Origin of the sequence: Fodinibius sp. SL11 (assembly GCF_052060035.1) — a bacterium.
In the GTDB taxonomy this organism is placed as follows: Bacteria; Bacteroidota; Rhodothermia; order Balneolales; family Balneolaceae; genus Fodinibius.
Genome location: NZ_JBPOEA010000019.1, coordinates 1 through 49798 on the forward strand (window position 1 = coordinate 1; position 49798 = coordinate 49798).

The window sequence follows — 49798 nt, forward strand, 5'->3', positions numbered from 1 at the left end:
AGGCTAAGGTTGAAGAAAATGAGGACAAGATTGATCCTCAAGAAGCACGCAAGCTGGATCTGCCTATTCAGGATCTTGATGATATCCAGGTTTTTGTAGGTCGATATGGGCCCTACATTAAAAAAGAAGTTAATGGTGAGGAACTGACGACCTCTATTCCCGAAAGTTGGAAGCCAAGTGATATTACGGTTGAAAAGCTTGAGGAGTTGATAAAAGCCGAAGAAGAGGGTCCGAAAGCTATTGGGAATCATCCTGAAACAGGTGAGCCGATTTATGTTCTGAATGGCCGATATGGTCCTTATGTGCAGGTAGGGGAACGCACCGAAGATAACAAAAAGCCCGAACGCGCATCGCTGCTTAAGGATATGAAGCCAGAAGATGTGGATGTGGATTTGGCGCTGCGCTTGTTAGAGCTGCCCCGTCCGCTTGGTAAGCATCCGGAAACCGGGGAAGTTGTTCGTGCCGGAGTGGGTCGTTATGGACCTTTTGTGGTTCATGACGGAACGTTTGCATCACTGCGAAAAAGTGACCATGTCCTGGACGTGGAGTTGGATCGTGCGCTTGAGCTTCTGGAGCAGAAAAAGAATAAGAAGTCACGCAAAAGCAATGTGATTAAAGAGCTCGGAGATCATCCTGAAAACGGAAAAAAAGTGCGCGTAATGACCGGACGCTATGGACCATATATCAAATATGGAAAGACGAATATTAGTCTGCCCGATGATTTTGATCCCGAAGATGTTAATATGGATATTGCAGTACAGCTTATTACAGAGAAAGGAAAGTAGACATACGGCAAATGTGAGAGGGGTAATAGTTGTCCTTGCACTTCTGCCGTTTCAAAAATTTAACATGACAATAAGGTTCCAGTTTTCTAACTTGATGCGTCATGGAAAAACAATCAGATACATATTTTAGCTATCCTCCGAATCTGCATGAACTGGATTTGGCAACGTTGGTTTCGATGTATCGTGAACGCGGAATCCCCAAGAAAACGAAGCCTGGTGAATACTTTGCCTGTACGGTAACACATAAGCTTATCAAAGAGGGCAAGTGGTGGTTTGGCCGGTATTACAGCCAGCAGGCTTGGGATGATACGTTGAGTCGCGGCTCGGAAGGGTTTCCCCTTACTGAAGTTGAGATGAACGTTTTGGGATTAGTTTACGCGGCCGATGATCAGGCGCCCCAACGCGACTATGTGGAGCAAAACTGTGGGGCCGTTAGTAAGCTTGCCTATATGATCGTGAATGATTTAAAGGAGTTTGGGTTTCTCTCGTTCAATGATCACGACCGGTTGCTTATTACTCCACGTGGAGAAAAAGCACTGCAAGGTATAGCCAAACAGATTTACGGCAAAAAGTTTAGTCCGGATATGCTGAAGGTTGAGCAGGGTGAAATTTCAAATCCTAAAATTGAACGAGCTCCCAAAGAAGATAGTGAGCAAGCGAATCTTTTTTAGACGTATTCCCATCTTTTCTGAAAATTATTTCGACTTGTCGTTGAAGTTCAGTTATAAACATGATCTCTTGATTACATTCGAGAAAACAGTTCGAAAAGCTTTTTTCTATCTGATTATATTGCTCGTTTTATCTCAATTCGCCTGTTCTTCCATTGTGTCCAAAGCATTAGAAATCATTTCAGATAGTACTTCAACATAGCGTTCACCTAATTGCTCACCCTTCCGTTGGATGAGCTCCTCCCATTTTTGTTGAATCTTCGTAGCTGTATCTTTCCCATCATTTGTACATACAACTTTAGTAGCCCTTCCTGCGGATTCTTTCCTGACCCATCCGCGTTGTTCCAGTTTTTGAACCAATCGGGTTATCGTTGAGGGTTTCAGATGGAGGATTTCGGCTAATTGGCTGGGTTGAATTTCAGGATTTTTATGAACTAAATGTAGCAATAAAGCGTGTGAGGAGGACAATCCTATTGTTTCGAATACTTCATCAGCCTGTTTAACCAGCTTGCGGGCAAATGCGGAGGTAAGAAAAAAGATGTTGTTTTCTATCAGTTTATCGGTCATAACTATTTATTTTGTTGCGCATACAAATAAATATAGTTATAAAATATTTATTTTTGAAGCCCAATAGAAAGTGCCGAGAAAGGTTAGGTTTTCCCGGCACTTCACAAAAACTAAGATCAATGATGTGTTAAATCATTGATTGACTTCTACATCCCAAATACGCTCGCAGTAATCTTTAATCGAACGATCAGATGAAAAGTGTCCCATATTGGCCACGTTAATTATGGCCTTGCGATTCCAATCAAACTCATCACGATAATTGGCTTCCACCTCTTGCTGCTTTTCTACGTACTTCCGGTAATCAGCCAAAACCATGAAATAGTCGCCCTGATTGAGTAAGGCATTGGTCACGGGATGAAAAAGGTCCGGATTATCGGGACTGAAATACCCCTCGTGGATTTGATCAATAACCCGCTTCAGTTCTTCATCCGACTCATAAATGTCTTGCGGGTTGTATCCCCGGCTTCGCACGTCCTCGATTTCATCAACGGTATGTCCGAAAATGAAGATGTTATCTTTACCGACCTGCTCCCGAATTTCAATATTAGCACCATCCAGCGTTCCTATCGTAAGAGCGCCGTTAAGGGCAAATTTCATGTTACCGGTTCCGGATGCTTCCATGCCGGCCGTGGAAATTTGTTCGGATAGGTTAGCTGCAGGAATCATCTTCTCTGCCAGAGTTACGCTATAATCCGGTAAAAACAACACTTTAAGTTTAGGGGCCACCTCCGGATCATTGTTGATGACTTCAGCAACGCTGTTTATCAATTTGATATGCATTTTTGCCATAGTATATCCCGGCGCGGCTTTTCCTGCAAAAAGCAACGTTCGGGGTTCAACATCAGCATTAGGACCATCTTTAATCCGGTTATACAAAGTAATGGCATACATCAACGCCATTAACTGACGCTTGTACTCATGAATTCGTTTAATCTGGATATCAAAAATAGATTCCGGATTAACAGCTACGCCCATTTTCTCCTTAATATAATCGGTCAGTTTTTGCTTATTACGAAGCTTGATGGCCTTAAACTCTTGTTGGAAGTTCTCATCCTCAGCATACTGCTCTACCTTTTTAAGCTGATCTAAATGGGTGACCCACTCATTGCCAATACGACCCGAAATTAAGTCGGCCAGCTCACGATTACATTGTCGGAGCCAGCGACGAGGTGTAATGCCGTTCGTAACATTGGTAAACTTGTTCGGGTAATGATCTGCAAAATCTTTGAAAATGGTTTTCTTCATCAGATCGCTGTGCAACTCCGAAACACCATTTACTTTTTTTGCACCAATAATTCCCAAATTCCCCATTCGTACCCGAGCGTCCATCTCATTGCTGATTATCCGCATTCGATTCTTTTTGTCGCGATCATCACCGGAAGCCTCAATAGAGTTTAGAAACCGGCGGTCAATTTCACGGATAATCTGTACATGTCGCGGCAACAGGTTCGACATCAGCGAAAGCGGCCATTTCTCCAGCGCCTCCGGCATCAGCGTATGGTTGGTGTAATTCATGGTTTGGCTCACGATATCCCAGGCAGGCTCCCATTCCATGCCCTCATTGTCCATGAGCATGCGCATCAGTTCGGGTACCGCTAAATTGGGATGGGTGTCGTTGCACTGAACGGCCATCTGCTGGGGAATTTTATGAAGATCGTCGAATTGTTTCTTGAAGCGATTCATTGCATCCTGCAGCGAGGCCGAAACCAGAAAATACTCCTGTTTCAGGCGAAGCTCCTGTCCTTTAAAAACTTTGTCATTGGGATAAAGTACGCGCGAAATATTCTCTTCCAGCAGATTATTGCGCACCGCGTCGATATAATCTCCCTGGTTAAAGCTTTTTAGATCAAATCCTTCATCAGAGGTCGCTTTCCAGAGCCGCAGGTTATTGACTACATTATTTTGGAAGCCCGGAATGGGTGTATCGTAAGCCAAAGCCGTTACATTATGTGTGTTGATCCATTCAAAATGCAGGCGCCCATTGCCATCTTCGCTGGCTGTGGTCTCCCCGTAAAACTGCACATTATATTTTTTCTTGGGACGTACGACGCTCCACGGGTAACCATACTGCAACCACATATCAGGTTTTTCCACCTGCCACCCATCTTCGATATCCTGATCAAAAATGCCGTAGTCGTAGCGGATACCATAGCCCAGTGCGGGAACGCCCAGCGTGGCCATCGAATCCAAAAAACATGCCGCCAGTCGACCAAGTCCACCATTACCGAGACCCGCATCAACTTCTGCTTCGCGCACTTTATCGTAATCAAACCCAACTTCTTCAATGGCTTCGGCCGCCACATCCTGCATCCCCAGATTAATGAGCATATTATCCATCAGCCGCCCAATCAGGTATTCCATTGACAGGTAGTATACCCGTTTGGACTCATTCTGATAATAGCTCTGTTGTGTATTAATCCAACGGTCGTGCAAGCGATCCATCACCGCAAGAACGACACTGCGATATTGATCCCAGTCGGTAGACGAGAATTTGTCTTTGGCAAGTGTATAGTGAAGGTGCTGCTTGATATCCTCACGGAAGGAATCGACATCCATTCCGGTTCGGGGATTGATCGAGGTGTCAGTAGGCATAGTTGAAACTCAATTAAATTGCTAGGAAAGTTGATGGGTTAATTAAGTGTGAAAATGCTAGAAATAAAAACGAATGAACTAATTTTCTTCGGGAATTATAAAACCCGACAGATCGATAACATCTGTCGGGTTCGATACTTAGTAAGTAATCTTAACGATTATTGTGATGGACAAGTACCCCATTCTGGTTTGTAGTCATCTATAAGAGGACTACCATCTGAGAATTTTTGGGGTTCTGAATCAAAATTGGAAACACACCAACCGCTGATATCCTGATTAAACGACGTGGCATCTTCAAACATGGAGTTCATAGATACCACCTTACTCACGTCCCAACTCCCAATAAATCCATTAAAGTCCTCAGCCTGTTTAAACATAGAACTCATAGATTCCACATTGCCAACATTCCAACTGCTGAGATCTTTGTTAAAGATAGTAGCACCCTCAAACATAGAATGCATATCTGTCACGCTGCTCACATCCCATCCGCTTAAATCTTTGTTAAAAGAAGCGGCAAGCTCAAACATGGAACCCATGTCAGTAACGCTGGATACATCCCAATTGCTAATATCTGAGTTGAAGGAAGTGGCTTCGCTGAACATATCTCCCATTTCTATTACGTTACCCACATCCCATCCGCTCAGGTCACCATTAAAAGCTTCGGCCCTATAAAACATATTACTCATATCCGTTACCGAGGATACGTCCCAGCTGCTGATATCTCCATTAAAGGTTCCATTCCGTTCAAACATGCTGCTCATATTCGTTACACTACTCACATCCCAACTGCTAAGATCTTGATTAAAACTTACTGCTTCATAAAACATCTCTTCCATGTTTGTTACGTTGCTGACATCCCAGCTGCTAAGATCTCGGTTGAAAGAAGTAGCATCAAAAAACATGGCACTCATATCTGTTGCCGAAGATACGTCCCAACTGCTAATGTCACCATTGAAATTCTCGTCACTACCAAACATACCACTCATATCTTTAATCCCGGAAGTACAAGTCGTTCCTGCATTATCAGTTGTAATCTGATCAGCTGTACGCTTGGTATAGGTAACCCCACCTAAGGTGGCAGTTTCCCCTACTTCCGCCTGTTCACACTTTATGGTCACGTCGTTATCAGCCAGATAAAACTTGGGCTTTTCAGAAAACACGGCCGTAACTTCTTTTGCACCATCCATAGTGAATTGTTGGGGATTTTCGGAACCGCTAAGATCTCCTGTCCACTCTGAAAATGTCCACCCATTGGCGGGGTTGGCGGTCAGTTCGACCACCGTTCCAGATTCGTAATCTTTGTTTTTCTCGACCACTTCTTCGGCCACCTCGCCTTCTCCCTCGGTATTGATCGTGAGCTCATAATTTTTGACCTCAAAGTTGGCCGACAGTTCGTAATCCTGATCCACGGTAAGCGATAGTGGGTTTTCTTCGCTCTCGACATCCCCAGTCCAGCCGGCAAACATATATTCATCGTTGGCGCTGGCTTCTATTTCGATCTCTTCTCCCTCGTCGTACTCATTGGTTCCAGATGGATCAACTGATCCACCCTCAGATGAGGACACATTAACGGAGTAGGTGGTGGTTTCGTCACCTCCATTGCCACCGTTCCCATCGTTGCCAGAATCAGGTCCCGTACCCGAATCGCTGCAGGACCACATTCCAATTAGACTAATAGCCAAAATAATGATTAGTAGGTTCCTCATAACATTCTCTTGATAATTAATTTGAAATTAAAACGGAATAGAAGGGAACTAAAATGACAATCCTCAAAATGTATTCTTGGCGCTCCCTTGATTAAAATAGTTCTTTTGTTCCCTTTCATGATATACACCAGGAATTACATTATCAAGATTTGGTGATTCTCGCTTTATAAATAGAAAACCCGACAGGATTTTGGTCCTGCCGGATTAACTGTAAAAAAGAATGTGTTGAATAGTACTTATTGCGACGGGCACGTGCCCCACTGTGGTTGATAATCGCTATTGTTTTCTAAAGGACTATCATCATCAAACCAATACGGCTCAGAATCAATGAGTTGCACACACCAGCCACTAAGATCCTGATTAAATGATGCCGCTTTTTGAAACATTGATTGCATACCAGAAACCGCACTCACATCCCAACTTCCTATATCACTATTAAATGATGTAGCTTCTTGAAACATCCCATTCATATTTGTCACATTGCTAACATCCCAACTACTAAGATCACTGGCAAAAGAGCTGGCACCACTAAACATTCTACCCATATCAGAAACAAGATTGACATCCCAGCTATTTATATTCGCATTGAAAGAAGCAGCTCCATGAAACATCCTATTCATATCTGTTACTTTACTCACATCCCAGCTACTCAGGTCACTGGTAAATGAGGTAGCATCACTAAACATTCGCTCCATATTTGTTACATTACTAACATCCCAGTGACTTAGATCTGAATCAAATGTTTTAGCATCGCGGAACATCCGGGTCATATCTGTAACCTCACTGACATCCCAACTGCTTAGGTCGGCATTGAATGACTCTGCTCCATTAAATAGCCTATTCATATTTCCGATATCAGAAGTACAGGTTGATTCGGCATTATCAACAGTAATTTGATCGGCTGATCGCTTGGTATAAGTAACGCCCTCAACGGTTCCTTTATCACCTACATTGGCTTTGGGGCATTTAACCGTCACGCCGTTTTCAGCCAGATAAAACAACTTTTTATCAAAAGTAGCGGTAATGGTTATCGCCTGATCCACAGTTATTTCAACAGGATTCTCTGTACTCGATATGGCGCTCGACCATTCTACAAACCGTTGTCCATCGTCCGGTTTTGCCTCTAACTCAACTGTAGTTCCATGCTCATACGTGGCTTGATCCGGCGTTTTTGTTATGGAACCATTTCCATCCACATTCACGGACAGTGCATAACTTTTCTTCTCAAAAACTGCTGTTAAAGAAGTATCCTTATCCATGGTAATAGTCTGCGGATTATCGGTAGAGGATGATTCAACATTGGTCCATTCCACAAATTCCCAACCGGCGCTTGGCGTCGCTTCTATCTCAACTTCAGATCCAAATTCATAGGTTTCTTGGTCAGGATTTCTACTAATTGAGCCTTCTCCGTCTGTGCTGGTTGTCAAAGAGAATGTTTTCTTCTCAAACACCGCCGTCACTTCTTTGGGATCATCTACGGTTATTTGCTGCGGATTCTCAGTGCCCGATAGGTCGCCGGTCCATTCCACAAACTCGTATCCTTCGGCGGGATTGGCGGTTAGCTCTACCAGCGTACCGGACTCGTAATCCTTATTCTGATGTACAACCTCTTCGGCCACTTCACCTTCGCCCTCGGTATTGATGGTGAGATCATAGCTCTTAATCTCAAAATTGGCGGTTAGCTCATAGTCCTGGTCCACAGTCAGCGTCAGCGGGTTGTCGGAACTCTCCAGGTCGCCGGTCCACCCGGTAAAGTTATATTCTTCGTTGGAACTGGCCTCGATCTCAACGTTCTCGCCTTCATCATATTCGTTCGCGCCAGAAGGCGAAACTGTCCCGCCATCAGTCGAGGATACATCCACGGTATAGGTCGTGGTTTCGCCGCCTCCATTGCCGGTATCATCGGGTCCGGTACCGGAATCGCTGCAAGCGGTAAATGCCATTAGACTAATAGAAAAAATTATGAATAGTAGTTTCTTCATAGTGTTCTCCTGATATATTTTGATGGATTAAAAGAAGGAGAGAAAATGTGCGCTCGTTAGTTAGCCTTAGTCTCTCCTGCACGTATTATCTTTGATGAAATTGTCTCTCTGGCAAAACATAACGGACAGAATATATATTTTCAAGATAGGTAAGAAAGCCTACTAAAATTGATTTGGCATGATAGTGGCTCAAAAAATTCTGGTTATAATTATTGGAAGGGTCGATTTTTCCGGTAGCGGATATGTTGCTGAGTTAGTCCTTCCTGTTTGATAGGGTCTTTAAACCAGGCTCAGGCAGGTACCTCCAAACGATAAGGGCCATCCCAAAAATCATGATGGCTCCAATAATGGTATTACTAACATATCCCAGTGACACATAGGCCGGGCCGGCAATCGTGCCGCCCAACCCGTATCCGACTTGCCCAATAGCTACAAGCAGACTCATAAGCGTACCGCGTTTGCGCGCTGATACCAGTTCGGTGGTAAGAGCCTGAAAGGGGCTTATACGCATTGCCACCAGCACCATGATCAGAAAAAACAGGACGTAGGCCACCCAGAATGATGTTACTACAGGGACTGTAAAAGCCATTACTGTTGCTAATCCAACACATGAAAAAATAATAATGCTTTTGCGTCCCCATAAATCAGAGAGTTTACCGGCTTGCGGACCGGTAATGACATTTGCAACTCCACCGACTAAAAAGAGCATGGCAATTTCATTGCCAGAAACTGCGAAGGTTTTCTCCAACCAGCTGGGCAGATAGATGATGTATACCGAAAGACTTAAAAACATTAAGAAGTAGCTGATAGCTGATGCAATAATTTCGGGCTTACGAAGCATCAGTAAATATTTTCGGATGGACCCTAATATGGTAATTTTTGTTTTCTGTAGCTGTACCTTGGGCTGGGGAACGGTAATCCAGATAAGTAGCAAGGCAAAGAACATAAGTATGGCGAATGCGATGAATGGGGCTCGGAATCCCATATATTCTGCCAAAATAGTCCCGATAGGAATGCCTAAAATCTGACCCATGGCAATACCACTCATAATCCATCCGTTGGCCCACCCACGTCGTTCATAGGGAAAGTAATCGCCCACGTATGAAACCGAAGCCCCACTGAGAACACCTCCGGCTGCGCCCGCCAAACCACGCACCGTTAAAAAGCTTAAAAAGTTAAATACAAAACCATGAAGAAAAAGAGCTATGGTCATAATACCCGTGCCAATCAGCAGTATTTTTCGTCGACCGATTTTATCAGAAATAGGGCCGGTAATCAATGCGCAAATACCGACCATTACTGCATAAGCAGTAACCAATGTTCCCAGTAGTGCCTCGGAGACTGCCAGTTGCTCGCTTATTCGCGGTAGGATGGGAGCAATAATCATAATTTGACTGCTGGCAGCAAATACTAACAGCCAAAGCGAAAAGATGACAAAAAAGATTTCTTTTTTGTTGTCGGGCATAATATTTAGATGCCCCAATCTTTAGACGAGAAAGGCATTGTTAGTCTAAGCTTTTCGATAAATACCATAATCGGGCTCAAAGCCGGGACGGGTTAGGTTTGTTGGAAAATCAAGCTCTAATAATCCCTTGTAAGCATTGGTGGCCACAAAATCCTGTTCAAAAATGCCGTAGACGGCTGATCCGCTTCCGGTCATCGAGGCATAGACCGCACCAAACTCGTACATCTGATCTTTCATATTGCCTGATACATTGATGCGCGGGAATACCGATTTTTCCAGGTCATTGCTAAGTATATACTGCCATTCATCGATTTCTTCATTGGTAAGTATCTGCTTTAGATCGAATTCGGGCTCAGGATCGGGCACGCAGTTTTGATAGGCTTCAGCTGTGTTGCTTTGCTCATTGGGAAAGCAAGTTACGATCCAAAAGTTTGGTTGTATATCCAGCTCTTCAATTTCATGGCCTACGCCTTTGGCTATTCCGGCCTTTCCCTTGATGAAAAAGGGGACATCTGCTCCCAAGTCACGACTTAAGTCAATTAATTCATCATCGGTTAATCCAAGGTCCTCAATTTTATTGAGCATCCGTAGCGTAAGGGCGGCATTGCTGCTTCCGCCACCGAGTCCGGCGCCGGCCGGTATTCGCTTATCCACGCGAATCAAATAATTGTGTTGCAGTCCGATATACCGATCCAGTGTTTCGATGGCTTGGTTAATGAGATTACTGTCATCAGTCGGAATATGCTCATCATCCATTTCCAGCTTCATTTTTCGAGCCTGTTTTACCTCAAAATGATCGCGCCACTCCAAAAAACACATTCCGGTCTCAATGGTATGATAACCGGTGGGCAAGCGTTCCAATACGTGGAGCCCCAAGTTTATTTTGGCATACGAATCAGCAATCCAAACATCATTGGACATAATTAATTACTTTTTTATTAAACCCTGCGGAATGGTTGCTATCTAAGCTATTACAGGCTTAGGCATTTTATATCCCAGGGATCTGATGATCTATTATTCGTTTAAAAACTGCTCTTTAATCTGCATCATGTGATCAAATGCAGCATCGTGCTCGTTTGGAATCTCTCCATCCAGGATAGCTTCTTTAATAGCATCTTTGATGTCGCCTATCACAGGACCGGGCTTAAGATCTAAAGCTTCCATAATTTCATCCCCACTAATCGGATTGGTCCAATTGCGAATGCGATCTTTCTTTTCGACCTCTTTTATCTTCTGCTCAACATAATCAAAGTTACGGTTATACTGTTTCACCTTGTAATCGTTTTTGCTGGTGATATCGGCCCGACAAAGCATCATTAAATCATCAATATCGTCGCCGGCTTCGTAAATCAGGCGTCGAACGGCACTGTCGGTTACTTCATCCGAAACCAATGCAATGGGACGCAGGTGTAGGCGCACCAACTTGCGTACATAACGCATTCGTTCATCTAATGGCAGACCCAATCGGCGAAAAATATCCTTCACCCACTTTGCCCCCAATGCGTCGTGACCATGAAAGGTCCATCCGGTGCCTTTTACAAATTTTTGAGTGGCCGGTTTGGCAATATCATGCATAATAGCCGCCCAACGGAGCCAAAGGTCACCGTCCATTTCGGCTACGTTATCCAGCACTTTGAGGGTGTGCCAGAAGTTGTCTTTGTGACGAACGCCACGAACTTCTTCAACGCCGTGCAGTTCCACCATCTCTGGGAAGAAATGCTCCAGCAAACCTGTTTTAAACAGATGATTGAATCCAATGGAGGGCTTTTCGGACAGCACGATTTTGTTGAGTTCCTCAATGATGCGCTCCTTGGAAATAATTTCGATTCGGTCGGCCATTTTCTCGATACCGCGATAGGTCTGCTCTTCGATATCAAACTGAAGCTGTGTTGCAAAACGAATAGCACGCATCATCCGGAGAGGATCATCTTTAAATGTTTTCAGCGGATCTACCGGCGTGCGAATAAGTTTCTTTTTGAGATCTTGTATTCCACCAAAGGGATCAATAAGCTGACCGTAATTTTCTTCATTGAGTGACCATGAAAGAGCGTTGATCGTAAAGTCGCGGCGCAGTTGGTCATCTTCAAGCGTACCGTCCTCCACAATAGGTTTGCGTGAATCGCTGCGATAGCTCTCTTTACGGGCTCCCACAAACTCCAGGTCCAAATTTTCGTGCCTGATGTGGGCCGTCCCAAACTGCTTGTAAACCGAAAGATTATCGGCATTCAGCCGGTCAGCAATTTCTCTGGCAATTTCTACGCCCGAGCCCACAGTCACAAAATCTATATCCAAGGCATCGGTATCTTTTGTGCGATTGAGATAGAAATCACGCACATAGCCGCCCACCACATACACGTTCTGGCCAACTGCTTTGCCGGCCTCTGATATTACGTTAAATACTTTCTGGTGCTTTGAAGGGATATCTTCCACGTTCGCTGTCTTCATTAATTACTTGTCACAAAACGAGCGTAAAAATAAGAACAAATACACTTGCTTTCAGGTATTCTTTGTGTAATCTTTGAACCCTTTTTATAACCAATAGTTACCGCAATAATTAGTGAAAACATCCCCTGCTAAAACGGCTTTACGCATTAGTCTGCTGGTATCGGTCCTTTCTCTTTCGCTCAAAGTCACCGGTTTTGGGATTACGGGATCCAATACTGCTCTGTCGGATGCCGCAGAATCTGTTATTCATGTGCTTGCTGTTGCATTTGTGTATTATGGATTGTTGCTGAGTACGAAACCTGCCGATGAAAAACACATGTACGGGCACGAGCGCGTAGAATTTTTATCCGTGGGAATTGAGGGCGCTGTTATCATTACTGCCGGCATCATAATTATTTATCAATCGGTCGAAAACTATTTATATGGTTACAACCTGCGCGAGCTGATGGCCGGTGTCTATCTTATTGGCGGCGCCGGTGTCATAAACTTTGCGTTGGGTAGCTACCTGCTAAAAATAGGCAGGCAAGAAGAAAATATGATCGTTGTCAGCAATGCCAAACATACCCTTACCGATGTATGGACCAGCGCCGGTGCAGTGGTTACCTTGCTGATTATCAAGTTTACGGATTTCTATATTCTGGATTCGGTCGTAGCCATTTCACTGGCGTTTTATATTATGTACGAAGGATTTAAGCTACTTAAATATTCGGTAGATGGACTTATGGATTCTCGTAACCCGGCGGTAGATAAAGCTATTCGCAGGGAACTTGATAAAGAGCTTCCCGGATTCATGCTCGAGATTCATAACTTGCGTCACCGTACGACCGGCAATACTACCTGGATTGAGCTGCACGCTGTCTTTAAAGAAAAAGTAAGTCTAAAAGAAGCACATGATGACGCCACACTGCTCGAAAAACGTCTGATAAATGCGGTAAGAAGTGATGTGATCGTTACAATCCATCTTGAGCCGGAAGGCCATCACGAAGAAGTGCATGATACGCTAAAAGATGCCAACCAGAATCGCCCGCTCGAAGATTTTATCTGATGGCTAACAGTATTAAGTAGTGGGTGATGAGTATTGAGATAAAACTGTGCTCAATACTCACACCTCACTATTATAAACTAAACTTTTACACCAATCTTTGTGTGGTCGCCCAGATGCACTTCCTGATCTACATTTTTGAGCTCTACATGTCGACCGATCGTTGAATCTTCAATATTGCAGTCTTCAAGTGTGGCATGTTCCTGGATCAGGCTGTTTTTAACCGTGCACTTTTTAAGTTTTGATCCCTCTGCAATACTCGCTTTTGGACCAATAATACAGTTTTCAAGCTCGACATCATCGCCAATATAAACGGGTGGGATGATCTTGGTATCGGGGAAACGATCTTCGTTAATTTCTTCATATTCTTTCTCGGTAATAATCCCAGAAGTCTCTCTCCAAGCAGGAAGCGTACCGCAATCCAGCCACTGATCTACTGTAGCCTTCTTAAACAGCTTGCCATCCTTTAGCAGCCGATCCAGCGCGTCGGTAAGTTGAAACTCACCGCCCTTACCGCGAATGTTGCTATCCAGAAGGTATTCAATTTCTTTTTTAAGCTCAGCACCGTCCTTAAAGTAGTAAACGCCGATAATAGCCAGATTTGAAATCGGCTCCTCAGGCTTTTCAACGAAATCAGTAATTTTACCATCTTTTTCAACGGCTACGCCAAAACGTGAGGGATCTTCTACTTCTTTCAGCCAGACAACGCTGTCGGCATCTTCAATAGAAACGGAGCCTTCCATATCAAAAATAGTATCTGCAAAAACAATAATACATTCGCCACTGAGATCTTCTTCGGCGCAATATACCGCGTGTGCTGTTCCTTCGGCGGTCTTCTGCACTCGGAACGTCGCTTTTGCATTTTGGCGATCGCTCATTGCTTTCAATGCGTCTTTAATCTCCTGACCAAAATCGGGACCAAGAATAAATACAATTTCATCGATGTTGCGGTCAAGCGTGCGCGCAAACGTCTCTACAATACGTTCCACAATCATTTTTCCGGCAACGGGCAGTAATGGTTTGGGAACGGTATGTGAATGGGGCCGAACTCTCGTACCTCGACCTGCCATTGGGATTATTAATTTCATATATTTGAACGAATTTTAGATGAAAGATTATCTATCTTGTTTAGCGCGTTAATATAACGGAAGTTCCAAACTTTAGCGACCATTCATCACTTGCTATCTCTTTAATCTAACCGCTATATATTGAACTGGTATTTAAATTTTATTGATATCCTGATATTGGGTTTCGTGCTGGTTATGGCACGTCATACCTTACTTCGAGGACGTTATTTTCTGCATATCTTTCAGCAGAACGGCTATAAGCTCAACGAATTTTGGCACTGGCTTGTCCAACACTGGAATCAGCGCGTAATAACCGTTGAGCACGTTTTATATAATGTCATTATTTTTGTGTTGCTGATTTTCCTCTCCAACACCGTTACCGGCAGTGCCGCCATTATCATCTTGTCTGTTTTTGGGATTTCCTGGTTTGGCCCCTTCAAATACTACGGCGGCGAAGATTCTAAAAAGCCGCTTGTTTTTACGCCGCGGATGATTCGCCTCACCATACCCTACGGCCTGCTTTCACTGTTTATGCCCGCAGCGGTTACCTATATTGCCTACGCGGGATATATTCCCTTTACCGAGATGGGTATAAAAAGCTCAGGACTTTATGCTGCGGATATATATCTGCTATCATTCGGATGGGTGTTGGGTAATGCACTGGTTCCGTTCTTTATCTTTGTAGCAGCATTGATAACAAAGCCTATAGAGGCTTACGTGCACCGTCACTTTATAAAGCTGGCCAAGCAGAAACTTTCTCAGATGCCCGATCTAACGGTTATTGCTATTACCGGTAGCTACGGCAAGACGAGTACTAAATTTATGATCCGTGACTTGTTAAGCGAACGCTACGCTGTGTGCTCTACCCCGGGCAGTTATAATACGCCGATGGGTATTTGCAAAGTGATCAATAACGATCTGGAAGCACATCACCAGGTTCTGGTGCTCGAAATGGGGGCCCGCTACGAAGGTAATATTGATGAACTTTGTGATATTGCTGAACCAGATATCTCAGTGGTAACCAATGTTGGCGTGGCACATCTTGAAACCTTTGGCTCGCAGGATGCCATTGCCCGAACGAAATCCACATTGGTGAAGCGTACTAAGGCTGGCGGAAAAGCAGTGCTTAACGCTGATGATGAGCGCGTTACAGCTATGGCTGATATTCGCGATGATTTGGAGTATATATTTATAGGGCTGGAATCCGGTGATATCCGAGCTGGTAATATTCAGTATGGACCTGAAGGCATGTCATTTATAGTATCAGATGAGAAGGAAGAACAGGAATTTACCATGCAATTGCTGGGTTCACACAATGTGCTAAACATGCTGCTGGCGGTGGGGGTAGCTCAATCATTTGGACTCCGACTTACTACCATGAGTATGGCAGCTTCGCGCATGGAGCCTGTCGAACACCGACTTGAGCTAAAATCACAAAATGGGATCACTGTTATTGATGATGCCTTTAACTCCAATCCCGTTGGGGCGAAAAATGCCATCGAAACACTGGCGGCTTTTGAAAGTGGCCGAAAGATTATTATTACACCGGGAATGATCGAGTTGGGAGACATCCAAGAGAAAAAAAATCGAGCATTTGGTGAGCAGATCGGCAATGCCGGTTTGGACTTGGTGATCTTAGTTGGTCAAAGCCAAACAGAACCTATCAGAGAGGGTATTGCATCCACCGGCTTTGATATGGAAAATGTAAAAACGGTAGCCAGCCTTTACGAAGCGAACCGTACAATGCAGGATTTTGCGAGTGAAGGTGACGTGGTGCTTTACGAAAACGATCTGCCGGATAGTTTTAATGAATAAAACAGAGAAGGTATAAGTAGAAATAATACCTTCTAATAATTCATCCAGCCATCACCTGTTCAATATCGGCTCGTTCTTTTGGTACATCCGTCATGTTTTCGTATCCATCGTCTGTGACTATAATATTATCCTCGATGCGAACACCACCCAAATCCATCATCTCTTTCAGCTTTGAGGCATTCAAAAACTTGGAAGCCGTATCATCTTCAAGTGCAGGTTCTAATAACGCTGGTACAAAGTAGAGCCCCGGCTCAATTGTAAGTACCATGCCGGGTTGTAAGGTACGTCGTGTTCGTAAGAACTTAATGCCCGGACGATCAATGCGTTCTACGCCCTTGGGATATCCGCCCACGTCGTGGGTATCGAGTCCAAGAAAATGGCCGAGTCCGTGTGGGAAGAAGAGCGCGAAAATATCCTCTTCCATAATATCGTCGATCGAACCTTTTACAATATTGGCATCTTTAAGTCCCTGCATCATTACCCGTGCTGCTAAAATGTGCAGGTCTTCCATCTTGACATCGGGCTCTGAAGCTTCGATAACTTGTTTTTGGGCCTCCAGTACCGCTTCATAAATTTCGGCCTGCGAATCGGTAAAGGCTCCATTGGCGGGATATGTCCGCGTAAAATCCGAAGAATAACCATTGCACTCAAATCCAGCATCAATTAAAAACAAGTCACCGTCTTTAATCTCACGGTTATTCTCTACATAATGGAGAATCGCGCTGTTTTCTCCCGCCGCAAAAATACCGTTGTAGGCATCCTGCATTAACCCATTTTTTATCTGATGATAATCAAACACAGCCTTCATTTCGTGCTCATATTTTCCGGGCTCCAGCGCTTCCAGTACAGCTGTATGAGCAATATTGTTTACTCGTGCTGCTTCGCGCATCTGATCCAGCTCCCAACCTGTTTTAAATACACGACAGTGAGTCAGTGCATCTTCCAGCGTTTCAAGGTCGATGGGAAGCTCCCGCTCAAATTGTTCGATAAATTCCGACTGTTCTTGGTTTAGGCAGTAGATTTTGTCGGGATCGATATCTTTAAGTACCTGTGGCAACTTGCTCTCATAATGCAGATGATCAGGCTGGTATTCATCTTGAAGATGATCTTTCGTTTTTACACGTCCGTGCCATACTGCATACTGCGCATCGCGCTTAGGGGCAAATAAGTGGTAGTCCTGATTTTTCAGATCCAACACTAAATGAAAATCAGGTTCATTTACACCGGTTAAGTACCAGAAATTTGATTCTTGGCGAAAGGGGAACTCATAGTCGGTATCATTCCGGTACATGAGTTCAGCCCCCTTCATATATACAATGGCAGATTCTTCATCATCGAGCAAAGAAAATAGTTTTTCACGGTGTAAATGATGCATAGTACAAAATTATTTTAATGAAAATGGGAGGTGGAAGTTACAGCAAAAATCGTATCGATCAAACTGTGCCGAATTCAAATTATTCTACATGTGTTGCAAATAGTTCATCTATTGTTTCTGTAATATTATCAACTTGGTTCATGGATGGCAGATCTATATAATTGTTGAGATCGAACGTTTGGATGCCTTGATGGGAATACATCGAACTGTTCCCTTTTTTACCGGCAAAAAGTACATCTAAATTAATTTCCAGTACGGCCTTGTTGTTATCATCTTCATTAAGGATAGCAACCAATCGGTTCCCCCCAAAAGCAGTGTTCAATGTTGTCAAAGCCAGGCGTCTGTTTTGGGTTGTATGCTCAATCCGATAATAATGATTGAGATCTATATCCGACGGACCGTTACTGAAGGTCAAAAACTGAATTTCTGATCCCTTCGCTGAAAGCCAAATATTAGGTAACGTTTCTTCGTGCCATAAACGCAGATCCGGCGACGCTTTGTCGCCTGCAAACCCTTTCTTTTTCCAGTCATCAAAATCATAATTTGGCAGCTTTCCTTTTCTATTAAGAAAATCGGGTTGGCGGTCAAGTTTTCGAACGTTCTCCGATTCTTTGTCAATCGCATACCAAAAATCGGATTTCCCGTTGGTCATCAGCAAATAGGGGGCGCCCACCTTCTGATTATATCTTGCTACCTGTTGGGCCGTTTTGGCAGATATGGATATATATTCTGCCTTGCATTCTACTAATAGCTTGGGCTCAAACTGTTGCGAATAGCAGATCAAGTCGGTACGCATTGCTTTATCTCCCAGCTGTCCGATTGCTTCCTCGGTTGATATGCGATGTTTTGACCATCCCGCTTTGATCAGAGCCTCCATAATTCGCAGGCGAACTCGTTCCTCGGGTAAGTTTTTAAGGGCTTTTTTATGGATGGGATTCCATAGCTTTTTCTCGCGGTTACGCCATACTATGGGGGGATAAATATGTTTCGCAATACTTACCATAAGGCCAAATATAGGGATGATTTATGAACTGCCAAGTTTTCGAAGTCGCAAAATAAAAAAGGCTCCGGATTGCGGAGCCTTTTTTCGCATGTAGATTTATTGCTTAGAAACTATGCGGCAGCAGCTTCTTTCTCTTTATCAAGCTGACGGTAAATAATCAGCTGTTGAGCAATATTCATCACGTTGTAAATGAGATAATAGAGGCTAAGACCTGCTGCGAAATTGTTGAAAATAAATAGCAACATAAAGGGGAAAACATATTGTAACGCCTTCATGTTCACACCCCCTGGTGCACCGCCGCCTCCACCACCGGGCCCCATGCCTCCGGTGAGTTTACTTTGTACCATCATGGCACCGGTCATCAACAATACAAATCCTGCAACCTGATCGCCTAAAAATGGAACACTAAACGGCAGGCTTAAAATATAATCTGGCGCTGAGAGGTCGCTGGCCCACAGGAATTCCTGTTGACGGATGAGGATAGAATTTTGGAAAAAGCGCCAAAGGGTAACCAAAATAGGGAGCTGTAGAAGATTGGGTAAGCAACCGCCCAGCGGATTTACACCCTCTTCTTTATATAGCTTCATTGTAGCCTTTTGTTGCTTTTCGGGATCGTCGGCATATTTCTCCTTGATCTCCTGCATTTTGGGCTGCAGTTCTTTCATAGCAGCCATACTGCGATAGCTTTTCTTGGTCAGCGGATATAGCACCATCTTAATCAAGATTGCGAACAGAACAATAGCCAGTCCATAGCCCATATATCCATCAACAAAACCAAAGTAGGGTATGACGAGATATTCAACGATTGGGTCTGAAATCCAGCTAAGCCAGCTATAGCCGGTGTCTACCATGTTGTATGTGGTCGATTCATAATCTTGCAGTGCATAATAGGCTAACGGACCTACAAACATGTGAAAAGAAGCACTGCCCTCTTGAGAAATATCGGTTGTTATAAACGATCGGTAGCGATGTTCGGTAGTTGAAAGATCAGTCTCTCCACTTTGTTCGCCGACCAATAAAGCGCTTTGGGTTGAGTTAGCTGTTTTTATAATCTGGGTAAAAAACTTGGTCCGAGTTGCTACCCAGTCAATAGATCCGTTATAGTTCTGCGTATTGCGTCCAGCTTCGCTCAGCTTAAGCTGCTCCATTTCTCCACCGGTATATACATAGGCTGATGCGTAAGTGGCTTCGGTAGTAGCAGGGTTTTTCTCGGTAAAATTCAATGGAGACTTCCATCCAAAATCAACATTGCCGCCAATGATATCACGGTCGAGGCCCTCAAAATTGATATCCAGTGTAATTTCGTGTGAATCTCCAAAAAGGGTATAGGTATAAACCAGGCGTTTATCATCGCTGATATTCAATGCATATTTGATCTCGGTAGTTTCATTCTTTCCAATAGAGACCGAATCACCAGATGTTAATTGTTCAAAAACGAGTTCGTCAGTTTCAACATTATAATTTTCACTGGTGAGGAAGCCCAATGAATATGCCGATTCTGTAGTATCTTTGATCATCTGAACCGGTTTATGATCCCATGTTTGGTAGTCCTTGAAGGTAATCTTGGAGGGGCCGGCGCCAACATTGGTAAAGGTAGCATTGTAAAGCGGTGAATCGACCACAAGTTTCGTAGTGTCATCAATACTGGCTGAAGAGAACATTCCCATTTCGGGCTGTTCCTCTCGGTCTTCCGAAAGGCTTGGTGTCTGCTGCTCGTTTTGGGGAATGGGCTCTTCCTGAGATTGCTGTGCTATATTCTCAGTTGCTTGTGTTTGAGTGTCGGCCTGAGCCGCTGCCACACTATCTTGCTGGGCCTGTTTTGCTTGGCGTTGTTGTAATTCCTGTTCCGATGGCATGGAATAGTAGGTCCATGCAACCATTACTAAAAAGATTAAGATAAATCCTGTTATAGTATTACGATCCAAAAGAAATCCTCAGTCTATATTATTAATTATTTTTGGGTTCCGGCACTGGGTCATGTCCTCCTTTGCTCCAGGGGTGACAGCTCCCAATTCGTTTTACCGTCAGCCACAATCCTTTGATTGCCCCATGTTTCTGAAATGCTTCGATACTGTATTTGCTACAGGTGGGATGATATCGGCAACTGCTGGGCATCCATGGAGAAATGACCCATTGATATAAGCGTACAATTGCTATAAAAAGATACTTCATGAATGGCCGGGAGAAATAGTAGAGAGTTGATCTCGAACTTTGCTAAGCAAAGCTATAATATCTTGTTCAACATCAGCGTAATTGCCGTCAATGGTCTTGGCCATAAGTGCTCCATGAAACATGATACCGGTATTTTTAACTGTATCAGATAAGATATCCTGATGGTGCCGATATGCTTCTTTGAGGAGCCGCTTCATGCGATTTCGTTTATTCGCTTTACCCAAGCTTTTTTTGACGATAAATCCCATAAGGCAACCGGAAGAATTCGTTCCCAAAATCTTAAACCGTAAGTCAACAATGTTGTTACGGATGATCTTTGCGTCCTGTTCAAACAGGCGCTGAAAGTTCTTCCGGCCCCTTAGTATTTTTGCTCGTGGCAAAGTTGTATCATTACCAGAGCCAGAAGTTCGATTACTTCGGTCCTTTCTCATCACTTATCGTTAAGCGGTGGCGTCCTTTTTTTCGACGCTTTTTCAATACCTTTCTTCCGTTTTTGCTGCTGTTACGCTTACGGAAACCATGCTTGGATTTACGCTTCTTGCTGCTTGGTTGGTACGTACGTTTCATTGTTAAAAATCGGTTTATGAAAATTCAATTCGTAGATAGTCCGCTAAAATAAAAATAAAATTAGACAATAAGAACACTAAATTATCTGTTACTTTAGGTGCGTAGGTATCATGGTGGATATTTTTAAATACCTTATCTGCCATTAAATAATTTGAACAGGCACTGCGTAAACTGTAACTTTCACAAATAACAAAAATTGCACGAGACCCGTATTATTTTATGTTCGATACATTAACCGAGACGGTTGGAGATGTTTTAACTTCTATTTTTGGAACGAAAAGCGATCGCGATCTCAAAAGAATATGGCCCATCGTTGAAGAAGTAAATGAACACTATGAGGGCATGGATCAGCTTTCTGATGAGGAGCTTAAGCAGAAAACAGAAAAGTTCCGTCAGAAAATTCAAGATGCGAAAAAAGAAGTTGATGAAGAGATACAGTCTTTAAAGAATACTCTTAATAGTGATGAAGAGCTATCCGTAAACCGCCGCCGCGAACTCGCTGAAGAGTTAGATGATCTGGAACAGGAACAGACGGATATTATTGAAGATGTGCTGGAGGAGATTCTCCCTGAGGCCTTTGCGGTGATGAAGGATACTTGTCGCCGATTTTTGGGCGAAAAATGGATGGTTGGCGGCAATATGAACGAATGGAGCATGGTGCCCTACGACGTGCAAATTGCCGGAGCTATTGCCATGCACCAAGGTAAAATTGCCGAAATGAAAACAGGTGAAGGTAAAACGTTGGCTGCTATTATGCCGGCCTATCTCAATGCCCTGAGTGGACGTGGTGTTCATATTGTCACAGTGAATAACTATCTGGCCAAACGTGACGCCGAATGGAACGAACCATTGTTCAACTTTCATGGCCTCGAAGTTGACTGTGTTGATCTTTATGATCCCAACTCTGAACAGCGTCGTCAGGCTTACCGTGCAGACATTACCTATGGAACTAACAACGAGTTCGGCTTCGATTATCTGCGTGATAACATGGTGGTCAACTCAGAGCAGTTGGTGCAGCGTGATCACAATTTTGCTATTATTGACGAGATTGACTCCATTCTTATTGATGAGGCCCGAACGCCGCTGATTATTTCTGGTCCCGTCCCCGAAGATACGCAGTCGGAAAAGTATGAAGAGTTAAAGCCTCGGGTTGAGTCACTGGTAAGCGCCCAGAAAAAGCTGGTCGCTAATCTTGTAAAAGAAGGTCAAGAGCATCTTGAAGAAGGAAACCGTGAAAAAGCCGGCCTTGCCTTGTATCGAGCACAGCGCGGATTTCCCAAGAACAGGAAATTCCGCAAGATGATGCAGGTTCCTGAAAACCAAAAATTGGTTCAGGAAACGGAGGCTTTTTACCTGCAGGATAATGCTCGTCGATTACCTGAAGTGGATAAGGTGCTCTACTACTCGGTGGATATGAAGATGAACAACATCGAGATGACCGAGAAGGGGCAGGATTTCATTACCAAAGCTGATGAAGACAACGAGTTTTTTGTGATTCCCGATCTCGGAACCGAAACCACTGATCTTGATGAAGAGATGGATGAGCTTCGGGAAGAAAAGATCCGAGAAATCAAAGAAAATGATGACTGGAGTGAAGAATACAAAGAAGAAAAGATTGAAGAAGCCAAGCAGGAAGTAGCCCAGAAACGTGAAAAACGACTGAATGAACTACACCGCCTGTTTGCAGAACGCAGCGATCGTATCCACACGGTAAACCAGCTGCTTAAAGCCTATACTTTGTTCGAGCGCGAAGAGGAATATATTGTGCAGGATGGCAAAGTCCAGATTGTTGATGAGCACACCGGTCGCGTGCTCTCCGGTCGCCGTTATTCTGATGGGCTCCACCAGGCCATTGAGGCCAAGGAGAATGTGAGTGTTGAAGCTTCTACACAGACGTATGCAACTATTACGCTGCAAAATTACTTCCGGATGTATAATAAGCTGTCCGGGATGACTGGTACGGCCGCAACTGAAGAAGGCGAATTTAACGAAATTTATGACCTTGATGTTGTGATCATCCCTACCAATGAGCCGGTAATTCGGGATGACAAAGAGGATCTCGTTTTCAGGACTAAACGCGAAAAATACAATGCGGCTATCGAACGCATTCGTGAATATCACGAAAAAAAGCAGCCGGTGCTGGTTGGTACTACCAGTGTTGACGTTTCGGAAACCATCAGCCGGATGCTTAAGCGCGAAGGTATACCCCATAACGTATTGAACGCCAAGCATCACGCTGAAGAAAGTGAAATTGTAGAAAATGCCGGTCAGCCGGGTGCCGTTACGGTTGCTACCAACATGGCCGGTCGCGGTACCGACATTAAGCTTGCGCCGGGTGTTAAGGAAAAAGGCGGACTTGCCATTCTTGGTACGGAGCGCCACGAATCCCGACGCATTGACTTGCAGCTTAGAGGACGTTCGGGTCGGCAGGGTGATCCCGGCGAATCGCAGTTTTTTGTATCTCTTGAAGATGATCTGATGCAGCTCTTTGGCTCGGATCGTGTAGCCAATGTAATGGAGCGTCTGAATTTTGAGGAAGGCGAACCCATCACCCACTCCTGGATTACGAAATCACTGGAACGTGCCCAAAGCAAGGTTGAGCAAAACAACTTTAGCATTCGTAAAAAGCAGTTGGAGTATGATGATGTGCTGAATAATCAGCGTGAAGTGATCTACAAAAGACGCAAACATGCATTGGAGGGTGATGAGCTTCGAAGCGATATTTATGATATGCTCGAAGATCTCGTACAAAGTGTTGTTGAAGAACATTATCCACAAGGAGAACTTGATCAACTGCGTGATACGATTCTGCGATTTTTAGCGGTCGATATAAAGCTCGATCGAGAAGAGATGGGCAAGATGGGGCCTGATGTGCTTATTGATCATATTATCGAGCGTGCTTATGAGGTGTATCGTCAGAAAGAGGAGATGATCTCCAAGCCGCTGTTTCAGGTTATCAAAAACATCAAAGAGTCGGATGCCGAAAATAAACCGACGAAGGTACAGGTTGTTTTTACTGATGGTATTCGTCGACTGCGGGTAGTTGTGGATGTTGAAAAAGCGTATGAAAACGAAGGCAAGGAAGTGGCACGGGCCCTTGAACGTACGGCAGTGCTCTCGACCATCGACAGTAAATGGATGGATCACCTTCGTGAACTTGATTCTGTGAAAGAGGGTATCGGGCTTCGTGCATACGGACAAAAAGATCCGTTGCTGGAATACAAACGTGAGGCCTTTGAAATGTTTAAGCAGCTTCTGGATGAGATAAACCAGGATGCTATATCGCTGATTTGGAAGGCGATTCCGGAAATGCAGGCTGACGAAGAGAAAATGAAGCAAGCGCCCGAAGAGCGTGCCAAGGTTGATATGAATCGCGCTAAAACCGAGCATTCTGATGCCACGAACATGGGCTTTAAGGCTGGGTCCGGGGCACAGCAAAACGGGGGTCAGCAACAACAGCGGAGTGATCAGAAACCGCAGCCTGTTACCGTTGAAGAAGAACCCGGTCGTAACGACTATGTGAAAATTCAGAATATGGACAGCGGCGAAGTCATTGATATCAAATGGAAAAAGGCCAAGCGCATGATTGATGAAAAGGGCTGGGTTCTTATTGAGAAGTAGCAATTACGTATGGAAGTCTTAGGAATAGACATTGGCAGCTACGGCATTAAGGGGTGTATTGTAGACACCGAAAAAGGAGAAATAATATCCGAACGAAAAAGCACGCCTCCGCTCGATGACACCACGCCCCATAAGATTCTTGCTAAGATGCATCAGATTGTTAGCAAGGAGTTCAAGTGGGATGGCCCCGTAGGTTGTGCCTTTCCCGCACCGGTAAATAAAGGCATTGTACTATCAGCAAAACGCATCAACGATTCGTGGGTTGATGCCAATGCCGAACAGCTTTTTACGGAGATTACCGAAAACGAATTTTGTGTGATTAACGATACCGATGCCACCGGTCTGGCCGAGATGCACTTCGGGGCCGGCCAAAATCAGGAGGGCGTAACGATTGTACTTACCGTAGGTACCGGTATCGGTTCTTCTGTTTTTATGGATGGAAATCTTGTACCCAATACCGAGCTGGGACTTATGGAAATTCGAGGTATAACCGTTGAAGAGCGTGCCTCAAATAAATCCCGTAAAGAAGAAGGTATTCGCAAAAAAACGTGGGCCAAACGGCTGCAGCTCGTCCTGGAACACTTTGAAAAAATATTTCATCCCAACCTGTTTATTTTGGGGGGACAGTTAAGCCAAAAAGCAGACAAAACGTTTCCATTTATCAAAATTAATACCACATTTAAAGCAGCCAGTTTTTTGAATGATGCCAGTATTGTGGGAGCGGCTATGGTTGCTGCCCACAGAAACAATCAATTGTTAAACCGTTAACGTTGGCATGAAACTGTTAATTAGATAAAACCATCTTGTATTCTTTGCCGATCTCTCAAAACCTTTCTTTATTGTTGGTCAATTAACAAAAACAGTTTTGCTCTCTATGCGATCATTTCTAAAGATTATTTTCATCCTTCTTTTTTTACCGACACTGGGTTTTGGCCAAAGCGGCCTTGACACTCTAAGTTTAGAATCGATTTTTTACGATCCCCTGTTGGCCGGCAATAGACCCGATATTGTTACCTTTTCTCCCGACCAGTCTCACATTTACTATCAGACTAATGACTCATCCAAGACTATGGAAGAGCTGTTTAAACGACCGGTTACAGGAGGAGAACGAAATCTTGTGTCTGACGATGCCGAACGCAATTTTCAGGTATCGCCCGACCGCCAAAAACTTTTATATCACGATCAAGGTGATTTATGGATTGCCGATATTGATTTTACAAACAAAAGGCAACTCGTTGATTCCAAAGCAGAAGAATATGGAGGGATGTGGAGTCCCGACAGTAAACAGATTGCATTTGTTCAGGATGGGGATATCTGGATGATCAATATCGGAACGTCGAAGCTTACTCAAGTTACCAATAAAGAAGAGGATGAAACCGGATTTAATGTTGAGGGATGGGCAGGAAAAGACAAGCTCGTTCTCACTCAGTTCGATACCTCAGACTATGAGGAATACTATTTTCCGGAGTATGTAGGACAATATGTAAAACCGGGGTCTACCCGTCGCGGTATTGCTCGTCAGCTTGTTTCAGTAGCAGATATCCAGACCAAAGAGGTTGATCTTTTATTTGAAAACAAAGGATATATTGATACTGATATAAGTGCCAAGGGTAATTATCTTGCCATTGATAAAACCGGTCCATCCATGAAGAAGCGAGCGGTCAAGGTTTTTGATCTTAGCTCTAAGGAACCGACAACTGTTTTCGAAGATTCCACAAAAGGTTGGCTCTATAATACTGAAATTGCTTTTGCTCCATCGGGTGATAAATTGATGATCTTATCCGAAAAAGATGGATGGAATCATATCTATACGGTAAATCCTGACGGATCCAACCTAAAGCAACATACTCGTGGTGAATATGAAGTTCCGTGGGCGGAATGGCTGAATGGGGAGGCAATAATTTTTGCCTCAACGGAAGTGGGGCCCGGTGAACGACATATATACCGGATGAACATCAATAGCAATGAAACAGAGAAGCTGACTACAAAGGCAGGATATCGGCAAGACTTTGAGCTGAGTGAAGACAACAGCTACCTTGTGTATCAGTATAGCTATTTTAATGAGCCGTTTGAATTATACTCACTGAATGTGGGTAATGAATCTGAAGAAAAGCGATTAACACAAACGATTCCCGATCGGTTTAATAACATTGACTGGCAAAAGGAAGATTATATACGATTTACGGCGAGAGATGGCGAAACGGAACTCTCGATGTCAGTTCTGGAGCCTACTAAAAAGACTGAACAATCGAGCCATCCGGTTGTAGTTTTTGTGCACGGTGCAGGTTCTTTGCAAAATGTGTACAAGGGCTGGTCAAACAATTATTATCGTGAATATATGTTCCATCAGTATTTGACAGCGCAGGGTTACTATGTGATCGAGGTGGATTATCGTCACAGTACCGGCTATGGACGAGTATTTAGAGAAGATGTCACAAATTGGATGGGCAAATACGAAACGCGCGATATTATTGATGGTATCGATTACCTGGCTGAGCATTATCCGCAGGCCGATACGTCAAGCGTGGGCATATACGGCGGTAGTTATGGTGGGTTTATGGCGTTGTATGCTACGAGCGTAGCTCCGGATTATTTTGATGCGGCCGCTGCCTTGCGTGCGGTCACCAATTGGGAAAACTATTATTATACCAATCCATGGTACACCCAACCACGGCTGGGTACGCCCGACGCCGATTCTGCCCATTATGCCCGAAGTTCTCCCATCACCTATGTTGAGCAACTCGAAGATCCCGTTCTTATCCTACATGGATTAACCGACAATAATGTAGGATTCCAGGATGCGGCCCAGTATATCGAAAAATTAATACAAGCCGGTGGTAAAGAGTTTGATATGATGATGTATCCCACCGAACGTCACAGTTTTCAAGATCCTGATGCTTGGTTCGATGAATACTCTCGTATTTTTGACTTTTTCGAAAAACATCTCAAAAATTAGATCGATAACATTCAGGGGAAACAAAACTTGGCTGTATTAGTTGTAACCATTTAAAAAACTTGTAGAACGAACGCATTGTATACATGATTTGGCTATTTGCAATTGTAAGTACATTGATAGCAGCCCTCTTTGTTGCAGATAAGTTGTTGGCGGCCCCTAAATACATTGAAGATAATTCCGACCATTTTGATGGCAAAAAATTTGTCAATCCCGATGGTGCTGGAACCCACCACTACGGAGAAGTACTTAAATGGTGGCTGGGCGGCAATGACAAGGGGATCTGGGATACGTATAGCAAGAATGATTTGCCGGATTACCCTACTCCGAACCCATCCGTAAACGATGGACAGCATCAGATCACTTTTATCAATCATGCGACTTTTTTAATTCAAGTTAACGGTCAAAATATTTTAACTGATCCCGTATGGAGTTTTCGGGCAAGCCCCTACCAGTGGATTGGTCCCAAGCGCAAACGTCCGGCGGGAATTGATTTTGATGATCTGCCCCATATCGACACAGTATTGCTTAGTCACAATCACTACGATCATCTTGATATTGATACGGTAAAGCGTCTGCAGAGCAAATATGATTCGCAATTTATTGTTCCTCTTGGCGTAGAACGGTATTTACATAGCCAAGGCGTTGACAGAACTATCCGCATGGACTGGTGGGATAAATATGGTTTGGGCAATGAGATTACCTTAACAGCCGTCCCGGCGCGACACTTTTCCGGCCGCGGACTTTTCGATCGTAACAAAACCTTGTGGTGCGGGTATGTGTTAGAAAACCCGTCCGGGAATATATATTTTGCAGGAGATACCGGTTATGGTGATTTTCTTCGAGAAATAAAGCAACAGGTAGGTCCCATAAATACTTCAATTCTTCCTATCGGAGCCTATAAGCCACGCTGGTTTATGGAGGCTATTCACATGTCGCCCGAAGAGGCTGTAAAAGCACATAAAGAACTGCAGTCTGAAAAGAGCATTGCCATGCACTTTGGCACCTTTCCTATGGCTGATGATGGGATGTATGAACCGCTGGATGACCTGCAAAAAGCACGTCGTAAGCATAAGGTCGCAGAACAGGATTTTAGGGGGCTTCAACATGGAGAATCGTACTCTCGTGATCTACAGCAATCAGATCTCAGATCTGAAGTGGCATAGTATAAACTAAGGTTATGGCTGCCACAGATTGTTTGTGTTTTGTTTTTTAGCAAGAGTAGTTAACTGTTCGCCCCAAATTCAACTGCGAAATGGCCTTCATTTTTTGTAGATTTATCCGTTGTTTAAAGCAATAACCAATAGCTCAACAAGAGCCTCTGATGTCTGACAATTATCGCGCGTTAACACGTACCTATCGCCCCACTTCTTTTGATGATATTGTATCACAGAAGCACGTTAGTAGTACGCTGAAAAATGCCATTAAGAAAAGTCGTCTGGCGCATGCCTACATGTTTTGCGGTCCGCGCGGTGTGGGAAAAACCACGATGGCGCGTGTATTGGCACGGACGGTAAACGAAATTGATCAGGAGGTAGATGGGGAATCACTCAATCAAACCCTCAACGTTGTTGAGATTGATGCGGCCTCAAATAACAGCGTAGATGATATTCGTGACTTGCGCGAACGTGTACGTATTCCGCCGCAAAATGGTCGCTACAAGATTTATATCATTGACGAGGTTCACATGCTCAGCAAGTCGGCGTTTAATGCGTTGCTGAAAACGCTGGAAGAACCGCCCGATCATGTGATCTTTATTTTTGCTACGACGGAACCGCATAAGGTTCTCCCGACCATTTTATCGCGTGTTCAGCGGTTCGACTTTAAACGTATCAGCGTTGATCAAATCGTGGACCGCCTTGCCAGCGTGGCTGAAAACGAGGGTATTAGTATCGATGAAGAATCGCTCCATGTGATTGCAAAAAAAGCCGATGGGGCACTGCGCGACGCCCTCGGGTTGATGGACCAGGCTATTGCTTTTTGCGGCAACCGGATTGAACATGAAGAGCTTCTTCGAGCGCTCAATGTGGTGAGCACCGAGCGCATGTTTGACTTTATGAATGCCGTGGAAGCCCAGGATGCCAGTCGTGGATTGGAACTCATTAACGAACTTCTGCAGGAGGGCTACGACATTCAGGAATACTTGGTCGGATTAACAGAGCATTTGCGCAATTTATATGTTGCAAAGAGCTCAGAACAGATGCACTTAGTAGAAGCATCTCCGGACACTAAAAAAAGATACCGGGAAGCCTCCAAGGTTTTTACAGAAGATGATTTGATGCGGATGCTCCACGTTGTAAGTGAGGCACAGTATAAAATTAAGGAAGCGCATCAGCCCAAAATCCAGTTTGAGATTACGCTCCTCAAGCTCATCCATATGGAGCGAACTCCAAAGCTGAATACCTTGCTAACCGAGCTGGAACAGTTAAAAAAAAAGCTAAATAAATCCGGGGTATCAGCATCGGGGGAAACAGAATCAGACGTAACCCCTCCCGAGGATAAAGAACGAAAGCCGGATACCGACAAGGCCTCTTCTACTTCTAAGTCAAACGGACAAGCTCATACACAGCCCGAACAATCAGAACCTGATTCGAGGGAGCCGAAAAAAGAATCTACAGAAGAGTCAGCTGATTCTTCTCCTTCAACGGCCGAATCAAATGGTCAGGCTTCGTCCACCAAAGAACCTTCTTCCCAACCGAACCCGGTTGCACAGGAAACATCTGCTGAAGATCAGCAACAGCCTTCTGATGAAGATGATGAATTTGAAAATCTGTTTGGGCAGTCATCCCTTGCCGGTTCAAAGCCAAAAACTAATCATGAGGCATCGGAACCGGATTCTCAGCAAGTAACAGAAACCGAAATAAGCACTGCTCAGAAAAGAGCTCCCAAAGATGTTTCCCTTCAAGAGATCAATGACTGCTGGGATGATTATTTGGAAAATCTTCGCGCGCATGTACCCCAGATGTTGTACTTTCAGATGCAGCGGGTAGATCCCGTTGAATTGAAAAACGGGGCCCTTAAGTTGCGAGCGAATGATGACTTTGCCAAAAAAATCGTGGACGAAAACCGGCGTCGACTGGGTAAGTTTTTAGAGGATGAAATTGGAGCCTTTCTTAACTTTACCTGCATAGTACAAAAGCAGGAGAAAAATCCCGAAGAGTCGATGAGTCCGTATGAGCGTTTTAAAAAGCTTCAGGAGCGCGACCCGACGATAAAAAAACTGGTTGAACTCTTTGGTGCTGAATTGGATTATAATTTAAATCAGTAAGTTAAGACTCTTATCTTTATACGATCGTTGACAGATTGTTTGAAACTGATGTTATGAATATTAACCTATTTAAAGACCTTTTATAATGAATAACATGGCAAATATGTTCGGCAAATTTTCCGAACTGCAAGAAAAAGTAGAAGAAGCAAAACAGGAACTCGCGAAGCTTGAAGTTGAGGCTGAAGCCGGTGGTGGAATGGTTAAAGTTAAAGCCAACGGAAAGCGTCAGATTTTGAGTATCAAATTGGATAAGGATGTTATCGATCCTGAGGATGCTGAGATGATGGAAGACCTTGTGGTTGCGGGCGTTAATAAGGCACTCGAAAAGGCTGAAGAGGCTGCGCAGGAACGCATGCAGGAAACGTACAAAGATATTCTACCCGGCGGCGGCATTCCCGGCATGGATCTGAGCAAATTAGGACTGTAATTACCGTGTCATGCTGAACTTGGTTCAGCATCTATCATGTTAACAGACCCTGAAACAAGTTCAGGGTGACACACAGCTTCATAAAATAACTGCTACATGGAAGGAACTTCAGAAATACTGGAGCAGGCTATCGAGCAGCTGGCCAAGCTCCCGGGAACAGGGCGCAAATCGGCCCGGCGAATTGCATTATTTCTGCTTAAGCAGAATGATGAGTCGGTAATTAATTTGGCTGAAGCGCTGGTAAATCTTAAAAAATCGATTACCCGCTGTTCCGCCTGCGGGGTTATCAGTGATGGCGATCCCTGCTCTATTTGTCAAAATGCTAAACGTCAAACGGGGCAAATTTGTGTGGTTGAAGAATCGCAAGATGTGTTTCTGATTGAAAAGACTAATGAGTTTCGAGGACGCTACCATGTGCTTGGCGGTGTTATCTCGCCTCTCGATAATATTGGTCCCGATGATGTACGCATTAAGCAGCTTATGCAGCGGATTAATGAGGATGAGGAACCCATTGATGAAGTTATTTTAGCGCTTAACCCTGATTCGGAAGGTGAAGCCACCTCTTACTACATCAACAAATTGCTTAAACCTTTTGATGATGTTGAGGTAACCCGAATAGCATACGGCATTCCGATGGGAACGGAGCTCGAATTTATTGACGAAGCTACCTTGGGACGTGCTTTTGCAAGTCGCAATACTTTTTAAAATGAAAAATCAGAAGAGCTCTATTTAGAGTTTGAAACTATTTTTCATTGTTGATACCGAATAATTAACCAACAATTATATTATGAAGCTACAACACCTATTTTTATCACTACTTTTTTTGGGGCTTACGTTTTCTGCCCAGGCTCAAGACGAACATTACTGGCAGCAAGAGGTAGAGTATGAAATGGATATCGATGTAGATGTCGAAAACCATCAATTTACGGGCACTCAAAAGTTGACGTATCATAATAATTCGCCCGATACGCTGCACCGGGTATTCTACCATTTGTATTTCAATGCCTTTCAGTCCAACAGTATGATGGATGTTCGTTCCCGTACCATCGAAGATCCTGATAGTCGCGTTCGTGACCGCATCCAAAAGCTTCCTGATGATGAAATTGGTTATCATCACATCAACAGCCTAAAACAGGATGGTGATGCCGTTTCATATTCTGTTGAAGGCACGATCATGGAAGTTACCCTAAACGAACCTATTGCACCCGGAGAATCTACTGTTTTTGATATGGAATTTGAAAGCCAGGTGCCTCGACAAATTCGTCGCAGCGGCTGGATGAACAAAGAAGGGGTGGAATTTTCGATGAGCCAGTGGTATCCTAAGCTCTCGGAATATGATGAGGATGGATGGCATCCGAACCCGTACATCGGACGTGAGTTTCATGGCGTATGGGGTGATTTTGATGTAAAAATATCGATCGACAGTTCGTATGTATTGGGATCAACCGGGCACCTGCAAAATCCCGAAGAAATTGGTCACGGTTATGCTGAAGAGTATGACCGACCCAATTCTGAAAAATTAACGTGGCATTGGAAAGCCGAGAAGGTACACGATTTTATGTGGGGTGCCGATCCAGATTTTACGCATACTACAGCCCAGGTGCCAAATGGGCCGAAATTGCACTTCTTTTACCAAAAAGATACTGTGGCGGTTAATGCTGATCGGTATTCCCAAGAGCAGCTTCGTCAAAATTGGGAGCAATTGCCTGAGTATGCGGTTAAAGCTTTTCAATATATGAGCAGTAACTATGGCAAATATCCATACGACAAATATTCGTTTATTCAAGGGGGTGATGGAGGGATGGAATATCCTATGGGTACGCTCATCACCGGCAACCGATCGCTTGGTAGCCTTGTAGGTGTTTCTGTTCACGAGCTTATTCACTCATGGTACCAAGGAGTGCTGGCCACCAATGAAAGTCGCTACCCCTGGATTGATGAAGGTTTTACAACTTATGCATCAGCTCTGACCATGGACCATCTGTTCAATAACGGGGAGGGTAAAAATGTACATGAACGTTCTTACCAATCCTATTACAATATTATTGAAGACGGCAAGCAGGAGGCATTGGATACCCATGCCGATCACTTCCATACCAATCGTGGTTATGGGACGGCCTCGTATTCAACCGGCGCGGTATTCTTGAACCAATTACGCTATATTATAGGCGGCGAAACCTTTGATCGCGGGATGAAACGCTTTTTTAACGAGTGGATGTTTAAGCACCCCGACGGCCGCGACTTTCTGCGGGTGATGGAAGAGGAATCCGATATGGTGCTGGACTGGTACTATCAATACTTTATCGAGAGCACCAAGCATATTGATTATGGAATTACATCAATGTTAGGGGGCGATGGGTCTACCTATGTGACCTTGAAGCGGGAAGACCTGATGCCGATGCCGATCGATCTTATGGTTACGTATGAAGACGGCAGTAAGGAACAGTTTTACATTCCGATGCGTATTATGCGAAACACCAAGGCGAACGAAAACCCGGATATCCCACGCACCATCAAAAAGGATTGGCCATGGGTAAATCCCACGTACACGGTTGAAATTACTCGATCGCCCAAAGAGATAAAACGGATTGAGATTGACCCATCAAAACGCATGGCAGATATTAACCGCGATAATAATGTTATTGAGATGGACGAGTATCTTCAGTCTGTCAAGTAATTTTAAAAAATCTTTTCTGAATCTTAAGCCCGGGTATTACCACTCGGGCTTTTTTATTTAGATATGAGAAAGCATTCTTACTATTAAAAGATGGTTAACGGAAAGGTACAGATTTGTGACTTCGTTGTACTCCATTCGTAAAGAGGTGAGATAAAGCAACTATTATATCACTACATAAAAGAGAAATTTGGGTTTAAAATAGGATCCAACATTAATATTATACTCTGTATTCCAGTAGGAATCATCAACGGCAGTCTCAATTCCTACGTCCAAATTGACAGTTAGCCAACGCTGGATTTCCCCTGAGGTAATATCAAAATAGGGATACACATTACCCGGCGGAGAGCATGAAGCCTGAGGCGTTATGTTGAGTATCGGTGAAGGTCTCGTTGAATTATCGAGATAAGATCATTCTACGTAGTAAATTCGGGATCTAAAACGGTATCGTCAGGATTTATACCATTTGACAAGCTTAGCTCAGCAAGTTTTTGGCCTGCCTGAGTAATGGGGATACAAACAGCACTTGCTCCGGCTTCTTCCAAAGCATGTTGCTCTTCTTCTGCTGAAGTTAGGGCAACAACCGTTCCCTCATAATTATTTGCACGCAGATATTTAGTCGCATTCAGTTTTGCTTCTTTGGTGCCAATAGCAAGAATAACCGATTTAATTTGACTTAAATCTATGTTTTGCCACAGTTCAATATCCTGCATATCGCCATAAATAACACGGCGCCCGGTTTCAATATTTTGCTGGATACGGGCCGGATCGATATCCATTCCTACCGTATGTTTATCCGCTTTGCGAAGTCGATCATAGGCAGCCTGACCGGCATTACCCATGCCAATGACAAGGTATTCTGCTGAGCCGAGCGAAAGAATTTGTTGGTCCGGGTGACGAACATCACGCTCAAATTTGATAAGATAGGATTCCATCTTTAGCCAAAGCTCCTCTTCCCATATAGCGAGAGGGGCATTGAGTGCAAATGAAACGGCCGTTAACAAGGCAAAGGCAACCACGGCTCCCGGGGGAATAAATCCTGCTGATGCCGCAACACTCCCGGCAATGAGGGTAAACTCACTGTAGGAGGTAAGTGAAATAGTGGCGATAAATGAGGTACGGGCCCTAAGTTTAAACGCCACCATCAGGCCAAAAAAGAGGATGGATTTCAGTGGTAAAAGAGCCAGGGCTGTCAGGGCAAGGTAAAAGTCCTGTAAATCCGGAAGTCCGGTTAATCCCACCTCAAGAAAAAATCCAACCAAGAATGCTTCTTTAATGCCCCACAGTTTTTTAGAAAGTTCGTCAGCTACCTGGTGTCCTGATAACAGCATGCCGGCGATCAGTGCTCCAAGCTCAGAAGACAACCCCAGCTTTTCAAACAATGCTCCACCCCCTACAGCCAGCATTAGGCTGAATAAGAGCTTGAGTTCCTCCTCATTAGCAAGATTTACAATTTTGATTATAGCCGGACGAATAAGAGGTAACCCCAATAGTGCCAAACTCCAGGGAGAGGGAGCAGCGCCGCTGGTAAGTGCAAGAATAACAATGGCTACAATATCCTGAAGAATAAGTATTCCAATGGCAACCCGACCGTGAAAAGCGCCCAGTTCTCCGCGCCGTTCCAAGTTCTTGGCCGTCAATACCGTACTCGAAAATCCCAGAACCACACTAATGATGACGGCCGCTGTAAGACTGTAGCTAAGAAATAGGGTTATGGGTAGGAAAACGGCCGCGCTTACCAAGAGGTGAACACCACCGGTTCCAAGGACTTCAGAACGGATGATATTTTTGAGGCGCAAATGGAGACCGACGGTAAACAGCAGAAACAGTACACCCAGATGAGCAATTTCATGGAGAGCAGTTCCTGCTTCATACCCATAGGCAGAGAGCATGCCTCCGGCGGCAAGATATCCCACTAACGGGGGTAATTTGATACGGGAAAAGAGCATCCCAAATACGAAGGCTAAACCAATCCAAACAATATCCATACTGCAACTAATTTTTTGCCAAACAATGCAGGTTAATAGAAACTATCTGCCAGAAAGGAACTTAAGCATATTTAGGATCTCATTTTGGTTATAAATGAGACCATATCATCAACATATAGAAATTTAATGACCGATTGTTGAAATGTATTCAGATATCTTTAAGGAGTGATTATTGTATGTGACCTCGCGAAGACTGCCGGTGAAAGCAAGAATAGTGAATGGTTGTCCCAGAGCAGTTATGCCATATTGTTTATGATTTGTTGAACCTGTTGAATCTCGTCCTGATTTACGGTATGTCCCATCCCCACATAGATTTTTTTAGTGACGTCAGCGCCAAGCGTTTTAAACACTTCTTCCGTCAGGTCGACGCGCTCTTGCGGTATATGGGGGTCACGATCGCTGCATCCTAAAAACACCGGAGTTTGTTCCAACGAGCCGGCGTAGTTTTTCGGGTCTACTTCATCACCAATAAGTCCGCCGCTGAATCCAACAATGCCCCCATAGCGCTGCGGATGTCGAGCCGCAAATTCCGTCGTAAGGCATGCGCCCTGTGAAAATCCCAGTAAAACAATTTTTTTAGTCGGGATGCCAGCCTCATTTAGTTTTGTGATCTGGTCATAAATGGCCTGAAGTCCACTTTTAATACCCGGCTGATTCATCTCTTTTGGCGCCAAGAAGGAGCGAGGGTACCACGTATGATTATTGGCTTGGATGGCTCGATAGTGAATGTGGTCGGCCTCGAATTCATCGGCAAACATCATCATGCTTTGTGCTGAGGCCCCTCGACCATGTATAAAGATCATGCCTATTTCAGCATCATCTATTTTTGCTCCGCCGCTCACAACAGATTGGTTTTGATGCGGACCGCTGAAAGGATGTTCGGAATTGACTCGGAATATTGACATGGTTAAATATTTCGTGTGCAGGTTTTAGGTTAAAAGTAAGTCAGTCGATTCAGGTTTTTATAGGCGGCAGGGCAGCTTCGATTTGTTCTCTTTTAGGTTCGTGCCACGGTGTTAATTCCAGCAGTTCCGCCTGATCTTCAGAGGGATCGGCATTCACAAAATAGCCGGGACCATTGGTCGCCATCTCGAACAGCACGCCGCCCGGGGTTCGGTAGTACACGGATTTAAAAAAGTGGCGATCAATAATTTCGGTAGGCTGCAGGCCGCGCCTTATAATTTCAAAGCGCATTTGTGACAAGTCTTCTTTATCCTTGCTTTGAAAGGCTACGTGATGAACAATACCCGCTCCATTTTGTCCGGGATGAGAATCGGCCTCCTCAATAATAAGACTGTGGCCAAGGGTGCTTTCCGTTTGATAGAGCGTGAGGTTGCCTTCGCTATCGGCTTTCTGAAAGCCCAATACAGATGTTAATATTTTTTCAGTCTGTTCTACCTCAGCCAGTTTTAGCGTTGTACTCCAAAATCCCTGGATTTGATGTTCTTCGGCAACCGAGGATTGGTCCCAGCTTTGAAGTTCATCTGAATAATCAAACACCAAGTTTAGCTGCAGGCCATCGGGATCTTTAAATGAGATATGTGTTTTGCCAAAGCGTGAAAAAGGTTTGCTGTGTGATATACCTTGCTCATTTAATCGATCTTGCCAGTAGTCCAAGGAATTTTCGGGCACGGTCAGGGAAATCTCGGTTGCTTCGCCAGAACCGGGAGTCCCTTTCCGGGCACGCGGCCAGGGAAAGAAAGTCAGGCTCGACCCGGGGCTTCCTTCCGCGTTGGCATAGAATAGGTGATATTTTGTTGGATCATCCTGGTTAACTGTCTTTTTGACCATGCGCATGCCCAGCTTTTTGACATAGAAGTCGTAATTATCCTGGGGATCGCTGGCGATAACGGATATATGGTGTAGTCCTCTGTGCGTTGGCATGGTGTTAATCATTTAGTGTTGGAAGTTCTTCCTCAATTATCGAACGCTCGTGTTCGAGCCAGTCCGGCAGTTTTAGGGATGAGCCAAGCTCATTAAGTGCCTCATCGCGTTCAAAACCGGGAGGGTCGGTAGCAATTTCAAATAGGATACCGCCCGGTTCATGAAAGTAAACCGACTTAAAGTAATCGCGGTCTTTAACCTCGGTCAGGTAATATCCTTTGTTAAGTAATTGCTTTCGAAGAGATTGTTGTTCTGCTTCATCTTCCACCCGAAATGCAATATGGTGCACCGTGCCCTTACCGGGCCTTCCGTTTAGGTCGAAACCGTCAATAATTTCAACAGAAGCACCTAAATCGGCGTTTGATTCATAGAGGTATCTATTTTCGAACTGATTCGTCAACTCAAACCCCAGATCTTCTTCAAGCAAGCGCCCGGCTCCTGCATAGTTTTCTTCTCCCAAGGTGGCCCCATGAAGACCTCGTATGGCATACTCTTGGTCAATAGGACCGCCCGACCATCCGTCAAAACCATTGGCTTTAGGGTCAAATACCAGCTCCAGATGAAGTCCGTCGGGATCTTGCAGGCCAATTACCTCTTTACCAAAACGGGAAAAAGGTTCCACAATATCCAGCCCGTGATCACGCAGATGATCTATCCAAAATGCCTTTGAACCGGTGGGGACCGAAAAGGAAATGGCAACCACCTGGCCGCGATCGGGCTCTCCATCCTGCAGATGCTCCCACGGGAAAAAAGTAAGAATGGAGCCGGGGTTACCGGATTCATCTCCATAGTACAAATGGTAGACTGAGGGGTCGTCAAAGTTGACGGTTTTTTTAACGAGTCTGAGTCCCAGTACCTCAGTATAAAATCGGTGGTTTTCTTTGGGATTTCCGGCCACGGCCGTGATGTGATGGATGCCTTTTTGATGCGACATAGTGTTTGAATAATCTTAAATGATCAATTTATGTTCATTACAAAATAGGGGATGCAGGGCAAAAATCTATCTGCATCCCTACCCTGCACCGGCATTATTTATTCGGCCGCCACTTCCGTAGATTCGTTCATAAAGGGATAGTCGGTATAGCCCTCTTTACCACCACCGTAAAAGGTGCTTTGATCGGGTTCGTTGAGTTCTGCGTTTTCTGCGAACCGGGCCGGCAAATCGGGATTAGCAATAAACGGTCGCCCGTAAGCTACCAAGTCAGTTATCCCGTCTTCAATAACCTTATTACCGCTATTTTGGTCGTAGGCCACGTTGGTAATAATGGTACCTTCATAAATAGGACGAAAGAATTTGGTGACCTGTGTAGGATAATTCTCCAGCTCACTAACATCGCTCATCGGCTCCATCAGGTGCACGTAAGCTAAGCCAAAATCATTTAGTTGTTCAAGCAGGTAGCTGAAGGTTTCTTTGGGATTAGAATCACTGATGCCTTGATTGCGTGCGGCCGGGGAAAAACGAATGCCTGTCTGTTCCGCTCCGATGGCATCGGTAACGGCTTCTATAACTTCAAGGGCAAAGCGGCTGCGGTTTTCAAGATTGCCGCCATACCGGTCATCGCGTTTGTTGGTACCGTCTTTTAAAAACTGATCAATGAGATATCCATTGGCTCCGTGAATTTCTACCCCGTCAAAACCGGCTTCGATAGCATTGCGAGTAGCTTGGGCATAATCCTCGACAATACCTGGAATCTCATTGGTTTCGAGGGCGCGTGGGGTGACAAAATCCTGCATGCCATCCGCCGTAAAAATTTGTCCCTTGGGCTTAATTGCAGAAGGTGCAACCGGCGGCTCACCGTCGTGGTATCGTGGATGTGAAACGCGGCCGACATGCCAGATTTGGGCAAAGATCTTTCCGCCTTCTTCATGTACAGCGTCCGTTACTTTCTTCCACCCTTCCACTTGTTCATCCGTATGGATGCCGGGTGTCCACGGGTAGCCGACTCCCTGCTTCGAAATTTGGGTGCCTTCGCTGATGATGAGACCCGCCGACGATCGCTGCCGATAGTATTTGGCCATCAAGTCGGTAGCCACATTGCCTTCGCCAGCTCGGCTCCGCGTCATTGGCGCCATTACCATGCGGTTAGCTAATTCTATTCCGGATAAATTGTATTTGGTTAATAGTGGTTGCTTGCTCATGAAATTACCTTTGTTGATTCAGTGATTGCTTAATTTTCAATAATTAATTTAATATTGAACTATTTAATAACAAAATAGATACTTCTTATGTATCTCATTGATTTCACTAAACACGCAAAGTTTGTATTCTATTCCCTGGTTGCCACAGATAATTGTAGATTGTCAACAGCGAAAGGATTTTTAAATTAAAAACTATTTATTGCCATGGGATTATTTGATCGTAATACAAAAGAGCATGTTGGTTTGGCATTGGGTGGAGGAGCGACCTTAGGCGGAGCTCATGTCGGGGTGCTTCGAGCGCTGGAAGAAGCAGATATGCCGATAGACTATATCGCCGGTACCAGCATCGGGGCGATGGTGGGTGCGTTATATGCGTTTGGGATGTCGGTGGATGAAATCGAGGGCATTGCTCTGAACCTTGACTGGCCGGATATCTCAAGAATTGCATTATCGCGTAGGGGCCTTCTGACCAACGACGAAATGGGCAAGCTGTTGGACAAGCATTTGGGAGATATATACTTCAAAGATGCTGATATTCCATTTGCCGCGGTAACCACTGATATTTCCACTGGAGAAAAAGTTATTCTTGATGAGGGAGATGTTTCCGAAGCAGTAAAGGCCAGTACTTGTATTCCGGTGCTTTTTGAGCCGATTGAATATGACGGACGTCTTTTGGTGGATGGCGGGCTGAAAGAAAGTGTGCCTCTTTCGGCCATTAAAAATATGGGGGCCGAATATACCATTGGTGTTGATCTGAATGCCCATAGAACATACAAGCGGCCCGAAAATATTTTAGATATCCTGAATAATACGCTCGAAATTGCTTTGAAACATCTGGCCAATGTCAATCACAAAGAGATAGATTTGCTTATTCAGCCCAATTTGGCCGAGTTCAGCCGAAGCGAAACCAAAAATATCGACAAGATGATTACAGAGGGATACAAGGCTGCCAAACAAAGCTTGGATAAAGAAGGAATGGCGTAAAAGTGCACCTTATCATATCATCCTTTTTTTCCCGCTTTTCTCACCCTTCAATAATATGGAATAGGTATGATTGGCTAAAAACGGCTTAAACATTAGAATTTAGAGAGAAATGAGCTCTTTTAGTTTCAGTTCTCGTGATATAATAAGTAGGGACTTAACTAATTGGTATACGGGTAATTTTAGTACATGCCTATAACTTAAAACTACTTATCATGAGACGTCTATTTGGCTTCATATTTATAACAATCATAGCTATTACAGTAATGGCTTGCGGTGGGTCAAGCACTGGTCCCGATTCAGAGCCGGATAATAATGAACCTACCACCTATACCGTTACGGTAGATATGACTCCATCGGATGCCGGAACGGTATCTCCCTCGTTGGATGAGACTTATGAGGAGGGCAAAGAAATACAGCTGTTGGCCAATCCAGCAGATGACTATGTATTTACCGGCTGGACCGGAGATATGCAAGGAGCTGTGAATCCACTCCCGCTAACCGTTAGCCAAGACTTCAATATTACAGCGACCTTTGAACTCAAGAGATATGATCTTACAGTAGATACTAAAGGGGAAGGCTCTGTTACAGAACAGATATTAGAGCAGAAATACAAAGAATATGAGCATGGCACTCCAGTTGAATTGGTTGCTACGCCTGCTAAAGGCTATAGATTTGCGGAGTGGAAAGGAGATATTTCCGGTACTGATAATCCTATTCAAATTACAGTAGACGATCCCAAAAAGGTAACGGCCGTTTTTGAGAAAAAAAGCTATCCGCTGACCGTACAAACGCAGGGAAGCGGAGCCGTATCGGAACAAGTGATATCAAAGGCTAAGGAGTATGAATACGGGGACGTCGTAGAGCTGTCTCCCAACCCGGCTGAAGGCTGGAAATTTGTAGAGTGGACTGGTGACCTGACGGGCACGGATACACCTGCTCAAATAACCGTTGATACTGCGAAAACGGTGACGGCTCTCTTCGAAAGAAAAACGTTTGCCTTGAACCTTAATACAGCAGGCCAGGGATCCGTTGCTAAGGCCCCTGATCAGGCTGAATATGCATACGGTTCGACGGTGACTTTGACGGCTGCTCCTGCCGACGGATGGACATTCAAGGAATGGGGAGGTGAGATATCCGGCACCTATCCTGAGATGGAGATTACGGTACACTCGGAAAAGGATCTGATGGCTGTATTTGAAGAGAAGAGTTATAATCTAACCATACATACTTATGGGAAGGGTTCTGTTGCTGAAGCAGCCGTACAGGCCAAGAGTTATAATCATGGAACCTCAGTGCAGCTTACGGCAGAGCCTGCCGACAGCTGGCGTTTTGTGGAATGGAAGGGGGATGTTACAGGCACGGATAACCCGATGCATATTACCGTTGACAATCCTAAAGAAATCACAGCAGTGTTTGAACCTTTGATCTACCTGGCTAAAAATGGAGAAACAGTGGTGTGCCCTGATGCCGAACCGGGACAAAAAGGTATATTGAATGGTGATGATTACGGCAGAGAGTATGTAGTTGTGGACTCAACGATGCTTTACCAAAAGTTAGACGATGAGGCCGATGTGACGAACGCCTGTACAACGCCTATCACAAGTATGGATAGCTTATTTGTTGATAAAACCTCCTTTAATCAGGACATAAGTGCCTGGGACGTCAGTAATGTGACAAATATGGGTGCTATGTTTCGTTCTGCGGAAAGTTTTAATGGAGACCTGAGCAATTGGGATGTAAGCAGCGTGACGGATATGAGTGGGATGTTTCGATCTGCGATTAGTTTTAATGGTGATCTAAGCAGCTGGGACGTAAGCAACGTTACAGATATGAGTGGTATGTTTTGGTCTGCGGAAAGTTTCAACGGAGATATAAGCAATTGGAACGTAAGTAATGTAACGAATATGAGTCAAATGTTTAGGTCTACGGACAGTTATAGTGGTGATCTAAGCAACTGGGATATAAGCAGCGTGACGGATATGAGCGGTATGTTTCGGTCTGTGGGAAGCTTTAATGGAGATATAAGTAACTGGAATGTAAGTAATGTGACCAATATGAAAGGTATGTTTTACAATGCGGACAGTTTTAATGGAGATATAAGCAATTGGGATGTGAGCAACGTAACGGATATGGGTCTTATGTTTGGCTCTATGGACGATTATTTTGCAAATATAGGAAGCTGGGACGTAAGTAACGTTACGAATATGTCATCTATGTTTTCCAGTGTGAGAAACTTTGCATATGGAGATTTAAGCAACTGGGACACAAGCAACGTGACAGAAATGAGTGGTATGTTTTATGAAGCAGAAAGTGTTACTGGAGATATTGTTGGATGGGACGTAAGCAACGTGACAGTAATGTTTGCTATGTTTTGGGGGGCAGATAATTTTAATCAAGACATAAGTGGCTGGGATGTAGGCAATGTAACCAACATGGATCGTATGTTTTATAATGCTTCCAGTTTTAATCAGGATATCAGCAGCTGGTGTGTATCTAACATACCTTCAGAGCCCAATCTGTTTGACACTGGTGCTGCTTTTAATGGGCAAAGCAGTCTCCAGCCTCAATGGGGTACCTGTCCGTAATGGATAAGAAATGTAACCAATCACTAAGAAAGGCGGCTTTCGGGCCGCTTTTGTTGTTTGATATCTTTTTGCCTGTAATACAATCAGCTCTTACCATATACCGTCGTAATACTGCCGCGCGTAACTTCATTTTTAGGCGATGCCAAATAGCAAATTTGTTGAGCCAGCTGTTTGGGTTTGGGCCACTTTTCAAAATCAGCGTTAGGCATACCTTCGCGATTTTGTGGCGTATCGATGACCGAGGGCGCTATGGCATTAACCAAGATATCGTCTTCTACCACTTCGGCGGCCAGCGATTCGGTCAGCGCGGCAACGCCGGCTTTAGCTGTGGTATAGGCGGTCATTCCTTTTCCCTGCCGCGGTTCCAAGGCCGGACGTGCGGCAATATTGACAATACGTCCGCCACTGCTTTCTTGTGATTTAAAATGCTGCACTGCAGCACGACAGCTATTGTAACAGGTGACAAGGTTCAAGTTAATCTGCTTCATAAAATCGGCTTTGGACATATCTTTAATAGCCCCCATCCCAAAACCACCGGCGATATGGATGGAGGCCCAGAGCGAGCCGTTGGCTTCAATAGCATCCTTAAAAAATGATTGTGCCTGATCTTCGTCAGTGAGGTCTATACCTACTTTTGTGAATACGTTTTCGTGATCTGCCAACTCAAAAGAATCACATTCGGACTGATTAAAGCAGGGTACGCTGCATGTGGCTCCGGAATTCAATAATAACTGTACTACTGCCGAGCCCAGCGATCCGGCGCCGCCCGTAACAATTAGATGGCGATCAGTAAAATCCATAGTATCAATTTATTTAGTTTGATATTGAACTAAATAACAGTAGTGAGTTCATTTCCATTCATAGTTAATCCAAAATAAAAGATGAATACGTTTTGTGCATTTATGGGTAATGCGGTAATCTTTGCAAGATAAAAGGTGCTATAGGTATATCAGTCAGGTCTATATTTATTACTATTTAATGTGATAGTAAGGTACAAGGTTAAGAGTGTTTGATCATAAGCAGGCATCATCTATTTCGGTTTACGGAAAAGGTTGAGTTTCCGTACCTTTGGTGATGACTATTTTAATGCAAGTATTTATTGGAGAAGTCGTAAAAAGAATTACTGATTTAATATGTCACGAAAACAAGCAGATCAAAGAGTAATCAATGAGATTGAAACACCGGATACTGATCCTGAAGTAGAGCAGTCAATGGAATTTTTCATGTATTTCCCAACGGAGTGGGATGCGTATGTGACTAAGTCCTGCTTGATGAATCTACAGTTTGATACCTCTGTTCATTATTCGGAATCATCGGATAACTGGTTGTGTGTAGCTAATAAGCAGATAAAGCCGACATCGGATCGACTATTGGAGCTTAAAAACTTCTTTGAGCGTTTAGCAGCCGGTAATAATGGCAGATATGATGGTTGGGGTACAACCGTTGTTGAAGATGAGGCGGGAGTTACGTAACGCATTCAAATTATAATTACTCAATACCTTAGATCTTTTAGTTTTTAGATGAATATTTTTGCAGTTATTATCTTGGCTACACTGGCGGTTGATTTTATCCTTAACCTCGTCAGTGATTATTTGAACTTGCAATCGCTGGACAAAGGATTGCCCGATGAGTTTAGCGATGTTTATGATGAGGAGACGTATGAGAAATCCCAGCGCTATACCAAAGAGCGTACAAAGTTTGGGATCTTAACCTCGATCTTTAATTTGGCTTTACTGTTGGTATTCTGGTTTGCCGGCGGGTTTCAATGGCTCGATGAAATCGTTCGCAGCTGGGAGTTGGGGTCAATATGGACCGGATTGGCGTATATTGGGATTTTAATTCTTGCTAAACAACTGCTTTCACTGCCGTTTAGTATTTATTCCACCTTTGTCATCGAAGAGAAATACGGGTTTAATAAAACGACGGCCAAGACTTTTGTAATGGATCTGGTAAAAGGATTGGGATTAGGTATCCTGTTAGGCGGACCGCTGCTGGCCGGAATTTTGGCATTTTTCATATTCATTGATCAGTACGCATGGCTCTATGCCTGGGGTGCGGTAACGGCATTCACACTTTTTATACAGTTTGTCGCCCCCACTTGGATTATGCCCATATTCAACGATTTTGAGCCGCTCGGTGAAAGTGACTTGCGACAGAAAATCCGCAACTATGCTGACAAAGTAAGTTTTGCCATGGAAGGCGTCTATGTGATGGATGGCTCCAAGCGGAGCAGTAAGTCGAACGCCTTTTTTACGGGGTTTGGAAAAAACAAGCGCATAGCTCTATACGATACACTCATTGACAATCACGAGGAAGATGAGTTGGTGGCGGTGTTAGCCCACGAGATTGGTCATTACAAAAAGAAGCACATCATTAAAAATATGGCAATAAGCATTGCACAGACGGGGATCATGTTCTTTTTGCTCTCAATTTTCTTGAATTCGGAGGGATTATTCGATGCATTCTTTATGGAGCAGATGTCGGTCTACGCCGGACTCATTTTCTTTGGGATGCTGTATGCTCCCATCGATATGATCGTATCGATCTTTATGCAAATTCTCTCGCGTAAATATGAGTTTGAGGCTGATGCGTTTGCTTCTACGACTTACAAAAAAGAGCCGATGATTGCAGCCTTGAAGAAGCTCTCCAAGGATAATCTTTCTAATCTAACGCCTCATCCTTTTTATGTATTTCTGAATTACTCGCATCCACCCATGCTTGAGCGTATCAAAGCGATCAGGGCCATAGATTAACCCAGATATTGTGAGTTTCGGCCCGGAGTAGAGTTACAAAACGAGAGATATGATTACAACCCTGTCATCTCGGCCGTAGGGAGAGATCTTTGTTTTCGGTAAATAGCAATAAGCTAAAATAGAGATTTCTCTTTTTTGCTATGCTACATTCGAAATGACGCATTTATTTTATTTGTGTAGTCAAGCTTTCCTTAAAACCTTCTTATAAAAGGAAGACAGAAGGATTGAATGCAACGGCTTGCCAGTCAATCTCCCCTATTCCTCTTCTCCAAGAGGGAATTTGGGATTGGTTACCTATGAATGGCGATTAAAGTTCCTCCTTGGCGAAGGAGGGCAGGCCCCGTGAAATTGAGTTCCATTCCATAAGGGCAGGAGGATAAATTTTAGATTCAATCTCATCCGTGCAAGTCTGCAGCTATTTTTGTTACTTGAAAATCATAAATACCAATAAAAAAGATTACCCATGCGAAAAGAAACTCAAGCCATACATGCCGCTATGGAAGTAGATAATCCCAATCCCGATATCGTGCCTCCAGTACACCGGTCAACGGTATATCAACTCGATAAAGAAGGGCGTTCAGAGGGAGATTGGCACTACACACGCCTCGAAAATCCCAATCGGGTGCAATGGGAACAGGTGTTGAAGGTGATGGAAGAAGGGGAAGCCGCCGCCGCTTTTTCGAGTGGAGTAGCTGCAGCATCGGCTGTGTTTCGGGCACTGCATCCGGGTGACCATATCATCATTCCCCAAGATGTATATGCCGGAAATCGTAAATTGGTGAATAAGCTGATGAAGCCTTGGGGCTTGCAGGCTGACTTTATCGATATGACGGATCTCCAAAATATTGCCGATTACATCAATGAAAGCACTAAACTAATCTGGGTAGAGACGCCTTCAAATCCGTTATTTAGCATTATGGATATTGAAGCCATCAGTGAATTGGCCCACGAAAACGGAGCTGTTGTTTGCGTTGATAATACCTGGCCTACGCCCATCAACCAGATGCCACTAAAGCTGGGTGCAGATCTGGTACTGCATTCAACAACTAAATATTTTGGTGGGCACAGCGATATTTTGGGCGGCGCGATTGTAGCAAAAGAGCAAGATGAGCTTTTTGATAAAATTCGTCTCGTTCAGCGTGTTGGTGGTGCGGTGCCGTCTCCTGATGATTGCTGGATGCTGGCTCGAAGTACTCGAACTATGCCGTATCGTATGAAAGGACATAATCAGAATGCTGAAACGCTGGCTCGCTTTCTGCAAAATCATCATAAGGTGGAGAAGGTGTTTTATCCCGGTTTGGCAACCCATTCGGGACATGAGATTGCCGCTAAACAGATGAGTGGATACGGTGGAATGATCTCCTTTTTGATTGACGGGACAGCAGACGAGGCCATAAAAATGGTGGGCAAATCAAAGCTGATAAGTCGTGCTACCAGTTTAGGCGGTGTGGAATCTACTTGGGAACATCGTCGCAGCAGTGAGGGTGAAGGATCAATAACGCCCGAAAACCTGATCCGTATTAGTGTAGGGTTGGAACACGCTGATGATCTGTTGGAGGATTTGGAACGAGCGTTAACGTAGAAGGGGAATGGTTTCAACTTATGATAAACCATGTCATGCTGAATTTGTCTCAGCATCGGTATAAGTGAGTTATAGTTATTATTAATAAGATCCTGAAACGAATTCGGGATTACATAGTGGCCAAAGGTTTTCTATTTCTTAAATCGTAAGAATGTCCAAAACCGTATTCTACATAAAGCTGGTTCATTCCCTCCTTTTTCTGCTGATTGGAATAAGTACCATTTATGTATTTGTGACGGCAGCTATAGGTACGATTAATCCCCTGACCTGGTGGGCATTTGGCGTTGCCATTATCGAATTGCTCGCACTTTTGGTCAACAGCTGGCGCTGTCCGCTGACCGATTTGGCTGAGCGGCATGGAGCGGAAGTAGGCTCTGTAGCAGATCTGTTTTTACCGAGGTGGCTCTCCGATCAGTTATTTCCTATTTTCGGAATATTCTTTGTAGTAACCTGCCTTCTTTTGGTGTGGAGAGTGTTCTTTTAGTTTTTTGTCGTTTCTAAGGTATTAACTAAATGGTTACTTAAATATGGGGTCTCTCTACCTATTTATTTTGATCTAATGCCATTTATTGTGATCTTTGAGGGCTGATTTTGAACGTTATAAACAGCATTTTGATTGAGGATATTTTAATTTTAAAGATATAATTTGAGTAACGATGGCCAGAGTTGAAGTAGAAATGCCCCAGATGGGCGAATCGGTAATGGAAGGCACCGTCATTGAATGGGCTAAAGAGATTGGTGACGAGGTGGAAGAAGATGAAACGCTTCTTGAAATTGCTACGGACAAGGTAGATACCGAAGTGCCTTCCCCCCAAGCTGGAATTCTCATCGAAAAATTAGCCGAAGAAGGTGATACCATTGAAGTGGGGCAGCCTATTGCGGTTATTGAAACCGATGCTGAAGCAGCCGATACTTCGGCGGGCGGCGGATCTACTGAGGAAGAAGCTCAGGCAGACGAGCCGGAGACGCAAGAAGAGCCGCAGCAGGAAGAGGTTGTTGCGGAAGAATCATCTGAAGAGGAATCCGGGGGCGGATCTGCTGATGAAGAGGGCGAACGTATTGAAGTAGAAATGCCCCAGATGGGCGAATCGGTAATGGAAGGTACGGTCATCGAATGGGCCAAAGCTATTGGTGATGAAGTAGAAGAAGATGAAACTTTGCTCGAGATTTCCACCGACAAGGTGGATACCGAAGTGCCTTCGCCACAGGCGGGTACTTTGGTGGAAATTCTGGTGGAAGAAGGTGATACCGTGGAAGTGGGGCAGACGATTGCGGTTATTGCTACGGGCAAAGCAGCTTCTGGTTCAGCATCAGCTTCAACAGCGACATCTGATACTCAGAAGAAAGAAACAACATCCACACAGGAGCAGAAATCACAACCTGCTGCAGCGTCTGCAAGTACAAATGGTTCGCCATCGGGTGGAAGTGAGCCGCAACGCATTGGCAGTGACGGACGGTTTTACTCTCCGTTGGTTCGATCTATAGCTAAAGAGGAAGGTATTTCTCAGGAAGAGCTTGAAAATATTGAGGGTTCCGGACAGGGCGGACGCGTGTCCAAAGAGGATGTGATGAATTATCTCGAAGATCGCAAAGCGGGTAAGACGCAACAAACGGCCGCTCAACCATCAGGCGGACTTAGCAAGCCAAGTACGAAGACACAATCTGCTGCGAAAGGGAAGGAAGGAGCAA

General features: G+C 44.3%; 39 protein-coding genes. 19 read left to right on the forward strand and 20 right to left on the reverse strand.

Translation table 11 applies throughout. The annotated features are described in order from the left end of the window. On the forward strand, positions 1-785 hold a 785-nt coding region (locus ACQ76V_RS14470), incomplete at its 5' end, for a topoisomerase C-terminal repeat-containing protein (RefSeq protein WP_441001225.1). A 101-nt stretch (positions 786-886) separates the two neighbouring features. After that, positions 887-1456 (forward strand): hypothetical protein, encoded by a 570-nt coding sequence (locus tag ACQ76V_RS14475; protein ID WP_441001226.1) that lies wholly within the window; start codon positions 887-889, stop codon positions 1454-1456. Between the two features lie 132 nt (positions 1457-1588). Here ACQ76V_RS14475 and ACQ76V_RS14480 read toward each other — a convergent pair whose 3' ends face one another. The 7 genes from ACQ76V_RS14480 to ACQ76V_RS14510 all read right to left on the reverse strand — a co-directional run bounded on the left by ACQ76V_RS14480 (position 1589) and on the right by ACQ76V_RS14510 (position 12210). Further along, positions 1589-2020, reverse strand: a complete 432-nt coding sequence (locus tag ACQ76V_RS14480; RefSeq protein WP_441001227.1) for a MarR family winged helix-turn-helix transcriptional regulator — start codon at positions 2018-2020, stop codon at positions 1589-1591. Between the two features lie 132 nt (positions 2021-2152). Further along, positions 2153-4612: a glycogen/starch/alpha-glucan phosphorylase gene (locus tag ACQ76V_RS14485; RefSeq protein WP_441001228.1), complete on the reverse strand. Its 2460-nt coding sequence runs from the start codon at positions 4610-4612 to the stop codon at positions 2153-2155. Positions 4613-4770: 158 nt separating this feature from the next. Next, positions 4771-6318 (reverse strand): BspA family leucine-rich repeat surface protein, encoded by a 1548-nt coding sequence (locus ACQ76V_RS14490; RefSeq protein WP_441001229.1) that lies wholly within the window; start codon positions 6316-6318, stop codon positions 4771-4773. A gap of 236 nt (positions 6319-6554) precedes the next feature. Further along, entirely contained in the window at positions 6555-8300 is a 1746-nt protein-coding gene (locus ACQ76V_RS14495) for a BspA family leucine-rich repeat surface protein (protein ID WP_441001230.1), read from the reverse strand. 253 nt (positions 8301-8553) lie between these two features. Next, the gene (locus ACQ76V_RS14500; protein WP_441001231.1) at positions 8554-9765 is read right to left on the reverse strand and encodes an MFS transporter; all 1212 of its coding nucleotides are present in this window, start codon (positions 9763-9765) and stop codon (positions 8554-8556) included. A gap of 45 nt (positions 9766-9810) precedes the next feature. Then, on the reverse strand, positions 9811-10686 hold the full coding sequence (gene ispE / locus ACQ76V_RS14505; RefSeq protein WP_441001232.1) for a 4-(cytidine 5'-diphospho)-2-C-methyl-D-erythritol kinase: 876 nt from the start codon (positions 10684-10686) through the stop codon (positions 9811-9813). 93 nt (positions 10687-10779) lie between these two features. Next, entirely contained in the window at positions 10780-12210 is a 1431-nt protein-coding gene (locus tag ACQ76V_RS14510; RefSeq protein ID WP_441001233.1) for a CCA tRNA nucleotidyltransferase, read from the reverse strand. A gap of 112 nt (positions 12211-12322) precedes the next feature. Here ACQ76V_RS14510 and ACQ76V_RS14515 point away from each other — a divergent pair, with 112 nt between their 5' ends. Beyond that, entirely contained in the window at positions 12323-13255 is a 933-nt protein-coding gene (locus ACQ76V_RS14515; RefSeq protein ID WP_441001234.1) for a cation diffusion facilitator family transporter, read from the forward strand. A 77-nt stretch (positions 13256-13332) separates the two neighbouring features. Here ACQ76V_RS14515 and ACQ76V_RS14520 read toward each other — a convergent pair whose 3' ends face one another. Then, positions 13333-14340, reverse strand: a complete 1008-nt coding sequence (locus tag ACQ76V_RS14520) for a sugar phosphate nucleotidyltransferase (RefSeq protein ID WP_441001235.1) — start codon at positions 14338-14340, stop codon at positions 13333-13335. Between the two features lie 174 nt (positions 14341-14514). Here ACQ76V_RS14520 and ACQ76V_RS14525 point away from each other — a divergent pair, with 174 nt between their 5' ends. After that, entirely contained in the window at positions 14515-16134 is a 1620-nt protein-coding gene (locus ACQ76V_RS14525; protein ID WP_441001236.1) for a UDP-N-acetylmuramoyl-tripeptide--D-alanyl-D-alanine ligase, read from the forward strand. A gap of 40 nt (positions 16135-16174) precedes the next feature. On the opposite strand, the gene ACQ76V_RS14530 is transcribed toward ACQ76V_RS14525, so the two are convergent. From ACQ76V_RS14530 to rpmH, 6 genes are all read right to left on the reverse strand, one after another. Continuing rightward, the gene (locus tag ACQ76V_RS14530; protein ID WP_441001237.1) at positions 16175-17509 is read right to left on the reverse strand and encodes an aminopeptidase P family protein; all 1335 of its coding nucleotides are present in this window, start codon (positions 17507-17509) and stop codon (positions 16175-16177) included. Positions 17510-17588: 79 nt separating this feature from the next. Beyond that, complete coding sequence (locus ACQ76V_RS14535) at positions 17589-18512, reverse strand: type I restriction enzyme HsdR N-terminal domain-containing protein (protein ID WP_441001238.1); 924 nt, start codon at positions 18510-18512, stop codon at positions 17589-17591. A gap of 110 nt (positions 18513-18622) precedes the next feature. Further along, positions 18623-20437, reverse strand: coding sequence for a membrane protein insertase YidC (yidC, locus tag ACQ76V_RS14540; protein WP_441001239.1), 1815 nt, complete (start codon positions 20435-20437; stop codon positions 18623-18625). 22 nt (positions 20438-20459) lie between these two features. Next, positions 20460-20684, reverse strand: a complete 225-nt coding sequence (gene yidD, locus ACQ76V_RS14545; protein WP_441001240.1) for a membrane protein insertion efficiency factor YidD — start codon at positions 20682-20684, stop codon at positions 20460-20462. Next, entirely contained in the window at positions 20681-21064 is a 384-nt protein-coding gene (locus ACQ76V_RS14550) for a ribonuclease P protein component (RefSeq protein ID WP_441001241.1), read from the reverse strand. Before ACQ76V_RS14550 ends, yidD begins: the two co-directional genes overlap by 4 nt. 31 nt (positions 21065-21095) lie before the next feature. Then, positions 21096-21251 carry a 50S ribosomal protein L34 gene (rpmH, locus tag ACQ76V_RS14555; protein WP_441001242.1) on the reverse strand — a complete coding sequence of 52 codons (156 nt, stop codon included), beginning with the start codon at positions 21249-21251 and terminating at the stop codon, positions 21096-21098. 219 nt (positions 21252-21470) lie between these two features. Between rpmH and secA the strand changes: the two genes are divergently transcribed. The 8 genes from secA (at position 21471) to ACQ76V_RS14595 (ending at position 34197) form a co-directional block, all read left to right on the forward strand. Then, the gene (gene secA / locus ACQ76V_RS14560) at positions 21471-24872 is read left to right on the forward strand and encodes a preprotein translocase subunit SecA (RefSeq protein ID WP_441001243.1); all 3402 of its coding nucleotides are present in this window, start codon (positions 21471-21473) and stop codon (positions 24870-24872) included. 9 nt (positions 24873-24881) lie between these two features. Continuing rightward, the gene (ppgK, locus tag ACQ76V_RS14565) at positions 24882-25640 is read left to right on the forward strand and encodes a polyphosphate--glucose phosphotransferase (protein ID WP_441001244.1); all 759 of its coding nucleotides are present in this window, start codon (positions 24882-24884) and stop codon (positions 25638-25640) included. A 106-nt stretch (positions 25641-25746) separates the two neighbouring features. Further along, positions 25747-27828 carry a prolyl oligopeptidase family serine peptidase gene (locus tag ACQ76V_RS14570; RefSeq protein ID WP_441001245.1) on the forward strand — a complete coding sequence of 694 codons (2082 nt, stop codon included), beginning with the start codon at positions 25747-25749 and terminating at the stop codon, positions 27826-27828. 83 nt (positions 27829-27911) lie between these two features. Further along, positions 27912-28991, forward strand: a complete 1080-nt coding sequence (locus ACQ76V_RS14575; protein WP_441001246.1) for an MBL fold metallo-hydrolase — start codon at positions 27912-27914, stop codon at positions 28989-28991. A 158-nt stretch (positions 28992-29149) separates the two neighbouring features. Further along, a complete protein-coding gene (dnaX, locus tag ACQ76V_RS14580) occupies positions 29150-31093 on the forward strand; it encodes a DNA polymerase III subunit gamma/tau (protein ID WP_441001247.1) in 1944 nt (647 codons plus the stop codon). A gap of 85 nt (positions 31094-31178) precedes the next feature. Then, positions 31179-31520: a YbaB/EbfC family nucleoid-associated protein gene (locus ACQ76V_RS14585; RefSeq protein ID WP_441001248.1), complete on the forward strand. Its 342-nt coding sequence runs from the start codon at positions 31179-31181 to the stop codon at positions 31518-31520. Positions 31521-31616: 96 nt separating this feature from the next. Further along, complete coding sequence (gene recR / locus ACQ76V_RS14590; protein WP_441001249.1) at positions 31617-32225, forward strand: recombination mediator RecR; 609 nt, start codon at positions 31617-31619, stop codon at positions 32223-32225. An 82-nt stretch (positions 32226-32307) separates the two neighbouring features. Then, positions 32308-34197, forward strand: a complete 1890-nt coding sequence (locus ACQ76V_RS14595) for a M1 family metallopeptidase (RefSeq protein WP_441001250.1) — start codon at positions 32308-32310, stop codon at positions 34195-34197. A 413-nt stretch (positions 34198-34610) separates the two neighbouring features. Here ACQ76V_RS14595 and ACQ76V_RS14600 read toward each other — a convergent pair whose 3' ends face one another. The 5 genes from ACQ76V_RS14600 to ACQ76V_RS14620 all read right to left on the reverse strand — a co-directional run bounded on the left by ACQ76V_RS14600 (position 34611) and on the right by ACQ76V_RS14620 (position 40205). Next, positions 34611-36182: a cation:proton antiporter domain-containing protein gene (locus ACQ76V_RS14600; RefSeq protein WP_441001251.1), complete on the reverse strand. Its 1572-nt coding sequence runs from the start codon at positions 36180-36182 to the stop codon at positions 34611-34613. A gap of 236 nt (positions 36183-36418) precedes the next feature. Continuing rightward, a complete protein-coding gene (locus ACQ76V_RS14605; protein WP_441001252.1) occupies positions 36419-37087 on the reverse strand; it encodes an alpha/beta hydrolase in 669 nt (222 codons plus the stop codon). 49 nt (positions 37088-37136) lie between these two features. Next, entirely contained in the window at positions 37137-38066 is a 930-nt protein-coding gene (locus ACQ76V_RS14610; protein WP_441001253.1) for a ring-cleaving dioxygenase, read from the reverse strand. Between the two features lie 4 nt (positions 38067-38070). After that, positions 38071-39000, reverse strand: a complete 930-nt coding sequence (locus tag ACQ76V_RS14615; protein ID WP_441001254.1) for a VOC family protein — start codon at positions 38998-39000, stop codon at positions 38071-38073. Between the two features lie 98 nt (positions 39001-39098). Beyond that, positions 39099-40205 carry an alkene reductase gene (locus ACQ76V_RS14620; RefSeq protein ID WP_441001255.1) on the reverse strand — a complete coding sequence of 369 codons (1107 nt, stop codon included), beginning with the start codon at positions 40203-40205 and terminating at the stop codon, positions 39099-39101. A 204-nt stretch (positions 40206-40409) separates the two neighbouring features. Here ACQ76V_RS14620 and ACQ76V_RS14625 point away from each other — a divergent pair, with 204 nt between their 5' ends. Continuing rightward, a complete protein-coding gene (locus tag ACQ76V_RS14625) occupies positions 40410-41189 on the forward strand; it encodes a patatin-like phospholipase family protein (protein ID WP_441001256.1) in 780 nt (259 codons plus the stop codon). 212 nt (positions 41190-41401) lie between these two features. Further along, the gene (locus ACQ76V_RS14630; protein ID WP_441001257.1) at positions 41402-43774 is read left to right on the forward strand and encodes a BspA family leucine-rich repeat surface protein; all 2373 of its coding nucleotides are present in this window, start codon (positions 41402-41404) and stop codon (positions 43772-43774) included. 83 nt (positions 43775-43857) lie between these two features. Here the strand turns inward: ACQ76V_RS14630 and ACQ76V_RS14635 are convergent, their stop codons facing one another. Beyond that, positions 43858-44574, reverse strand: a complete 717-nt coding sequence (locus ACQ76V_RS14635) for an SDR family NAD(P)-dependent oxidoreductase (protein ID WP_441001258.1) — start codon at positions 44572-44574, stop codon at positions 43858-43860. A 333-nt stretch (positions 44575-44907) separates the two neighbouring features. On the opposite strand from ACQ76V_RS14635, the gene ACQ76V_RS14640 reads away from it, so the two are divergent. The 5 genes from ACQ76V_RS14640 to ACQ76V_RS14660 form a co-directional block, all read left to right on the forward strand. Continuing rightward, complete coding sequence (locus tag ACQ76V_RS14640) at positions 44908-45246, forward strand: ribonuclease E inhibitor RraB (RefSeq protein ID WP_441001259.1); 339 nt, start codon at positions 44908-44910, stop codon at positions 45244-45246. Between the two features lie 48 nt (positions 45247-45294). After that, entirely contained in the window at positions 45295-46527 is a 1233-nt protein-coding gene (locus tag ACQ76V_RS14645) for a M48 family metallopeptidase (protein WP_441001260.1), read from the forward strand. A gap of 463 nt (positions 46528-46990) precedes the next feature. Beyond that, positions 46991-48109, forward strand: a complete 1119-nt coding sequence (locus ACQ76V_RS14650) for a trans-sulfuration enzyme family protein (protein WP_441001261.1) — start codon at positions 46991-46993, stop codon at positions 48107-48109. A 151-nt stretch (positions 48110-48260) separates the two neighbouring features. Further along, positions 48261-48593, forward strand: coding sequence for a hypothetical protein (locus tag ACQ76V_RS14655; protein WP_441001262.1), 333 nt, complete (start codon positions 48261-48263; stop codon positions 48591-48593). 172 nt (positions 48594-48765) lie between these two features. Beyond that, the coding region (locus ACQ76V_RS14660) for a biotin/lipoyl-containing protein (RefSeq protein ID WP_441001263.1) at positions 48766-49798 on the forward strand (1033 nt) is incomplete at its 3' end.

Coding starts and splice junctions, on each gene's coding strand:
- ACQ76V_RS14605 (WP_441001252.1), bottom strand. CDS start 37,087: ATGTCAATATTCCGAGTCAATTCCGAACATCCTTTCAGCGGTCCGCAT.
- ACQ76V_RS14510 (WP_441001233.1), bottom strand. CDS start 12,210: ATGAAGACAGCGAACGTGGAAGATATCCCTTCAAAGCACCAGAAAGTA.
- ACQ76V_RS14475 (WP_441001226.1), top strand. CDS start 887: ATGGAAAAACAATCAGATACATATTTTAGCTATCCTCCGAATCTGCAT.
- ACQ76V_RS14480 (WP_441001227.1), bottom strand. CDS start 2,020: ATGACCGATAAACTGATAGAAAACAACATCTTTTTTCTTACCTCCGCA.
- ACQ76V_RS14600 (WP_441001251.1), bottom strand. CDS start 36,182: ATGGATATTGTTTGGATTGGTTTAGCCTTCGTATTTGGGATGCTCTTT.
- rpmH (WP_441001242.1), bottom strand. CDS start 21,251: ATGAAACGTACGTACCAACCAAGCAGCAAGAAGCGTAAATCCAAGCAT.
- ACQ76V_RS14645 (WP_441001260.1), top strand. CDS start 45,295: ATGAATATTTTTGCAGTTATTATCTTGGCTACACTGGCGGTTGATTTT.
- ppgK (WP_441001244.1), top strand. CDS start 24,882: ATGGAAGTCTTAGGAATAGACATTGGCAGCTACGGCATTAAGGGGTGT.
- ACQ76V_RS14570 (WP_441001245.1), top strand. CDS start 25,747: ATGCGATCATTTCTAAAGATTATTTTCATCCTTCTTTTTTTACCGACA.
- secA (WP_441001243.1), top strand. CDS start 21,471: ATGTTCGATACATTAACCGAGACGGTTGGAGATGTTTTAACTTCTATT.
- ACQ76V_RS14530 (WP_441001237.1), bottom strand. CDS start 17,509: ATGCATCATTTACACCGTGAAAAACTATTTTCTTTGCTCGATGATGAA.
- ACQ76V_RS14610 (WP_441001253.1), bottom strand. CDS start 38,066: ATGCCAACGCACAGAGGACTACACCATATATCCGTTATCGCCAGCGAT.
- ACQ76V_RS14525 (WP_441001236.1), top strand. CDS start 14,515: ATGGCACGTCATACCTTACTTCGAGGACGTTATTTTCTGCATATCTTT.
- recR (WP_441001249.1), top strand. CDS start 31,617: ATGGAAGGAACTTCAGAAATACTGGAGCAGGCTATCGAGCAGCTGGCC.
- ACQ76V_RS14575 (WP_441001246.1), top strand. CDS start 27,912: ATGATTTGGCTATTTGCAATTGTAAGTACATTGATAGCAGCCCTCTTT.
- ispE (WP_441001232.1), bottom strand. CDS start 10,686: ATGTCCAATGATGTTTGGATTGCTGATTCGTATGCCAAAATAAACTTG.
- ACQ76V_RS14615 (WP_441001254.1), bottom strand. CDS start 39,000: ATGTCGCATCAAAAAGGCATCCATCACATCACGGCCGTGGCCGGAAAT.
- ACQ76V_RS14630 (WP_441001257.1), top strand. CDS start 41,402: ATGAGACGTCTATTTGGCTTCATATTTATAACAATCATAGCTATTACA.
- ACQ76V_RS14625 (WP_441001256.1), top strand. CDS start 40,410: ATGGGATTATTTGATCGTAATACAAAAGAGCATGTTGGTTTGGCATTG.
- yidD (WP_441001240.1), bottom strand. CDS start 20,684: ATGAAGTATCTTTTTATAGCAATTGTACGCTTATATCAATGGGTCATT.
- dnaX (WP_441001247.1), top strand. CDS start 29,150: ATGTCTGACAATTATCGCGCGTTAACACGTACCTATCGCCCCACTTCT.
- ACQ76V_RS14640 (WP_441001259.1), top strand. CDS start 44,908: ATGTCACGAAAACAAGCAGATCAAAGAGTAATCAATGAGATTGAAACA.
- ACQ76V_RS14485 (WP_441001228.1), bottom strand. CDS start 4,612: ATGCCTACTGACACCTCGATCAATCCCCGAACCGGAATGGATGTCGAT.
- ACQ76V_RS14620 (WP_441001255.1), bottom strand. CDS start 40,205: ATGAGCAAGCAACCACTATTAACCAAATACAATTTATCCGGAATAGAA.
- ACQ76V_RS14495 (WP_441001230.1), bottom strand. CDS start 8,300: ATGAAGAAACTACTATTCATAATTTTTTCTATTAGTCTAATGGCATTT.
- ACQ76V_RS14655 (WP_441001262.1), top strand. CDS start 48,261: ATGTCCAAAACCGTATTCTACATAAAGCTGGTTCATTCCCTCCTTTTT.
- ACQ76V_RS14585 (WP_441001248.1), top strand. CDS start 31,179: ATGAATAACATGGCAAATATGTTCGGCAAATTTTCCGAACTGCAAGAA.
- ACQ76V_RS14595 (WP_441001250.1), top strand. CDS start 32,308: ATGAAGCTACAACACCTATTTTTATCACTACTTTTTTTGGGGCTTACG.
- ACQ76V_RS14635 (WP_441001258.1), bottom strand. CDS start 44,574: ATGGATTTTACTGATCGCCATCTAATTGTTACGGGCGGCGCCGGATCG.
- ACQ76V_RS14500 (WP_441001231.1), bottom strand. CDS start 9,765: ATGCCCGACAACAAAAAAGAAATCTTTTTTGTCATCTTTTCGCTTTGG.
- ACQ76V_RS14650 (WP_441001261.1), top strand. CDS start 46,991: ATGCGAAAAGAAACTCAAGCCATACATGCCGCTATGGAAGTAGATAAT.
- ACQ76V_RS14520 (WP_441001235.1), bottom strand. CDS start 14,340: ATGAAATTAATAATCCCAATGGCAGGTCGAGGTACGAGAGTTCGGCCC.
- ACQ76V_RS14490 (WP_441001229.1), bottom strand. CDS start 6,318: ATGAGGAACCTACTAATCATTATTTTGGCTATTAGTCTAATTGGAATG.
- ACQ76V_RS14535 (WP_441001238.1), bottom strand. CDS start 18,512: ATGGTAAGTATTGCGAAACATATTTATCCCCCCATAGTATGGCGTAAC.